The sequence below is a fragment of the Myxococcota bacterium genome, from assembly GCA_039030075.1.
Lineage (GTDB): Bacteria > Myxococcota_A > UBA9160 > UBA9160 > SMWR01 > JAHEJV01.
The window spans coordinates 346,030-403,700 of the sequence record JBCCEW010000001.1 but is presented as its reverse complement, the minus strand read 5'-3'; the positions used below and the strand labels follow the sequence as shown (position 1 = coordinate 403,700).

Sequence of the window (57,671 nt, the reverse complement as noted above, 5' to 3'; positions counted from 1 at the left end):
CCGGGTGGGCTTCGAGCGCGTTCCACATCGGACGCGCAAAGGCGTCGCCCACGATCACCAGCGACTCGGCGCGCTGCCGCTCGACGGTGTCGAAGAGCTCTTCGGCGTCGAAGTTCGGCTGCTCGAGGGTGACGCAACAGCCGCCCCCGACCAGGTTGTTGATCGCGGTGAGCAGCCCCGTCCCGTGCATCAGCGGGCAGGCGGGGATCTGGATCGGGCCGCGGCCATGAGCGCGCACCGCGTCGAAGTGGGCCTGCGGACTCGCCGGCTTCTCGCCGCGATTCGCCGGATGGTTCCCCCCTGCGCCGAGCGCGCCCCAGAGATCCTCCGAACGCCACATCACGCCCTTCGGCATGCCGGTGGTGCCGCCCGTGTAGATGAAGAGCAGGTCGTCGGGCGAACGCTCGATGTCGAGGGCCTCGCCCGAGCCCTTTTCGCAGAGCGGCTCCAGCGGTTCGGCGAAGTCGGCCGTCGCGCCGCCCACCTGGAGGAAGGAGGCGACCTTCGGCAGACGGGGAACCAGCTCCCCGAGTCGGTCCACGAACTCGTCGCCGAATACCACGAAGCGCGCGTCCGAGTTGTCGAGGATGTAGTGGAGCTCGTCGGCGAGGTAGCGGTAGTTCACGTTCACGTGGACCAGCCGCGCCTTCATGCAGGCCGCGAGCACCACGAGGTACTCCGCGCGATTGCGCAGATAGAAGGCGACCTTGTCGTCGGGCTGTGCACCGCGCTCGCGCAGCCCCTGGGCGAGGTTGTTGGAGCGACGATCGAACTCGGCCCAGCCGAAGCGCACGTCGCCGTGAACGATCGCCGGGCTGTCCGCCGGCAGCGCCTTGGCCACCCCGTCGAGCAGGTCGCCCAGATTCCAGATCATCGATCGTCTCCTTGCCCGCGTGCGGGGAACGGCTTCCGCTAGCGCAGGAAGAGCCGGTAGGCCTCGTTCTCGGTCTCTTCCACCCAGGGATACCCCAGCTCGCCCAGGTAGCGTGCGAAGGCCTCGCCATCGTGCGAAGGGACCTGGATCCCGGCCAGGACGCGCCCGTGGGCGGCGCCGTGGTTGCGGTAGTGGAAGAGGGTCAGGTTCCAGCTCGGCGACATCAGCGACAGGAAGCGCCCCAACGCGCCCGGTCGCTCGGGGAACTCGAAGCGCAGCAGACGCTCGTCGGCGAGGGCGCGCACCCGCCCCCCCACCATGTGGCGGGTATGCAAGACGGCGAGCTCGTTGTGGGTCATGTCCTGCACGGCGTAGCCCGCGCCGCGCAGGGTTTCGGCGAGATCGTGGCGGTCCTCGGTGCCCTCGCGCAGCTCGACCCCGACGAAGACGTGGGCCTCGTCGTCATCGGCGTAGCGGTAGTTGAACTCGGTGACCGAGCGCTCGCCGAGGGCGCTGCACAGGGCGCGGAAGCTGCCGGGGCGCTCGGGAATCGTGACCGCGAAGATGGCCTCGCGGTCCTCCCCCAGCTGGGCGCGCTCCGAGATGTGACGCAACCGATGGAAGTTGATGTTGGCGCCGCTCTGGATCGCGACGAGGGCCCCCGACCGCTCCCCGCCCTTCTCGGCCACCCACTTCTTCATGCCCGCCAGCGCGAGAGCGCCCGAAGGCTCGGCGAGCACGCGGGTCTCTTCGAAGAGGTCCAGGATCGCAGCGCTCATCTCGTCGACGCTCGCGGTGACGACGCCGTCGACCCGATCGCGGACGAGCTCGAAGGGCAGATCGCCGATCTGTCGGACCGCCGTGCCATCGGCGAAGAGGCCCACGTGATCGAGAGGAACCGGGCGCCCGGCATCGAGCGCGACCTTCAGGCTGGCCGCATCCTCGGGCTCCACCGCCACCACCGCGGTCTCGGGCCGCAGGAACTTCACGTAGTGGAGGATCCCGGCCAGGAGTCCGCCGCCTCCGACCGGCACGAAGATCGCCTCGATCGGCTCCGGGTGCTGGCGCAGGATCTCGACGCCGATCGTGCCCTGGCCGGCGATGACCTCGAGGTCGTCGTAGGGATGCACGAACACGCCGTCGGCTTCCGCCTGGCGCCGTGCGGCTTCGTCGCGGGCCTCTTCCACGCTGTCCCCGTGGAGAACGACCTCGACACCGTAGGCCGCGACGGCGGAGACCTTGATCTCGGGCGTCGTGCGCGGCATCACGATCGTGGCGGGGTAGCCGAGCCGCGCCGCCGCCAACGCGACGCCCTGGGCGTGATTTCCCGCCGACGAAGCGAAGATGCCACGCTCGGCCGCGTCGCGCGGCAGCGCCGCGATCCGGTTGTAGGCGCCGCGCACCTTGAACGAGAACACGGGCTGCAGGTCTTCGCGTTTGATGCACACCCGCGTGCCGAGGCGTTCGGAGAGCCGCGGTGCCGGATCGAGGGGGGTCTCGATGGCGACGTCGTAGACGCGGGCGCGCAGGATGCGCTCGACGAGATCGGCTTCGGGTTTCATGCGGCGTCGCGCTCCCACGGCGCCGTCGGATGGAAGTACTGCTCCAACGCTTCGAGGAAGGCCCGCACCTTCGGCGTCAGGTTCCGATGCCGCGGCACCACCGCGTAGACCTTCTGGGACGACCAGGACCAGTCGTCGAGGACCGAATGCAGCGCCCCGCTGTCGAGATCCTCGCCCACGATGAAGCGCGGCAGGTAGGCCAGCCCCGCGCCGTCGAGCACGGCGCGCCGCAACGCCTCCCCGTGATTCACCTGGAAGGCACCCGTCACGCGCACCGACCGTCCGTTCTGGAATCGCCAGAGGCGCGGCGTGGGCAGCGAGCTGTAGAGCAGGCAGCGGTGCTCGCGCAGATGTTCGGGCGCGGTCGGGACGCCGGCGGTTTCGAAGTAGCCGGGGGTCCCGCACACCACGTGGGGGCTGTCGGCGAGGAAGTGGGAGGTGAGCGACGAGTCGCCGCGCGCGGCGATACGAATCGCCAGATCGAAGCCTTCCTGGGCCAGGTCGACGGGTTCGTCGTCGAGGACGAGATCGATGGTGATTTCCGGATGCCGCTCGAGGAAGGGTGTGACCAACGGCGTCAGGTAGCGCCGTCCAAAAGTGAGCGGGGCCCGCAGACGCAGCCGGCCGCGCGGCGCGCCCTGCAGGCTGGCGACGGCCCGCTCGGCCTCCGCGGCCTCTTCGGCGATCCGGGCGCAGCGCGCGTAGAACTCGGCGCCGATCTCGGTGAGGTGCATCGAACGGGTGGTGCGGTTGAGCAGCTGGGCCCCGATCCGCTCCTCGAGGCTCGCGATCTGCTTGCTCACGGCGGCGCGGGTCTGCCCCAGGGCCTTTGCGGCAGCCGCGAAGCTGCCCGCCTCGACCACCTTCGCGAAGAGCACCATCTGTTGGACGTTGGCCACGGGTCCACCCGTCGAATGTCAATGGTAGCGACGCATTGGGCCAGCGTCGGCCGTCATTGTCAAACGAGGATAGGGGACCCGGGTGGGTCGGCGCGCTAGGCGCCCGAGAACTTCGGCGCCCGCTTCTCCACGAAGGCGGCGATGCCCTCACGCCCGTCGGGGCTCCCCGCCATCGACGCGATGCCGCGCGACTCGAGCTCCATCTGGGTCTCGAGGGACTCCTGGGTGCTCGACGCCAGCAGCTGCTTCACGACGCCATAGGCGCGTGTGGGTCCCTGGGCGATCTGCCGTGCGAGCGCGCCCGCCTTCTCGGCCAGCTCGTCGTCGGGCACGACCTGGGTCACCAGACCCCAGTCGAGGGCCTCGGCAGCCGACAGGCGACGGTTCGTGATCATCAGCTCCTGGGTCCGGCGCAGCCCGATCAGCCGCGGCAGGAAGAAGCTCGAGCTGCCATCGGGCGAGAGCCCCGCGCCGGTGTAGGCCATCGTGAACTTCGCCGACTCGGCGGCGAGTACGAGATCCCCGGACACGGCGATGCTGAAGCCGGCCCCGGCCGCCATCCCGTTCACCGCGACGATGAGCGGCGCGTCCATCCGGGCGAAACGCGATGTGGCGGCGTGCAGGTAGGTGGTTAGCTCCTTCAGGAGCGCGGGCACCTTGTCGCCCTGGGAGGCGAAGGACTTCAGATCGCCACCGGCGCAGAACATCTTGCCGGCGCCCGTCAGCAGCACGGCCCGCACCGAGGGATCTTCGTCGACCTGGATCGCCGCGTGCATCAGACCCTGGCCCAGCGCGAGGTCGATCGCGTTGGCGGCCGCGGGACGGTTCAGCGTGACGGTGGCGACACCGTCCGCAATCTCACAGGTAATGACTTCTTCGGACATCGGAGGCTCCTCAGGAGGCGAAGGTGACGACCGAGCGCGCCACCTCCCCGGACTTCATCTTCTCGAAAGCGTCGTTCAGGTCGTCGAGGCCGATGCGCGCCGAGATCATCTCGTCGAGGCGCAGGCGACCGTCCAGATAGAAGTCGCAATAGCGCGGCATGTCGATGCGGAAGCGGTTGTCGCCCATCATCGAGCCCACGATCGTCTTGCCCTGGATCACGATGTCGAGGCCCATGAGCTCGACGGTCTGGCCGATCGGCTGCACGCCGACCATGACGGCGGTGCCACCCTTCTGGAGCATCGCGACCGACTGCTGGATCGTCGGCGCAGTGCCGATGCACTCGAAGCTCGTCTCGACGCCGCCACCGGTGAGCTCGTGCACGCCCATCACCGCGTCGGCCTCCTTGGCGTTGATGACGTCGCTGGCACCGAGCTTTCGGGCCAGGTCGAGCTTCCAGGGAACCGTGTCGATCGCGATCAGGCGACCGGCGCCGGCGATGCGCGCGCCCTGCAGCGCCGACAGGCCGACGCCTCCGAGACCGATCACGGCGACGCTGCTGCCCGGCGCGATGTTCGCGGTGTTGAGCGCCGCGCCAACGCCGGTGGTGACACCGCAGCCGATCAGCGCGGCCTGCTCGAGCGGCATGTCCTCGCGGATCTTCACCACCGCGTTCTCGTGGAGCAGCATCTGCTCGGCGAACCCCGAGAGATGCGCGAACTGGTGGACGACCTCGCCGTTCTGCGAGAGCCGCGGGGGCTCCTCGGGCTTGCGCGCCGTCGCCTCCCCACCGCACAGGTTCAGCCGGCCCGAGAGGCAGAAATCGCAGGTGCCGCAGAAGGCCGACAGGCAGGCGATCACGTGATCGCCGGGCTGCACGTAGCTCACGTCGCTGCCCACTTCTTCGACGACGCCGGCCGGCTCGTGGCCGAGCACCAGCGGGGGCGGCGCGGGCAGCGAGCCCTCGAGGACGTGCAGATCGCTATGGCAGACGCCGCAGGCGTGGGTCCGCACCTTGATCTCGCGCGGGCCCGGGCTCGCGATGTCGACGTCTTCGATGGCAACAGGCTGGTTGTAGCCGCGGAGAACGGCTGCGCGCATGGGGGGACCTCCTCGGTGTCCAGGTGGTTGGGGCGCGTTCGGACGGCTCCGTCCCGCGCGTCGGGGCGCGGCGCAGTATAGTGCTCCGTCCACGACCCGGGAGGCCGCATGGCACGCTACGGAATGACGATCCCCCTCGACGGGGTCCCCCTCGCCCAGCAGCGCGATTGGATCCGCGAGCTGGTCGACCTCGGCTACACCGACCTCTGGAGTGCCGAGGCGAACGGCACCGACGGGTTCACTCCCCTGGCGCTGGCGTCGGCCTGGGCCCCCGAGGCGCGACTCGGCTGCGCAATCTTCCCGGCCTACACCCGCGGCCCGGCGTTGCTCGCGATGAGCGCCGCGAGCCTGGCGTCGGCTGCGCCCGGTCGCTTCGTGATGGGCATCGGTTCGTCGTCGAACGTGATCGTTGGCAACTGGAACGGCATCCCCTTCGAAAAGCCCTACCAGCGCGTGCGCGACACGGTGCGCTTCTTGCGCAAGGCCTTCACCGGTGAGAAGGTGACCGAGGACTACGAGACCTTCTCGGTGAAGAACTTCCGCCTCGGCGTCAAGATGGACGAGCCGCCGAAGCTGCTGGTCGCGGCCCTGCGCCAGGGCATGCTGAAGCTGGCGGGCCGCGAAGGCGATGGCGCCATCCTGAACTGGCTCTCGGCCGAAGACGTGAAGACCGTCGCGCCCTACGTCCACCAGGGGGGCCGGGACAAGGAGATCGTGGCGCGCATCTTCGTGTGCCCGAACCCCGACACCGAGGCCGTCCGCAACATGGCCCGCTTCGCGGTGAACGCCTACCTGAACGTGCCCGTCTACGCTGCGTTCCACGAGTGGCTGGGCCGCTCGGAGCTGCTCGACGCGATGTGGACGAAGTGGAAGGAAGGCGACCGCAAGGGCGCCGCCGCCTCGATCCCGGACGAAGTGGTCGACGCGATCGTCGTCCACGGACCGCCCGAGAAATGCCGCGAGCACATCCAGCAGTACGTCGAGAACGGGGTCGACACGCCGATGATCGGTCTGCTGCCGATGGGCGTGGATCCGATCCAGGCCTCGCGCGATCTCGCCCCCCGCTAGACCGTCGGAGAGAACGTGGGACGTTTCGACGACAAGGTGGTGTGGATCACCGGGGCGGCTTCGGGCATCGGGCGCGCCACGGCGGAACGCATCGCGAGCGAGGGCGGGCACCTGATCTGCGCCGACGTCCAGGCCGCCGAAGTCGAGGCGACGGCGAAGCGCGCCATCGAGCTCGGAGGCTCTGCGATCGCAAATGTGTGCGATGTCTCCCAGGAAGACTCGGTGGCGGCCTCGCTGGCGTCGGGCCTGGAGCGCTACGGGCGCCTGGACGCCGTCTGTCACATCGCGGGGATCCTGCGCTTCGCCCACACCCACGAGATGGACTTCGAGACCTGGCGGAAGGTCCAGGCAGTGAACGCCGACGGCACCTTCCTCGTGTGTCGCGCCGCCCTGCCCCATCTGCTCGAGACCGGCGGCAACATCGTCAACATGTCGTCGGCCGCCGCCGTCTCCGGGCTCATCTACGGCGCGGCCTACGCGGCGTCGAAGGGGGCGGTCTGGAGCTTCACGAAAGCCCTCGCGATCGAATACGCCGCCCGCGGCGTGCGGATCAACGCAGTGTGTCCCGGCGGGATCAAGACGCCCATGACCAAGGGCGGTGCCGGGCTCCCGGAGGACGCCGACATGAAGCTCGTGATGCGCCAGACCCCGCTCGACCACGGGCGCGGACCCGAGACCGTCGCGGCGCTGATCGCCTTCCTCGCCTCGGACGAGGCCGCCCACATCAACGGCGAAGACATCGTGATCGACGGTGGCGCAACCGCCTGATCCCGACGACGCACGCCCCCTCGCTCCGGCGACCCGAGCGGCGCGGGCCCTGGGAGCCAGTGACGAGGCGGTGGGCGGGGTCGTGCCCGCGATCCACCCGTCGACTCCCTACCGACGCGACAGGAGCGGCACCTATCCCGGCGGTCACAGCTACGCCCGCGACCAGAGCCCGAGCTTCGACGCGCCCGAGGCCCTGCTCGCCGACCTCGAAGGCGGCGCCGAAGCCCTGCTCTTTGCCTCGGGAATGGCCGCCGCCACGACCGTGTTCGAGACGCTGCCCAACGGCGCGCACGTCGTCATTCCCGAGCAGATGTACTGGACCGTGCGCGGCTGGCTCGCTCACCTCGAGTCCAAGGGACGACTGCGGGTGAGTCGCTGGCCCGGAACGCACCCGGCACGGCTCGAAACACTCCTGCAGCCCGACGAACCCACCCTGGTCTGGATCGAAACACCGTCGAACCCGATGACCGTCGTCACCGACATCGCCGCCACGGTCGAGGTCGCGCGACGCTTCGGCGCGCGGACCGTGGCCGACGGCACGCTGGCCACGCCCGCGCTGTGCCAGCCCCTGTCGCTGGGCGTCGACTGGGTGATGCACTCGGCCACGAAGCAGCTGAACGGTCACGCCGACGTGCTGGCCGGGGCTCTCGTGTGCGCGACGCCCGACGCCGCCTGGGAAGCCGTGCGCTACGAGCGCGGCTACCGCGGTGCGGTCCTCGGACCCTTCGAGGCCTGGCTGCTCCTGCGCGGCATGCGCACGCTCTACCTGCGGGTGCGCGCCAGTTGCGAGGGAGCGCAACGCGTCGCCGAGGCGTTGCAGGACCATCCCGCGCTAGCCGAGGTGCTCTATCCCGGTCTTCCCGAGCACCCGGGCCACGCCATCGCGGCGCGTCAGATGCAGGGCGGCTTCGGCCCGCTGGTGTCCCTGCGACTGCGGGAAGGTGCGGCCGCTGCGCGTGCCCTGCCTTCGCGTCTACGCTGCTTCGCCGACGCGAGCTCGCTGGGCGGCGTCGAGAGTCAGGTGGAGTACCGGGCGGCGGTCGAGGGTGCGGATTCACCGGTACCGGACGACCTGGTGCGGCTCTCGATCGGGATCGAGGATCCCGATGACCTCGTCGACGACCTGCGCACCGCCCTCGACGGCGCCGCCTAGTTCGCCAGCGGATCCCCGGCGAAGAAGCGACGCGGGTTGTCGATCAGCATCGCGTCGATCTGGGCATTGGTGACGCCCGCCTCGCGCAGCTGGGGCGCGATCCGGGTCGCGAAGTGACTGGGCGTCCAGATCTTCTCCATCGCCACCTGCACTTCCGGGTTCGGGATCGGCATCCCGCCCCAGCACCAGACCGAGTCGTGGGAAACCACCACCCGGTCGCCGTAGCCCGCCGCCACGAGCTTCGCGAGCGACGCGACGCGGTCCGTATCGGGCTGGATCATGTCGAGACCGAAGCGATCGAAGCCGAGATACGACCCGCCTGAGGCGATGCCGCAGTGGTAGTCGTGGTCGGCCGTCCCGCAGGAGTGCCCGATGATGATCCGGTGGGGCGGCACGCCGTGGTCGACCAGGAAGCGCTGCTGGTCGTCACCGAAGCGCCCGCCGTCGGTGTGGGTGGTGATTGGCGCCCCGGTTTCGATGGACGCCTTCGCCGCGGCGGAGAAGACCGCCTGCTCGTAATCGGTGAGGGTGCCGTGACCCGTGCCGACCTTGATGATGCCGGCCCGAATGCCGGTATCGGCGATGCCGTCGGTGAGCTCGCGGATGAAGAGCTCGGCCATCGTCTCGACGACCGAGCCAAAGCCCATCTGGAACTTCCAATAGGCCGTCGCCCCCTCGGCCTCCTTGTAGAGCCCGGTGGCGCAGATCAAAGAGAAGCCGGTGCGCTGGGCGACCTCGGCCATCAGTTCCACATCGCGGCCGAGATCGGTCGGGCACGGGTCGAGCATCGACGTCACCCCGACCGACTTCATCTCTTCGATCTTGTCGACGCACTTCGCGACGTGATCGCGCCGGCTGGGACCCGGTCGCAGCCAATCCACGTCGTAGCCCGGGTACCCGATGAACAGATGCTCGTGCATCAGGGTCTTGCCGAGCTGCTCCGGTGTCGTCGGCCCGGTGACGGTCTGGATCTCGGTCACGTGTCGACCCTCCCCCGGCGCCTAGACGTAGCCGCCCTCTTTGCCCTCTCCCGGCATCGGAATGTCCATCAGCTTCGCGGTCAGACGCACTACGTGGTTCGTGAGCTCCATGCCGCGGCTTTGTTCGGCCGTCATCAACTCGTAGTGCTTCAGCTGCTGGGCGATGCGCAGCATGATGATCCCGAAGCGCCAGCCCGTGAAGATCTGGTAGTAGTCGAGATGCTTCACGGTGTGGCCCGACTGCTGCTCGTAGTAGGCAACGGTGTCCTCGTAGGAGGGGAACCCTTCGAGCCGGGGCGTATTCATCGCCTCGCTGTGGTGGCGATCGAGGAAGACGGCCCAGCCGACGTCGCGTTCGGGGCTACCGGTACTGACCATCTCCCAGTCGAGCACGGCGGCGGGCTTCGTCCCGTCGAAGATGATGTTGCCGATCCGCGCGTCGCCCCACACCAGGCCCTCGGGCTCGTCCTGGGGCTGGTTCGCGACCAGCCAGTCGTGGGTCTGTTCGAGGACCGGATTCTCGCGTCCATCCGAAGCCCAGGCGTAGTACTTCTCGTAGTACGCGATCTCCTGGGCGAGCGGCGTCGGGCCGAGCTCGGGACGACGCAGGAAGCCGAACCCGGTCGCATCGACATCGAGCTTGTGGATGCGCGCCATCGACTCGAAACCGGCCAGCCAGATCGCCTCGCGCTCCGCCGGCGAGATCTCGTGCATCCAGCCGTCGACGTGATAGGGCGGGTTGTCCGTCGGAACGCGCCCCGACACCTGCACCATCACGTAGAAGGGCGCGCCGAAGACGCTCATGTCCTCTTCTTCGAGCCAACGCATCTCGGGCACGGGAACGTCGGTCGGCGCCAGCAGCCGCATCGTGTTGAACTGCAATCCCAGGTCGTATTCGAGGAAGACCTGGTACCCCGTGGGTTGGATGCGCACGACGAGCTTCTCCTCGTGGCGCTTGCCGTCTTCCGTCCAGGCCAGATCGAAGAGCAGCGTCTCGTTCGAGAACCCGGAACTCGTCGGTGCCACGAGGGGCGACATCTGGACGTCGCTCGCACCGGGCAGCTGCTTCGCCAGCCACGCCTCGAACTTCTTGCTGTCGGCTTCTAGATCTCGCTGCCACGGCGTAGGCATGGGCTTCCTTTCGTTCTGGAGTCTCGCTCGGAGCGCAGTGTCCCCGATGGAGGTGGTTGGCGTCTATTGCAGCGCCTTGACCATTCGCTCGAGGGCCTCGGTGAGCACCCGGCGCGACGTCGCGAAGTTGATGCGCGCGAAGCCCCGCCCTTCCTCGCCGAAGGCCAGCCCATCCGAGAGCGCGACCCTCCCCTTTTCGAGGAAGACGGCGTAGGGGCTGGGTTCGAGCTGCATGGAGCGGAAGTCGAGCCAGGCCAGGTAGGTCGCCTCGGGCGGGTGGACGACGACGTCCGGGAAGGCGCGTGCGACGAAATCGAGCGTGAAGCGGCGGTTGGCCTCGAGGTAGGCGCGCGCGGCCTCGAGCCAGGGCTCGCCGTGCTCCCAGGCCGCGCGGAGCGACTCGATGCCCAGGATGCCCACCCCACCGCGCAGGTGCCGGGGCAAGCCGTTGAAGCGCTGCCTCAGCTTCTCGTCACCGAAGATCGCGAGGGCGCAGCGCAGTCCGGCGACGTTGAAGGCCTTGGAGGCCGCCGTGAGGGTGATGGTGCGCGCCGCGACCTCGGGCCCGAGCGAAGCGAAGGGCACGTGGTGATGCCCCTCGTAGACGAGGTCCTGGTGGATCTCGTCGGAGACGACGATCCAATCGCGCTCGAGCACGACCTCGGCGAGCGCCTCGAGTTCTTCACGACGAAAGACGCGGCCTGTCGGGTTGTGCGGGTTGCACAGGAGCAGCATCCGCGTACCGGCATCGGCGACCCGTCGCAGGTGGTCGAGATCGAAGCCGTAGCCCTCGGGGCCGCGCACCAGCGGATTCTCGACGAGCCGGCGTCGGGTCTTGCGCACGCTCCCGAGGAACGGCGGGTAGATCGGCGTCTGCACCACGACGCCTTCGCCGGGCTCGGAGCACTGTTCGAGGGCGACGTACATCCCCTGGACGACGTCCGAGAGCACTTCGACGTTGCGCGGTTCGATTGCCCAGCCGTAGCGGTCGCGCATCCGCGCGACGGTGAGGTCGGGTACCGGTGTCGGCGCCGGGTGGATCGGGTAGCCGAGGTCGGAGCGCGCGACGCTCCGCCGCAGCACGCGACGGATCGGCTCGGCGACCGGGAAATCCATGTCCGCTACCCACACGGGCACGACATCGGGCGGATACGTCGTCCATTTCTCGCCGTAGCTCGGTGCGCGTGCGTCGGGGCCAACCGCATCGAAGTCGACGGGCGGGTTGCGCAGCGCCGCTTCCACGCCGTCGGGAAGCGCCGCCGCAGCGCCCGTTTCGAGCCCGGCGCGGCCGAGCCAGCCCGCGAGATCCTGCTTCAGCTCGCCGAGCATCCACTCCAGGGCATCCACCCCGGGAGGTGTGGGCTTGCGGTCGCCCGACGCCGTCTCCCAATGGGAGCGGGCGGGATCGGTCCAGCAGGTGAAGGCGAGCCAGCGCTCGGGGTCGCCCGTCGCTTCGATGCGCAGGCACGCGGCGATGTCGGCATCCGAGACACCGCCTTCGTGTCCGACGACGAAACGAAGCTGATCCGACGCGAATTGAGCCACGGCGGCGAAGGATAGCGGCCCCGAAGGGCCCGAGCCCCGTGCTAGGGTGAGCCCGCCGGGGTCGAGAGCGCCACAGGACGAGGGCCGCGCATCGCTTCGGCACGGAGGCGCACCCGATGCGAGAGGTTTCGTCCCAACGCGCGACGTCCATCCATGCGTGGCGCACGGCGCTTGCCACCCTCGTCATCTGGATGGCGTGGCCTTCCCTCGGACACGCCGAGGGTTTCTTCGATCTCTACGCCGGAGCCGCCTTCGCCGAGAACGACGAGCTCAACTGCAACGGCTGCAATCTCGTCGGACTCGGTGCGCTCACCCGCGTCCGGCTCGACTACGACGAGCCCCAGGGCTCCTTCGGCATCCGCGGCGGCTACTGGTTCCCAGGGGCCGCGAATTTCGTCGGGCTCGCCCTCGATCTCTCGACCTACCGGGCGAAGGACGACAGCATCGCCGACATCGACATCATCGCGGTGCCGATCACACCGCTCCTGATGCTGCGCTTGCCGCTGCTCTCGAGTGACGAGTTCCCGAATGGCCAGATCCAGCCCTACGGCGCGATCGGCCCCGGCGTCACGCTCACGATCGCGCGAGCCGACATCTCTCGCTTCAACGTCGGCTTCGACGACTTCATCGACGCGAAGTTCGATGTCGGTCTCGACGCGCGCGGCGGTCTCGCGATCCAACTCACCGACTGGCTCGCCGTGTTCGCCGAGTACCGTCACACCCGCCTCGACCTCGACTACGACGCGAGCGTGGACTTCGACTTCGGCCCGGACCTCGACATCGACGCCGATACGCACCTGAACGCCCACCACGTCGCGGGCGGAGTCTCGTTCCGCTTCTAGCGGGCCTCGACTCGACGCAGCGCTTCAGCGGACCTCGGCGAGACGTGCGAGGGCGCCCGTCACGTCTGCCGTCGTGTGAAGCACGGCGGCCAGCGGGTCTTCCGACAGCCGTCGCAGACGCGCGAGCGCGTTCGACATCGTGTAGCGCTGGGCGCGCAGCCGGCCGTTCACCTCGTCCCAACGAAGCGGCATCGAGACCGGGGCTCCCGGCAGCGGACGCACGCTGAAGGGGCCGACGAGCAGCCGTCCGTGGCCGTTCTGGAGGAAGTCGACGTAGACCTTTCCCTCCCGCGAACGGACGCGTCGCGTGACGGTGGCGCGCTCGGGTAGTCGCTGGACGACGACGCGCGCGAGGAGCTCGGCGAGCATGCGACTCTGCTCGTAGCCGAGCTGACCGCCCAGCGGCACCAGCACGTGCAGGCCGGTCGACCCGCTCGTCTTCGGAAACGAGGGCAGCCCAATCTCCTCGCAGAGCGCGTGCACGACCTTCGCGACGGCGACGACGTCAGAGAAGTCCGCGCCCTTCGGATCCAGGTCGAGGATGCACCAATCGGGGCGCTGCAGGTCCGCGACGCGGCTCGACCAGACGTGAAGCGGAATGGTTCCCATGTTCGCGACGTAGAGCAGCGAGGCGAGGTCGTCGCAGACGAAGTAGTTGACCTCGCGCTCGGCGTGCTCGCTCCACATCTGCTCGGTGCGCACCCAGTCCGGCACCCACTCGGGCGCATCCTTCTGGAAGAAGGACTTACCCTCGATCCCATCCGGGTAGCGCGTCATCACCAGCGGCCGGTCCCGCAGATAGGGCAGGATCCAGGGGCCGACCTTTCGGTAGTAGTCGATGAGGTCGCCCTTCGTCGCGCCGCTCTCGGGCCAGAACACCTTCTCGAGGTTGGTGAAGCGGACGTCGCCGGGGGTCACCGTCGCGGCTGCCGGACTCGGCGCCTCGAGGGCGGGCAACGCAGCGTCTCCTGAACGTACGCATTCGCCGGGGGACTTGTCGTTGCGCAACCCGAGCCAGCTCGGCTGGCGCAGCAGGCCGTCGGAAGTCACCTCGGCGAAGCGCACCTCGCCCACGAGTTCGGGGCGCACCCAGGTGTGGCCGCGGGTCTCGGGGACGCGCCCCGTACACGGCGGTGCGTCGACGCGCAGCGCATCGAGATCCGCGCGCAGGCGGGTGAGCTCCTCCTCGCCGAAGCCCGTCCCGACCCGGCCGAAGTAGCGGAGCTCGCCGTCGACGTGGGAGGCCAGATGCAGCGCGCCGAACCCCGTGCGGCCGCCGCGCGGCGCGGTGAAACCCACCACCACGAAGTCGTCGGCCTGGAGGAGACGCAGCTTGCGCCAATCCGCGGACCGCCCGGCGCGGTAGGCAGCGTCCGCGCGCTTCGCGACCAGACCCTCCAGTCCCAGCTGCTCGATCTGTGCGAGCACACGGGTGCCTTCCGCGGCGAACGATGGCGCGAGGCGGACGGGCCCCTGCGCCGGGATCAGCGCCTCGAGCCAAGCGCGTCGTTGGCGCAGGGGCAGCGCGCGCAGGTCGAAGGGTCCGAAGGCGAGCAGATCGAAGACGAAGTAGCGCACCGGGTTCTCGACGCGCGCGCGGGCGATGTCGCGGGGGCGGTCCAACATCGCGCGACGCTGCAAGCGCCCGAAGTCGGGACGGCCCTCCCGATCCGTGGCGACGATCTCGCCGTCGAGGACGACGTGATCCACGGGCAGGCGGGACAACGCGTGCGCGATCTCGGGGAAGCGCGTTTCGGCGGGTCGCCCGTTGCGTGTGCGCAACACGCCCTTGCCGTCGTCGCGGGCACCCAGCATGCGATAGCCGTCGTACTTCACCTCGAAGAGCCAGTCGGGATCGTCGAAGGCTTCGGCGATCGGCTCGGCGAGCATCGGCTTCACCGCGTCGATGGCGAGTCGGTGACGACGTGGCTCCCGGGCCTCGATCTCGCGGGCCAGGGTGTCGAAACGCGGGGCGCCGTCGCGGAGCTCGGTGACGCTCAGACCCGACAGGATCGAGCCGTCGGCCAGCGGCACGTCGGTCTCGGCCCAGGCGTCGGGCTTCTTGATCAGGAGCCACTCGCGTCCGTCGCCGTTCCGGTCCCGGCCCCGGGTCCGAACGAGCGTGAAGCGCCCGCCGAGCTTGAAGCCCTCGAGGTCGAAGAGCAGCTTGCCGCGCTCGATCCCCTCTTCCGGGTCCTCGACCGGGATCCAGCGACCGAGGTCCCAGAGGATCACGGCCCCGGCGCCGTAGTTCCCCTCGGGAATGATGCCCTCGAAGTCGGCGTACTCGACCGGGTGGTCTTCGACCCGGACGGCGAGGTGCTTCTGGGCAGGATCGAGGCTCGGTCCCTTCGGAACCGCCCAAGACCAGAGAACTCCGTTGTGTTCGAGGCGCAGATCGAAGTGCAGGTGCCGCGCCGCGTGCTGCTGCACGACGAAGAGACCCGGCCGGTGGGCGCTTTCGCCCCCAAACGGTTCGGGCGTCTGGTCGGCGTCCCGCATCCCGCGGTAGCGCTCGAGCCGGCCGCTCAGCTGATCGCCTCGGGGCACCGATCCTTCCTTCGGCGGACCTGCCGCCGCTCACGTTGACGCCCTACCCCGCCTAGCCTAAGGATTCCGCCATGGCTGCGCGCGCGATCTCGACCGCGACCATCTCGTTCGGCCTCGTCTCGATTCCGGTGAAGCTCTACAGCACCACCGAATCGAGCGGCCAGATCTCCTTCAACATGCTCCATCAGTGCGGCACCCGCCTGAAGCAGCAGTACATCTGTCCCAAGGACGAGAAGGTCGTCCCGCGCGACGAGATGGTGAAGGGCTACGAGTTCGCCAAGGGCCAGTACGTGCTCTTCACGAACGAGGAACTGAAGGCGCTCGAGGCGGAGAGCAACCGGATGATCGAGATCCGCGAGTTCATCCCGCTGGACCAGGTCGACCCGCTCCACTTCGACCGCGCTTACTACCTCGGCCCAGACAAGGGCGGCGACAAACCGTACACGCTGCTCTCGCGCGCGATGGAACAGACGGGCCGCTGCGCGATCGCCTCCTACGCCGCGCGCGGAAAGCAGTACATCGTGGCGCTCCGCCCGTTCCAGGGTGGACTGATCCTCGAACAGCTTCGCTACGCCGACGAGCTGCGCTCCTTCGAAGACGTCGAGCGCGTCGAAGCGACCCTGACCGATGCCGAGGTGAAGCTCGCCGTCCAGCTGATCGACCAGATTGCGGGTGACGAGTTCCAGCCCGAGCAGTACGAGAACGAAGTCAAGAAGCGCATCGAGGAAGTGATCGCCCAGAAGGTCGAAGGCCAGGAAGTGACCTTCGCCCCGAGTGAAGAACCCGAGGGCAAGATCATCGACCTGATGGATGCGCTGAAGGCCAGTCTCGAGTCCACACCCGCACCGGCGGGCCGCAAGGGCCCGAAGCGCGCCGCGAAGAGTGCGCGCGCTCCGAAGAAGAAGGCCGGCGGAAAACGCAGCTGAGGCCGGGCCCGGCCAGGCCCGCGCCGACGACGAGGGGGGCCGCCCGCTGGGCGGACGTCGTTCGATGGAACCGGCACAGACCACCTACGGCGTGCGCGAGGCGGCCCAGATCCTGGGCGTGCCGCCCACCCGCGTGCGCTCCCTGGCGAAGGCCGGCGGCGTCGAACCCACGCGTGGGCCGCGGGGGGAATGGCGATTCGCCTTCCGCGACCTGCACTTCCTGCGCCGCCTGCGCGACCTCTCGGCGGGCCGGATCCATCCGCGACGCGTCCGTCGCGCGCTCTCGCGCCTGCGCGCGAGCCTGCCCCCCAACAGTGACCTCCGCGAACTCGGACTCGCCAACGCCCAGGGCGAACTCGTCGTCCGCGAAGACGCCGGACTCTGGTCTCCCGAGGACGGCCAGTGGGTCTTCGACTTCGAATCCTGGCGCCCCTCGACGGTGATCGATCTTCGCGAGCGCGCGGCCTCCCGACGCGAGCCCACGCTCGCGCCCGGGGAGACCGAGGCCGATCGCTGGTATCGGCTCGGCTGCGAGCTCGAAGAGGTCGACCCGCTGCGCGCGCGCGCAGCGTACACGCGCGCGGTCGACGAGAACGACGAGCTCGCGGACGCCCACGTGAACCTCGGGCGTCTCGAGCACGAGGCGGGCGAGCTCGCATCGGCAGAGCAGCGCTACCGCCGCGCCCTCGCCCTCGAGCCCAGCGACGTCACGGCCCGCTTCAACCTGGCCGTCGTCCTCGAAGATCTGAGCCGCGACGACGAAGCCGTGGACGCCTACCGGACCTGTCTGAAAGACGACCCGGCTTGCGCCGAAGCGCACTTCAACCTGGCGCGTCTCTGCGAACAGCGCGGCGACGAGGAAGCCAGCGTTCGCCACCTCGTGGCCTACTGGCGACTGGTGAAGCACTAGCTGGCGCCGTCTCCCGGCGAAGCGTCTGCTTCGGATTCCGCCGGGCGCTCGAGCATCTGCAGGATCCACTGACGCGGCGTCGGGAACGCCAGCGGGACGAGCCCTGCCAGCAACAGGACGCCTGCGGCCCAGATGACCTGATCCATCTCGCCCTCGACCAGGCTGCTCCCGAAGTAGGTGTAGATGGCGGCGCGCCCGAGCGACCCGACCGCGAGGGCGAGGGCAAACGCGATCACGGACATGCGCGTGACGCCGGCGATCAGGTGGTACGTGGTGATCGGTCCGAGGGGGTACGCCGTGCCGACGGCGATGAAGAGCGCGCCGAGACGCGAGCCGGCGATGTCGAAGAGATGTCGCAGGCGACCCGGCACTCGGGACAGTACGGCTTCGCGACCTGCCCAGCGCGACGTGAGGAAGAGCACGAGGCCCGAGACCAACAGCCCGATCGCGCCGTAGATGGTGCCCTGCACGAGTCCGAACACGAGTCCGCCGCCGATGAGCACGACCTGGGATGGAACGCCGAGCGGGACGCGAAACGCGACGATCCCGACGAACGCGATCGGCGCCCACACGCCGAGTCCTTCGACCACCCCGCGCAGCGAGTCGGGCTGGAACTCGAGACCGATCACCCGACGCAGCGTGAGAAAGACCGCGAACAACGCCACGGCCCCGACGCCAAGGTAGATCCAGCGGCGGCCTTCCACGCCGAGAGAGTCACGAGCCGCCCTCGCGATGTCAAACGAGGCGGCGGGCCCGGGCCGCGCGCTGTGTCTACGCAGGCAAGGAGATGCGTCGGTCTTCCGGATCGGCCGCCGGTCGGTAGAGGACCGCCACGCGCCCGACCATGCCGGCGAGCACGCTCCCCGTCTCGGCCGCGAGCGCCTCGGCCATCTCCTGGCGTTCGGGTCGCTCGTGGGCGATCCGCAGCTTGATCAGCTCGTGGGCGGCCAGCGCCCCGTCGACGGCCGCAACCACCGACTCGCTGACGCCCGACGCCCCCACCTGGACGACCGGATCCAGGTCATGGGCGAGCTTTCGCAGATGGCGCTTCTGGGCACCGCGCAGCTTCGGGGGATCTAGGCGAGCGTCCGACACGCGCGGACCCTATCGGGTTTCGCGGCGCTGCGCTGGCGGGAGTGGAGCCGAGTCGCGCCCGCTCGTACCCGGCACTGCCCCCCTCGAGGGTGCGATAGCGATCCCGAGTGAACCGCTCGAACGAGTGGGGCCCGCTTCTTGATCGACAAGAAGCGGGCCCCTATGGTGCGAATCGTTCGGAAGGGATGCGGACCTTGGTTTAATTGATGACGACCGCACCATCTCGGCAGCCCGTCCGGTGTCCGGCAGCGAGGCCCCCGGTGATTCCGAGGCCGCCTCTACGAGCGCGGGGTGTTGTGATTGCGCTCGCGCCTGGACGCCTTCCTGAGCTGTCACGGGCGATCCTACGAAGCGCCGCAGTCCAGAGCGCCCACCAAAGAGATGAAATCGACACGCTGATTTATCACCCAAACGGGTGATTCTCGGCCGTAAAGTGGCCCCGAACGGGGCGTTTTCGACGCGCATCGAGTTCGAATTCCCCCCCGCGGGTGTCTCCCGCTCCCGTCAGCCGCCCCTCACGACCGGAAAGGGCCCGGAAATGGCACATGCGTCCCTGGTGCTCACGGTGATCGGCCCCGACCGGCCCGGACTCGTCGAGGCCCTGAGCCGGGTGATCGCGGATCACCGGGCGAACTGGCTCGAGAGCCGCATGGCCCATCTCGCCGGTCAGTTCGCCGGCCTCCTCCGGGTATCGGTGGCCCCCGAACGCGCAGATGCCCTCGCAGCCGCCCTCGAAGCGCTCTCCACGACCGGCCTGCGCGTGATTGCGACGCGCGCAGCGGACCACGCACCCCCGACCCAACCGCGGCTGCGGCTCGAAGGCGTTGGCCTCGATCGTCCGGGGATCGTGCGAGAACTGTCGGCAGCACTCGCAGCACGGGGTGTGAACGTCGAGGAGCTGACCTCCCATACCAGCTCAGCGCCGATGTCGGGAGAGACTCTCTTCCATGTCACGGCCCACTTGCGCGCACCCGACGAAGTCGATGCCCTGCGTCCGGTGCTCGAGAAGCTCGCGGACGAGCTCGCGATCGAAGTAACGCTGGAACGCGAGAGCGACGACTAGTCGCTCGTGGCGACGGCTCAGCCCTCGCCGATCTGCCCGACGCCCGAGACGATCAGGTGCACCAGCTCGCCCTGGCGGTTCGTGCCCGTTTTCGAGAAGGCGCGCTTCAGATGACTGCGCGCGGTGTTGAGGCTGACGCCTCGCTGGCTTGCCGCCTCGTCGAGAGACATCCCGAGCGAGAGCAGGCGCACGAGTTCGGCTTCGGAGTAGGTGAGCTGGTACAGCACCTCGAGCGCCTCGGACCCGGCGACGATCTTCGCACTGGGGTCGGTCACGAAGACCGCTACGACGGCGTCCTCACCGCCCTGGGGCCCCGGGCCCGCCAACAACGGGGTGACCATGACGGCGTACGCACGCTCCCCGGAAGGCCGTGAGACCGACACGAACCCCGGCCCGTTGTAGTACTGGCCGCGCTGCGCCTCGATCGCCTCGGCGAGCAGGCGTTGCAGCTCGGCGTTCTCCCGCGCCTCGGCCGCTCCGGGGCCGTGCCGGTCGACGTGGAGTCCGTCGTCCGATTCCAGGATCGCGCGCGCGCTCTTGTTCTCGACGACGACGTTGCGATTCACGTCGAGGAGCAGCAACCCGACCGGCAAGCGGTCGACGGCCTCGTTCAGCGCGCGCCGCATCACGTCGGCACCGTGGAGCTGGCGGTAGATCTCGACCGCGCGGTGCAGGTGCGGCGTGAGCCCCTCGAGCCCGGCGAAGTCGGCCTCGGTGAAGGGGGGCTGTCCCTCGCGACGAAACGCCGAGAAGCCGCCCGCGACCTCGCCCTCCACATCCGGGTTCGCGATGTTGAAACCCGCCGGCCAGTGGCAGGCCAATCCCTGGGGACGCAGCCAGTTCGCGTAGAACTCGGTCTTCTCGAGATCGACGTGGCCCATCACCTCGTCCATCGTCCGCCAGCGCCCCATGAAGTGGTCGTTCATCTTGATCGACCAGGGCAGCTCGGTGAAGAAGTGCTCGGCGAAGGTGGTGCGGTAGTCATCACCGAGGCCCACCGCGTAGGGCGAATCGTCGGTGTTCAGAGAGGGCGTGACGAAACCCAGGAACACAGCGGCGCCCCCCGAGGTGGTCGCTGATTCCGAGGACGACCTCGTTCCACACGTCGGGTGATAGAGCGGCCGCGTAGATGCGGTCGATCAGCCACTGGGCACGGTGGTCCATTAGGCATCGCGGTGCCGGGGCAATGGCACCTCCTCCCTTCGATGGGGGATTATGCCCGGCCGCGCCCGGCAGCGTCCAGCGCGGCGTTTTCGCGCCTAGGGACGACCAAAACCGGTGGGCCCGTCCGACGAATCGGACGGGCCCTGAGGGTCAATCAATCGTGTTGCCTAGGGAGTGCGGACCATGACTCCGGGTTGACCGAGCCTCTCCGGGAGAGCCCGGGGTGCCGTGGGGTGCGATCGATCGAGACGAGGAATCCCAAGATCTGCTTCCCAATGGCCGTTTGCCCCTGATGCCATCTTTTGGCTCCCGTTGCTCTCTGGGTCATAGAAATACCGGCAGCTAGGGGCACCAAGCGCCCCCCTTTCTGATGAAAACGACACGGTAAGTTTTCACCCAAATAGGTGAGCCAGACGCCAACCCGCGGGGATTCCCTCCCAATTCGGAGGTTTTGCGGCCGTTCTGGGACCCACAGGCCGGGTATCCTGCGGCTCCCGCCCCCACGGGCGGCCGAGGAGGACGCCATGGGACCGCTCGAGGGGATTCGGCTGCTGGAGATCGCGGGGATCGGACCCGGTCCGTACTGCGCGATGGTGCTCGCGGACATGGGTGCCGAGGTGATCCGGATCGTCAAACCGGGGCCGGCTGCCTTCGTGTCCGAAGACCAGGTCTCTGGCGACCTCTTGAGCCGGGGCCGTCGCAGCATCTGCGTCGATTTGAAGCAACCCCGAGCGCTCGACACCGTCCTGCGTCTGGTCGAACAGGCGGACGGCCTCTTCGAGGGCTTCCGACCCGGCGTGATGGAGCGACTCGGACTCGGTCCCGACGTGTGCCTGGGCCGCAATCCGCGCCTGGTCTACGGACGCATGACCGGCTTTGGCCAAGAGGGTCCTCTGGCCCAGGCCGCGGGTCATGACATCAACTACATCGCGCTCGCCGGTGCGCTCGCCCACATCGGTCGCGCCGACCAACCGCCGACACCCCCGCTCAACCTCGTCGGAGACTTCGGCGGCGGTGGACTGCTCCTCGCCTTCGGGATGGTGTGCGCGCTGCTCGAACGCGTGCGATCTGGGGAAGGACAGGTCGTCGACGCCGCGATGGTCGACGGCGCGTCCGCATTGATGACCGTCTTCCACTCGGCGCAGCAATCCGGGTTCTGGGGACCGCCCGGCACCAACATGCTCGACAGCGGTGCCCCCTGGTACGACGCCTACGAGACCTCGGACGGCAAGTACGTCTCGCTCGGATCGATCGAGCCCCAGTTCTACGCGACGTTGCTCGAGAAGACCGGACTCGACGCCGAGTCGCTCCCGGACCAGCACGACCGCGCCCAATGGCCGAAGCTCCGCGAGCGCTTCGCGGACCTGTTCAAGACGCGCAGCCGCGACGCGTGGTGCGAACTCCTCGAAGGCAGTGACGCGTGCTTCGCCCCGGTGCTCGACATGGGAGAGGCGCGCGAGCACCCCCACAACCGGGCGCGGAACGCGTTCCTCGAGATCGACGGCGTTGCCCAGCCCGCACCGGCGCCGCGCTTCTCTCGCACGCCGGGCGGGGTCCAGCGCCCGCCGGCCGTGGGGGGCGCCCATACCGACGCGGTGTTGTCCGAGTGGGGTTTCTCCGCGGACGAACTCGCTGCGTTGCGAGAGACGAAGGCGATCCAGTAGTCCGGTCGCCGTGTCCGTGCAGACCCTCGCCAACCTCGTCGACGCCCACGCCGCCCGCACCCCCGACGCGCCCGCGTTCCTGGTGGGAACCCGGCGTTGCAGCTGGCGCGAGTACGCGGAGCGCTCGGATGCCTGGGCACGGCGCCTGGTCGCAGCCGGGCTCGAACCCGGCGACCGCGTCGCCGTGCTGTTGCCCGACGGGCCGGGCGTCCACACCGCCTTCCTCGCCACCGAGAGAGCGGGGCTCGTCGCCGTCGGCATCGGTCCCCGCGCTGGCGAAGCGGAGATCCGGCACCTGATCACCCGCTCGGGCGCGCGCGCACTGCTCTCGGAAGCCCACCATCGCGGGCTCGATCTCGCCCGCTGGACGGAACCGCTCCGCGCAGAGACGGCCCTCCGCCATCACTTCGTCTGCGGCGACGGAACGACCCTCACCGGAGAAGTCGCCCTCGACGGCGGCCCGGCCCCCGCGCCGGCCCACGAGCTCGATCCAGGCCGCCGACTCGGACCGACCGACCTCTTCCTGCTGAACTCCACCTCGGGAACCACCGGGCTTCCGAAGTGCGTGACCCACGATCAGGCGCGCTGGAACCACTTTCACCGGCTCGCCGTGGAGGCAGGAGGCCTGGGAGCGGACGACGTTTTCCTGAGCGCTCTGCCCGCCCCCTTCGGTTTCGGCCTGTGGACCGCGCATTTCACGCCGACCCTGCTCGGTGCGCCGACGGTGCTGCTCCCCGATTTCGACGCGGCGGCCATGATCGACGCGATCGCCCAGCACCAGGTCAGCGTGCTGGCCGCAGTCAGCACCCAGTTCATCCTCATGCTCGACGCACTCGCGGAGCGCCCACTGCCGTCACTGCGCGTGCTGTTCACCGGGGGCGAAGCCGTCCCCTACGCGCGCGCCGCGGCCTTCGAAGAGCGCACGGGTGCGCGGGTGCTCCAGTTCTATGGCTCGAACGAGACCGGGGCGCTGTCCCGCACGACCCTCGACGACACCCGCGACGTGCGCCTGCGCACCGCGGGCCATGTCATCGACGAGATGCAGGTGCGCCTGTTCGACGAGGCGGGACGGGACGTCACAGCCGGCGGCCGCGGCCAGGCGGGTTGCCTCGGCCCCCTCACGAGCCAGGGCTACTACGACGACGACGAAGCGAACGCGAAGCTCCGGACCCCGGATGGCTGGATGCTCACCGGCGATACCTGCGAGATCGACGCGGCGGGAGTGCTGCGGGTGGTGGGTCGCACCGCGGACATCATCATCCGTGGCGGCAAGAACATCAGCGCGCCGGTGGTCGAGGCGGCGGTCGGATCCCACCCGGCGGTGGCGCTGGCCGCGGCAGTGCCCGTTCCGGACGCGGTCTTCGGCGAGCGGGTCTGTGCGGTGGTCGAGCTGCTTCCCGGCCAGACGCTCGACCTCGAGGCCCTGACGGCGCACCTGCGAGAGGCCGGCGTTTCCGTCGAATCCTGGCCCGAGCATCTCTGGGTGGTCGACGAGCTACCGCGCTCGTCCGGTGGCAAGATCGCCAAGGGCACCCTTCGCACCCAGGCGGCCCAGGCCCTCGGACTGGAGGAACGCCAATGAACCCTCTCGAGGAGCGCCGATGAGCGACCACATCACCCGCTACGACGTCATGCCGATCCCGCCGGTCGAAGCCCAGACGCGCTGGTTCGACGTGGGGAGCCTGCGGATCGGCGTGGAGTACCGACTGCTCAACGAGGCAATCGCCGCCGCTTCGGCGACTGCCCCCGCCGAAGGGTTCGACAGCGCCGACCTCGCCGGGCTCGACGATCGCGGCGTGTCGCTCCACGTGTGCGGCCCCGTCGACGGCGAACTTCGCGAACTGCTGCGCTTCGACTGCTTCGACGAGGATCCGCACTACCACTACGTCGACTGGCGAGCGAAGAGCAACGAAGTGTTGCACCTGGACCCGGTAGCCGACGGGGATCCGCTGACGTGGGCATTGGAACGCCTGCGGACGCGACTGCCCCAGATGCTCGCCCGTGCCGGGGCGCCCGAGGCCGCAGGCGGCTTCGACGCCAACGCACTCGAAGACACCCTGCCGCGCGTGACCCAGGCCGCCTACCGAGCTCGCTACGAGAGCGACGCGGAAGCGGTGCTGCGCGACGCACTCCCGGAGGACTCCCGATGACCTCGGCTGACATCCGCGCCCGACTGGGGCACCCCGTCGTGGACGCCGACGGGCACCTGATCGAAACCCTGCCGGTGTTCCGCAGCTTCTTCCTCGACTACGTGAAGGATCTCGCGGGCGGGGATCTGGCCGCGCGTTTCGAGGCCGCCGGCGGCATGGACTTCGACGACATGGTGCTGCGCCCGTGGAGCGCACTCTCGGAGGACCAACGCCGCGAGATCTGGGCCACCCGTCCGTCCTGGTGGAGCCTGCCGGCGGCGAACACGAAGGACCGGGCGACCGCGCACCTGCCGCGCCTGCTCTACGAACGGCTCGACGAGTTCGGCATCGACTTCACCGTGCTCTACCCGAGCCGCGGCTTGACGACGCTTTCGATGCGCGATGCCGAGCTGCGCCAGGTCGCGTGCCGCGCGCTCAACGCGTTCCACGCGGAGATCTACTTCCCCTACGCCGACCGCATGACGCCCGTGGCCCTGATCCCGACCCATACGCCCGACGAGGCGCTCGCCGAGCTCGAGCACGCGGTCGCGGGCCTCGGCTTCAAGGCGATCATGATCAACGGGGCGATCCACCGGCCCGTCGGCAACGCGACCGAAGCGAGCGACAAGTCGGTGCCGAACTGGGGATCCGGCGCCCAAACGCGGATCGACACCCTGGGACTCGACAGCGAGTACGACTACGACCCGCTGTGGGCACGTTGCGTGGAGCTCGGGGTGTCCCCCGCCTCGCACACCCCGGGCATGGGCTGGGGCGCCCGCCGCTCGGTGTCGAACTACATGTACAACCACATCGGCTCCTTCGGCGCGAGCATGGAAGCGTTCTGCAAATCGCTCTTCCTTGGCGGCGTCACCCATCGCTTCCCCGAGCTCGGCTTCGGCCTCCTCGAAGGCGGCGTGGGCTGGGCATGTTCGCTCTACGCCGACCTGCTCTCCCATTGGGAGAAACGCAACCGCGAGACGATCCACCACCTCGACCCCGCCCGGATCGACACGCGCCTGATGATCGACCTGTTCGAGAAGTACGGCGACGAACGGTTCCGCGCCGATCTGGACGGCCTGAGCCAGTCCTTCACGAAGCTCGAGCCCGAGCCGCCCACGCTCGACGAGTGGTCCGCCTGCGGGATCGACCGCGCCGAAGACGTGCGCGACCGCTTCGTGCCGAACTTCTACTTCGGCTGCGAAGCCGACGATCCGATGGTCGCCTGGGCGTTCAACACGGAGCTCAACCCGCTGGGCGCCCAGCTGCGGGCGATGTTCAGCTCGGACATGGGCCACTGGGACGTGCCGGACATGGCCGGCATCCTCGCCGAAGCCTGGGAGCTCGTCGAAGACGGTCACCTCGACGAGGCCGCCTTCGAAGCCTTCGTGTGCACGAACCCGATGCGCTTCTACACCAGCGTGAACCCGCGCTTCTTCGAGGGCACCCGCTGCGCCGACGCCGCCGCGAAGCTCGTGGCAGACGAAGCATGAGCGGACCGCTCGAGGGACAGGTCGCGCTCGTTACCGGCGGCAGCCGCGGGATCGGCAAGGGCTGCGTGCTCGAGCTCGCGGCCGCCGGCGCCACCGTCTACCTGACCGGCCGCTCCGAGCGCGAGGGGGACGCGCCCCTGCCGGGCACCATCCACGCCACCGCCGCCGAGGTCGCCGCTGCCGGGGGGCGCGCAACCGCGTTGGTCTGCGATCACCGGGACGACGATGCGGTCGCACGCGTGTTCTCGCAGATCGACGCCGAACAGGGCCGGCTCGACGTGCTCGTCAACAACGCGTTCTTGATTCCCCGCCAGCTCACCTCCGGGAAGCCCTTCTACGAGACGCCGCTGTCCTGCTGGGACGACATGATCGGCGTCGGCACCCGCTCGGCCTATGTCGCCAGCGCGCTCGCGGCTCAGCGCATGGTCCCGGCCGGCCGCGGATTGATCGCGAACATCAGCTCGTCGGGAGCGAAGAAGTACGCCTGGCACGTAGCCTACGGTGTCGGCAAGGCCGCCCTCGATCGGATCACTGCCGACACCGCGCACGAATTGGCGCCCCACGGCGTCCACGTCGTGTCGCTCTGGCCCGGACTCGTCCTGACCGAGCGCGTCGCGGGCAACCGTGCACAGCTCACCGGCCTCGGCAAAGTGCGCGGTGAGTCCCAGCGCTTCACCGGGCGCGCGGTGGCGGCGCTGGCCGCCGATCCGAACGTGGGCGAGCACAGTGGGTGCGCGCTCGCGTCGCGCGAGGTCGCCGAGCGCTACGGGTTCACCGACATCGATGGCACCCTGCCCGACGGACCGCTGGAGAAGCGCCCGATTCCCCAGCGGCCCGCGGGCTCGGCCACGCCCTAGCTAGGTGCGGGCCGCCAGGCGTCGCTTCCAGATCTCGATGCGCCGCAGGGCCACGGGCCCGGCGCGCTCCACCCAGCTGGCCGCGAGGATCACCAGCACGCCGAGGAGCGCGAGGCTGCCCCAGCGACTCCAGGCGTAGAGGGCGATCGCGTGCTGGACGTGGACCGCCACCGCGGCAAGGGCCGACGCGGCTCCGATCCACTGCAGCGGACGCTGATCCCGCAGCGTCCCCCAACCGAGCAGACCGATGCCGGCGATGCCCGCCAGCAGCGAGGCGACGAGTCCCGGCACCAGGGCCAGGTTCAGGACGCACGCCCCGGCGAAGGCGAGCACGCCCACCCGTCGGAACGACGCACCCCACGGTTCGTCACCGGCGAAGAACGAAGCCAGCGCGAGCTGGGCCGCAAAGCCCGCCGCCGCCATCGGCACCAGGAAGCCCTGGGCCAACCCCGCACCGCCGAGCGCGTCGGCGAAAGCCGCTGCGGCCCAGCCAGCCGGGACGACGGCGCTCCAGCGCGCGACGTTCCGCGCTTGCTCGGGCAAGCGGCTCACCCAGGAGACCGCCGTGAGTCCGAGCGCCACACTGAACCAGCCGACCGCGAGGAACAGGGCCGACGCCTCGTAGTGGAGGATGTGGCGCCCGACCAGCACGAGCAGCGGCGCGGTGACCAACGCCCGCGCGATCCCGCCTTCGAGATTCGCCAGGCTGGGCTCGCGTCGCAGCACACGCCACTCGAGCGCACCCAGGCCGACGAGCGCGAGCCCCGCCAGCACGGCGATCGCGTCGGCGTCCCGCGTCGGTAGGAGCAAGAGCGCGTTGCCGGCCACCGCGGCTGCAGTGAGCGGCACCAGGCAGCGTCGGCCGAAGGCCCCCATCGCCAGGGCGGCGACGGGGATCGTTACGACGAATGCCCCAGCGCCCGCGAGCAGCGCAGTGGCCAGTGACGGCGCCACCCAGGTGGCGTAGTCGGCCAATCCGGCGACCGGCTCGGGTCCGAGCTGGGAGTAGACGAGTCCACCTCCCACGCAGGCGACGATCGGCAACGACGCTCCGGCCAGGCCGAGGAAGGTCCGCGCGGCCTTGCCGTCGCGCGCGCGAAGCCCGCAGAAGAGGCCCGCCAGTGTCAGGCCCACGGTATGCGCGAGCAGGGTTCCCGCGCGGGTCAGATCACTGCCGGCCTCCCAGTGCTGCCACAGGAAGGTCGACAGGGCCGCGACCAACGCCACGGAGCCCGCCGCGCGCAGCATGCGCGAGGCTTCGGTGAAGCGCGCCGGAGTCTCCTTGGGCTCCGGCGGGCTCGTGTTCGGCGGCGACGCTGCGGTCGCCTGGGTTTTTTCGAGGGCGGCGGTGTCGGGGAAGAACGCACTCATCGCGGCACCTCGAAGTCCCGCAGCGCGGCGAGCTCGGCGCGCAGCTCGGCTTCCTCTTCGTTGCGATCGAGCTCGGCTTCGAAGGCATCCGGCGCATCGGGATGCCCGTCGGCGATCTCTCGCTCGGCGAGCGCCATCTCCCAGCGCTCGAACACCTCGCCCATCTCGACGTCGGGCGTCACCACCATCGCGTCGGCCCGCGACTCGCGGGTCGCGAGTACGTGGTGCCGCTCGCGCAGGGTCGAGAGACGCTCCTCGACCGCAGCGACGTCCGACGCGAGCGCGCGCTCGGTGCGGCTGTGCTCCTCGAGGCGCCGTTCCAGCGAACGCCCCTCGCGCTCCGAGGCGCGGCGACGACGCAGGCATTCGAGCGCCGCGTTCTCGTCGCGGCCTGCGAGCTCCGACGCACGCTGCTGCCAGCGCTCGACCGCTTCACGGGCCTCCTCGCGCTTCTGCTTCAAGGCTTCGCCGTCGCGCTGGACGCGCTGCAGGCGAACCCGGGCCCGAGCCCCCGCCCGGGTAGCCGCTCGCAGCGTGCTGGCGGCGACGGCTTCGTGGTTCTCGAGACGACCGAGCAGGGTGTCGACCTGGGCGACCAGGCCGGTGCTCCAAAGGCGGATGCGTTGCATGAGGACTCCTTCGTGGCGGGCGCGTGTGCCGCCGGGCCCTAGTGCAGCCGCTGTGCCCAAAGCGGAGAGAGATCTCCGATCAGAAGCAAAATCAAGCACTTGCACACGTTCCTGACACCTCCTGCGTGAGGCCTCGGGACGGCGTGCGCCGGACATCGGGCGTCGGTTGCCGGTCATGAGATGTCCGGCGTCGAGCGCTCGGGCAGTCAGATCCTGGAGCGGTCGGGGACGGGGAGCAGCCGCGACGGGTCGTCCCCGTCGCGCAGGTCAACTCTCGTCGCGCTCGAGGCGGGCCCGTTCCCGGACCAGCAGCCAGGCGTACCCAGCGAGGGCGACCACCGTGATGCCGAACGCGGCGATCACGTAGCTCATGCCGCTCCCTCTTCGCGGCCGACACCTGCCCGTCGCGCCTCCACTTCCCAGCGCAGGAGCAGCAGGTAGACGAAGACCGCGAAGGCCGCGAGGTTCGCCACCAGGAAGGGCATTCCCATGCCGGCACCCAAGCTGCCGCTCTCCAGATTTTCCGGATGCACCGAACGACCTTGGGCCAGGTCGATCACGAAGTAGTTCAACGGAATGAGCGCGGTCCCGGCGACCCCGTAGATCGCCGCAAAGCGCGCGGTGCGCTCGCCGCCCTCGGTGAAGCTGCGCAGCAACAGATAGGAGACGTAGACGAACCACAGCAGCAGCGTGAGGGTGAGGCGCGGATCCCAGCTCCACCAGTGGCCCCAGGTGCCCTTCCCCCAGATCGGCCCGGTGATCATCATCAGGGTGCAGAACACGACGCCGACTTCCGCGCCCGCCACGGCGAGCTGATCATGGATCTCGCGTTGTTTCCACAGATACAGGATGCCGCCGATCGCGGTGAGCACGAAGCCGAGGTAGGCGCCGTAGGCGAGCGGCGGGTGCACGTAGAGGATCTTCTGGATCACGCCCTGCACCCGATCGATCGGTGCTTCGACGACGGTCCAGGCCCAGGCCGCGACGAGGACGAGACAGAGCGCGCCCAGCGGGCGGCGAATGGCGGCGATACGGCGGAGAGCGGGACTCGCGGCGTTCGTCATGATTCGGGCCGACGCTAGCGGAACCCGCTGCGGGCCGCCGTGATCCCCGCACGGAGCTACCTTGCGCGCCCATGGCGAAGCAACGCCGCGGCAAACGCACTCCCCGAGGCGGCGCCCAGCCGGCCGAGGCCACGCCCGCCCCCGCGAACTCGGGGGCCCGGTGGTCGGGTGCCCTGATCTTCGCGATCGCCACCCTGCTCTACGCGAACACCTGGGGCCATGACTTCGTCCTCGACGATCGCCTCGCGATCACGGACAACCGGTTCACCCAGTCGGGTTTCGCAGGGATCGCCGATCTGCTCCGAACCGACAGCTTCGAGGGGGCCATCGGCAACGAGACGAACCTGGTCGCGGGGGGTCGCTACCGGCCGCTGTCGCTCATCACCTTCGCCATCGAGATCGGTCTCTTCGGGGAGAACGCACGGGTCTCCCACATCGTGAACAGCCTGCTCTACGGGGGGTGCTGCCTCTTGCTCTACGCGGTCCTCGCCCAGTGGCTCGGGCCCCGCGATCCGCCCCTCGGCGCATCGGCCACCGCCTTCGCCGCAGCGCTGCTCTTCGCCGTCCATCCGCTCCACGTGGAAGCGGTGGCGAACATCAAAGGGCGTGACGAGATCCTCGCGCTCGCCGGCTGCCTGGGCGCGTTGCTGCTCCTGTGGCGCGCCATCGAGACCCGCTCGCGCGCGGCAGCCGGCGGCGCCGGCGCCGTCTTCTTCGCCGCCCTGCTCTCGAAGGAGAACGCGATCACCTTCGTGGCCGTGGTGCCAGCCGCGCTCTGGTTCTTCCGAGGATCCCTCCGAGAACACCGGCAGGAGCTGGCACCGATGGGGGCCGCTGCGGTGGGCTTCCTGTTGATCCGCGCGAGCGTCGTGGCCAGCAGCAACGCGTCGCCGGAGCTGCTGAACGATCCTTTCCTCGGCGCCACACCGAGCGAAACCTGGGGCACGGTCTTCGCGAGCCACGCCCGGGCCTACGCCCTGCTGGTGTGGCCCCACCCGCTGACCCACGAATACGGCCCCTTCCACATCGCCTGGGTGGGGTGGACCCACCCGCTCGCGCTCGCGGGCCTCGCCCTCGACGTCGCCCTTGCCGGACTCGCCGTGATCGGATGGCGGCGACGCTGGGTCCTGTCCTTCGCGTCGTTCTATCTGCTCGCCACGTTCTCGATCGTCTCGAACGTCGTGTTCTCGATCGGCACCTTCCTCGGCGAGCGCTTCCTGTTCATGCCGTCGGTCGGTGTCTGCCTCGCGGCAGCCTGGGGCCTCGCGGCGGGCGCTTCCCGCTTCGTGCCGCCAGCGCTGCAAACACGTGCCGCGATGGTGGCGTGCAGCATCGTGGCGCTCGCCTTCGCGGGCTTGACAGTCCAGCGCAATGCGGCCTGGCAGGATCCCTTCACTCTCCACACGACCGACGTGGTGACGTCCGAGGGAAGCGCGCACGCTCAGCAGGCCGCCGCGGACGTCTGGTTCGCACGCGCGAAGGACAGCGCGAAACCGAGCGAGCGGGCCGAGGCGACTCGCAATGCGGTAGACCACGCCGAGCGCGCGCTGGCGATCTACCCGGAATACCGTCTCGCCTGGCGCCTACGCGCGAGCCTTGCGCGCGAGTTGGAAGACGACATCGATGGCGCGATCGCGGCGCTGACCCGCCTCCACGATCTCCAGCCGAGCGGACCCAACGTCGCCTACAACCTCGGGACGCTGATCCTGCAACATCGTCCGGCCCGCCGTGCCGAAGCGATTCCCTACCTCGAGAGCGCGGTCGCGCTCGCGCCGAACGACGCCGACGCCTACGGAAACCTGGGAGCGGCGCGCTACTTCACCGGATCCCTCGACGCCGCGATCGACGCCTATGTACGCGCCGCCACGCTGGCTCCGGGGCGCCGGGATTTCCAGGAAACGCTGCGCTCGCTGCGGGAAGAAGCGGCGGCCACGGCCCCTTAGACCACGCCGGGCATCGCGCAGCTGGGCGACGCCCCGCATACTCCCGGCCACCCCCGGTGGAGGACACGCCCATGTGGCAAGGCTCGAGCTGGACCGCGACGACCCGACTGACTCTCGCGAGTCTCTGGCTCCTCGCCGTCGGCACCGGCTGTACGGCGCCCATCGGCACGAAGCTGATGGACCCGCGGAAGGTGCACGGTGCGTTGGCCCAGAGTGCCCTCTCGGGCGACGAGCCGAGTTCGTTCACCCGGGCGGTGCTGCTTCGGAGTGCGCTCGACGGGGCTTACGAGGACTATCCGGCGCTGACCCTCGACCGGATGCGCAAGGACATCTTCTGGGCCGAGGCCGACGACCGACTCTTCGCGCTCGCGGAGCTCTCGTTCCTCCACGCCGAGCGCACCGAGTCGCCCGAGCACTACCTCGCGGCGGCCATCTACGCCTACGCCTTCCTGTTCCCCGAAGACGCCGACGCCAGCCCGGACCCATTCGACCCGCGCCTGCGCCTGGCCTCGGACCTCTACAACCGCGGCTTGACCCGCGGCTTCGCCGACCCGGACAGCGAGCGTGTCGTGCTGCGCGACGGGACCTACCCGCTGCCCTTCGGAGAGGTCACCGTCGACGTCGACGAGCGCGACCTCCGCTGGGACCGCTACGACCTGATCGACTTCCAGGCTTCGGCCGACCTGGCCGTCCAAGGGCTGCGCAACCGCTACCGACACCCGGGCATCGGTGCACCGCTCGCCGCTCGCACCCAGCTCGCGGCCGACATCGAGCCTCCGCTCACGCCCGTGCCGAACATCGTGCACCTCCCGGTGACCGCGCTGCTCCACATCGAAGCGCCGCGGGAAGGGATCCAGACCGGGCGCCTCCGTGGGCACGTGAACATCCACGCGGCCGACGCCGGCGACGAGATCGAGGTGAGCGGGCGCCCCGTTCCCCTCGAGTTCGAGACGACGGCGGCGCTCGCGAGCACGCTCACCCTCTCGCGGTTCTGGGAGAGTGAACTCGCGGCGTTCTTCGGCAACTACGGGATCCGTCCTCCCGAGCAGTTCGGGAAGGGCCTCTTCCTGCTCCACCCGTACAGCCCGGGGCGAATCCCGCTGGTGCTCGTCCACGGCACCGCTTCGAGCCCGGGGCGCTGGGCCGAGCTCGTGAACGAAGTGATGGGCATCCCGATCCTGCGCGAGAACTTCCAGGTCTGGCTCTTCACCTACGACACGGGCCAGCCGGTCTCGTTCTCGGCCGGACTCTTGCGCGAGTCCCTCCAGAACGCGGTGGACGAGCTGGACCCGAACGGCCGCGACCCTGTGCTGCGCAACATGGTGGTGATCGGGCACAGCCAGGGCGGGCTGCTGACGAAGCTCACTTCGGTGGACAGCGGGGACCAGTTCTGGCGCTTCGAGGCCCCCTTCGAAGACCTCGAGCTCGACGCCGAGTCGGCACACGTCTTGCGCCGCAGCCTCTTCTTCGAACCACTCCCCTACGTGAAGCGGGTCGTCTTCATCGCGACGCCCCACGGCGGCAGCTATCTCACCCTCTGGAGTGCGGCGAAGTGGGTGTCGGGCCTCGTGACCCTACCGGTCCTGATGGTCGATGCATTCGCGACCGCCGTGCGGCTGAACCCCGACCTCATCGACCACGACGCGCTCGACACGATCCCGACCGCGATCGACAACATGACGCCGTCGAATCCCTTCCTGGTCACCCTGCGCTCGCTACCGATCGCCCCCCACGTGAGCGCCCACTCGATCATCGCCGTGCAGGGAGACGGTCCGGTCGAGGAAGGCGCCGACGGAGTGGTCGCCTACGAGAGCGCCCACATCGAAGGCGTGCAGAGCGAACGCGTGGTGCGCTCGGGCCACTCCACCCAGTCCCACCCCGGGACGATCATGGAAGTCGGGCGCATCCTGGTCGAACACCTGATCGCGTCGGAGCACGTGATCGCAGCCTCCCACGAGACGACCCCGGCACCGGCCTTCGGCGCAGAAGACACGGCGCTGCCCGCCGTGAGCAGTGGACCACCCGCCCCCTGATCCTCCGGCGGAGGCCTCGGCCGGGGCGGCTACGCGACGCCCGAGTCGTCGAAGTGGTAGCCCTGCTTCGACATCGTGAGCCGATGCCGTGCCCCAGGCAGATTGGGATCGCGCGCGTCGTAGCCCGCGTCCCCTTCCCACATCACGACCATGCCCTCATCGCCCTTGCCGATCTGCGTCACGTAGCGGCGCAAGCCGTCCCCGCCCAGTCCGGCCAGGGCCTCGGCTGCGGTGTCATAGGGCTGCAGGTAGTGGAGCGTCACGAAGGTCGGCGGCACCAGCTCGATCTCGCCCTCGCGCTGCTGGTCGAGCGCCGCGCGAGGGGAGAGCCAGCGGCTGTCGGTGATCTCGCCGTCGTCGATCGTCACCTCGCTGCTCGGCGCCGGCGCCGCGAAGAACCAGGTGGAGAAGCGCCGGATCTCGACCGGCGGCGGCGTCCAGTGGGAGAACCAGACCAGGCCGTCGGGATCCAGGTCGAGCGACGCCTCCTCTTCGGCCTCGCGCACCGCGGCCAAGCGCGCCCGCTCTTCCATCGGATCGTCGGGAGATCCGTCGTCATCGTCGATGCGACCCCCCGGAAAGACCCACATCCCTCCGAAGGCGATCTTCGAGTTCTTGCGCAGCATCAGGGTCTCGAGCCCGTCGTCGGAGTCGCGCAGCAGGATGACGGTCGCTGCCGCCACCAGCTCGGCCGGCTTGTCGGGCTGAACCGCGAGGCGGTCGGAGAAGGAACGCGGGGTCTCGTCGGCCATGGGGGCTCCTCGAAAGAGTGCGCAGTCTAGAGGGTCGAGCGTCGAGCCGCCTCGACGCGCGATGGCGTCGCGGTTGGGCGAGTGAGCATCAGTCCGTCAGGAAACGGTAGGCCGCGTCGGGACCCTGCTCGGCGAAGAAGGCGAGGCCCGCCTCGATCAGGGCTGTGAGGTCGCCTGCGCGCAGTGCCTGCCGCACCCCTTCGATGTCCTCGAGGCGCAGCGCCACGCCGTTGAACTCTGCGTAGACGAGCAGCGCCAGCTGGACGGAACGCAACCCGGTGATCTCATCGGCCCAGGCGCACACGGCCCCGGCCGACGCCTGCTCGTAGACCCGGCGAAGCGTGTCTCGGAACAGGAGATCACGGCGATAGTGCAGCCGGTCGGCGCTGGTCTGACCGCGCCAGACGCGGAAGTCGTCCCACAGCTGCGCCCAGACGGTCTCGGGCAGGTGGGTCGGCGGGTCGAAGACGTCGGGCTTCACCTCGACGCCGAAAGGCGGGTGACGCAGCAGCGCCTCCACTTCGGGCGGGATCCGACCCGTCGAGCGGATCAGATGCCGCGTCACCTGGGGCAGGAACTCGTTCAGGCGGCCGGTGAGCAGCAGCTCCCACCCCGCGCGAGTCTCCTCGAGGTCGTAGTTCCGCGCCTCGCCGTACTCGCGAAACAGCGGGTAGGTCAGATAGGGCAGCGGCGGATCGGCGACCTGGCGGCTCGCGGCGAACGCCACCAGGCGCAACCAGCTCAGCTCACCGAGGTAGGGCAGCGCCTCCTCCGCGCCGTAGCGTCGAAGGAGCGCGTCCAGCTCGAGCGGGTCGGGCAGCGTCTCGGCAACCACGCGCTCTCCGGGCACCGGCTCTCCTCGTTCTCGCGGCTCGCGACGGCGATCGGCGTGACGCGAAGATACCGGGCGCGGGCCCTGGAACACCGCCCGGCAGGCCCTCCTGACTTCCAGCCACCCTGTACTGCAGCCCTTCCCGGCCGCCCCTGACATCCGAGGGGGCGCCAGTACAATGCCGGCGGCACGGGATCGCCGTTGCCCCCAACCCCGCCAAAGGAGACTTCCCGATGTCCGACGCTTTCATCATCGACGCCTGCCGCACGCCCCGGGGCATCGGCAAGGTCGGCAAGGGCGCCCTCGCCCACCTCCATCCCCAGCACCTCGGCGCCACGGTCCTCAAGGCCCTCGCCGAGCGGAACGACCTCGACACCTCCCGCGTCGACGACATCATCTGGGGCACCAGCTCCCAGCGCGGGAGCCAGGGGGGCGACCTCGGCCGCATGGCCGCGCTCGACGCCGGCTACGACGTCAAGGCCTCGGGTGTGACCCTCGACCGCTTCTGCGGCTCCGGGATCACCAGCGTGAACCTCGCCGCGGCCCAGGTCATGTCCGGGATGGAAGATCTCGTGATCGCCGGCGGCACCGAGATGATGAGCTACACGGCCGCGTCGGCGGACCCGACGACGCCGCCGATGATCGACAGCGGCAACCTCTCGCTGCGCAAGAAGCACCCCCAGTCCCAACAGGGTGTGTGCGCCGATGCGATCGCGACGATCGAAGGCATCGACCGCGATGCCGTCGACCAGCTGGCCCTCGTGTCGCAGCAGCGTGCCGAGCGCGCCATCAAGGAAGGCCGTTTCGACGGCGCCCTCGTCCCGGTGCACAACGAGGACGGCAGCGTCGCCCTCGACAAGGAAGAGTTCCCGCGACCGGGCACGACGATGGAGAAGCTCACGAGCTTGAAGCCCTCCTTCGCGGCCTGGGCGGGCATCCCGATCGACGAGCAGGGCACCACCTACGGCGACCTGATCAAGCAGAAGTACACCGACCTCGGCGAGATCAACCACATCCACCACGCCGGCAACTCGTCGGGTGTGGTGGACGGCGCGGGCGCCCTGCTGCTCGCCTCCGAGAACCAGGTGAAGCAGTCGGGCCTGAAGCCGCGCGCGCGGATCATCGCGACCGCCAACATGGGCGACTGCCCGACGCTGATGCTCAACGCTCCGGTGCCGGCCGCGAAGAAGGTGCTCGAGAAGGCGGGGCTCACCACCGACGACATCGACGTCTTCGAGATCAACGAAGCCTTCTCGGTAGTGGCGGAGAAGTTCATCCGCGACCTCGACCTCGACCGCGAGAAGGTGAACGTGAACGGTGGCGCCATGGCCCTCGGCCACCCGATCGGCGCCACCGGCGCGATCCTGATCGGTACGGCCCTGGACGAGCTCGAGCGCTCTGGCGGGAACAAGGCGCTGATCACGATGTGCGCGGCCGGCGGCATGGCCCCCGCGGTGATCATCGAGCGCGTCTGAGACGACGATTCCGGCGAGGCGGCCCGACGCCGTCTCGCCTGCGCCCGCTCCAGCGGGTCGCGCCTCTTGGCGCGGCCCGCTTTTTCTTGGGAGACGGACCGCCCGCGATCGACACAAGGGTGAGTCGACACGAGGAAGCGTCAGCGCTCTCCGATTGCGCTCCCCAGGAAATCCCCAGCACCCGGAGCCGCGTTTCGGCTTGACCGGCGAGCGCTCGGGCGGTTCGATGATCTCGGGTGCGGACCGATCGAGGAGTGTCTTCGTGAAGTCCTATTTCTTGACTGCCATCGCCATCGCCTTCGCCATCGCGTTCCCGAGCGCGGTCCTCGCCGGACTCGCGCCGGACACGGACGGCGACGGCGTACCCGACGCCATCGACAACTGCGTCAACGTTCCCAACCCGCCACCGTTCAACTGCGACGTCGACATGGACGGCTACGGGAACTTCTGCGACGCCGACCTCGACAACGACTTCGACGTCGACGGCGCCGACTTCAACCAGCCCACGCCGAGCGACCCGTGCGCCTTCCTCCAGCACTTCAGTTCCACGATTCCGCCGAATACGGCCGCGTGTCTCCCGCAGCTGGGCAACCCGATCTCGGATTTCGACTGCGACAACGACGTGGACGGAGAGGACTTCAATCCGCTCTTCCTCGACATGTTCACGGGCTCCGGGGCGCCCGGCCCCTCGGGCCTCGGCTGCGCCGGCACCGCCGGCTGCATGTAGCGCCCGCGCCAGGCGCGGGAGGGGGCGGGCGGGTGTTGCCGTCCCCTCCCCTGCCGACCGCTCTGCCCAGCTCGGCGCCTCGACGCGCGCGTGCCGCCGTGCTCCCTACACTGGGATGGCGCCACCTGCGAGTCCCGTGCCTCTCCCGTCTTTCCACGTCGTGTCCGTCGAAGCACCCTGTCGCCGCCTCCCTTGGGAGCGCGGCTTGGCCGCAGCTCGCGCGCTCGGGAGCTTCGTCGCAATCGCCGTCGCGGTGGCGTGCGCAAACCCCGTTCAGACCCGCCTTCGGACAGAGGCTGCGCCGACGACGGAACGCATCGCCGCCGAGCTCGCCGACGCCCGCCGCGAAACGGCCGAAGATCCCGCATCCGCTCGCGCGCGCGCGTCCCGACGCCGGGCGCTCGCCTCGCTTCTCGCTGTGCCAGAGGCGGAGCTGACAGGGATCGCGTTCGCGCCGCGCGACGCGGAGCTCCGGGTCGTCCCCACGCAGCGCGTCCGCGTGGAAGGACTGCGCCACTACCAGACTCCGGGGGACGGGCTGCCCGTATCGCTCGAGGGTCGCGCGCCCCCCTCGCCGATTCCCTGGGCGAAGTTCCCGCCGGAGGGGCGCTTCACTCCCGCCACGGCACTCCTGAGTTTTCCGTCGACCGACTGCGCACGGGTCTCCTGGGTGGACCCGCGTCGCTTCGACGCGGCCCGGCTCGAGGGACGGCGACTCAGTCTGGCCGCGGATCTCACGGTGCCCTATTCGCGGCTGCTCGATTCGGCGAGGCTCACCCGGGAAGGACGCACAGGGCTCCTGCGCGCGTTCTCGAAGGAGCGCGAGGGACTCTTCCTCCTCGAGCCCTACGACCCAGCCAGGACGCCGCTCCTGATGGTGCATGGCCTGGGCTCGAGTCCTTCCGTTTGGAGCGCGCTCACCAACGCCGTCTACGGCGAACCCGAGCTGCGTCGCCACTACCAGGTCTGGCACTACTTCTATGCGACCGGCGTGCCCTATCTGTGGACTTCGCGCGAGATGCGACGAACGCTGCGCCGGACCCTCGAGGCGCTCGGCCACGACGCGGGCATCGTCGCGGTGGGCCACAGCATGGGCGGCCTGTTGCTGAAGGCATCGATCTCGAAGAGCGGGGACCGGCTATGGCGCGAGGTGTTCCGGGTCCCCCCGGCGAAGCTGAGGGTCTCGGATGCGGATCGCGCGCTCCTCGAATCGCTCTTCTGGTTGAACCCGATGCCGTCGATCGAGCGCGCGATCTTCGTGATGTCGCCCCATCGCGGGAGCGACCTCGCCGGTGGTCTGGCGGGAGCGCTCGGCAACGCGCTCATCGAGCTTCCGCCCGAGTTCACCGAGCTCTTCCGACGCGTGGCCGCCTCCGACGCCGACGCATTGCGGCCACGCTTCCGGTCCTATTTCGAAGCGGGAGGGCCGACCAGTATTCGTGCCCTTGCCCCGGACCACCCCCTGCTGGCACCGCTGGCCGACCTTCCGGTCCCCGCGAACGTCCGCTTCCACAACGTGATCGGTGACGTGGGTGACGGCTCGGACGACGTCGTACGGGTCTCGAGCGCGCTGCTCCCGGGCGCCGATTCGACGAGCCTGGTCCCCGCCGGCCACACCGAACTCGAAGCGCCGGTGGTCACCGAGGAGTTGATCGAGCTGCTGCGGGCCGCGCTGCCCACCGTGGCTGGCGCGCCACGCGTCTTCACCCCCGACCCGACCTGCGACCCTGCCTGACCGACCCGTGGCGCAGCATGCGCCCAGGAGATGTTCTCGTGCACGTACTCCGCATCGACTCCAGCGCCCGGCGCAGCGACTCGGCGAGTCGCCAGCTCGCCGATGCCATCGTCGAATCCCTTCGCGCCAGTTCGGGCGACGACTGGCAGCTCACCACGCGCGACCTGACGACACAGCCGCCGCTACTCCTGGACGAGACCCTCGTCACGGCGTTCTTCACCGACGCGGGCGCGCGCACGCCCGAGCAGCGGGAGCGGCTCGCGGTGTCGACCGATCCGATCGAGGAGCTGCGCGCGGCCGACGCGCTCGTCCTCTCCGTCCCGATCTACAACTTCGGGATCCCCGCAGCCCTCAAGGCCTGGATCGACCTGGTGGTGCGCGCGCGCGAGACCTTCCGCTACACGGCGAACGGACCCGAGGGGTTGCTCTCGGGCATTCCGGCGTACCTCGCCGTCGCGAGCGGTGGAACGCCCGTGGGCAGCCCCGTCGACTTCGCGACGCCCTACCTGCGGCACGTCCTCGCGTTCATCGGCGTGGGTGAGATCCAGATCTACGCTGCCGACGGGCTGGTGGCGGGAGGGGAAGCCAGACTGGCCGAAGCCCTGACCGATGCGCGCGCGGCCTTGGCACCCGGAGCCTCCCGATGAGCGATCGCGTCGACCCGACCGGCTACCACGCCCACGTCTACGACCCGACCGGCGAGTCCGGTTTGCAGGAACTCCACACTCGGGCGGAGCAGGAGCTCGACAGCATTCGCGTGGGGCGGCTGCGCGCCCAGCCGGTCGGCCCGCACGCCGAGCCGATGTTCCAGCTGCCCTTCGAGACGCACCAGCTGTCCACCGTGCTCGCGTGGCTGCTGCGTCACCGCGACGGTCGCTCGGTGCTCGTGCATCCGCTGCACGGGAACGTGCGACGCGAGCACGACGAGGACGCGCTCTGGCTCGGAGCGAAGCTGCCGCTCGACCTCGACAAGCTGGGCCCGGCGTAGGCCAGGCAGCGAGCGAGCGGGTTCGGCGTCGCTTGTGTTGGTAGGCCGTGGGGGGCTCGAACCCCCGACCCTCGGATTAAAAGAGCGACACAGCAGTCCCGGAGACGCTCCTAACCGCCTGGTTTCCCATCAGAAACGCACCCTACTCAACCTGTGTCCGCGCGCGGTCGAACGGACACACGTTGGGCACAGTCGCCGCCCTTCGGAATCTCGGGCGGATCGGACGAGATCATGCGCTCTGATGATGGAAAGGTGTACCCGCGCGGTGGGCGCTGGTATGTCGACATTCGGATCGGTGGGAGGAGGATTCGGCGCTCGGCGGGCAAGACCCGGCTCGAGGCCGAACGCGAGCTGCTCGAGCTCCAGGCCACAAAGGAACGAGTCGCCCGGCGCGGTGTCCCAGCCCAAACCCCACCGCCCGCTCCTAGAGGTTCGAGGCTCACGGTCGCTGCGGCCGTCGACCGCTACATCCAGCACCTCCGCGACAAGGGCTCCCGACCTCGTACGGTGAAGTCAGCCCTCACTGTCTCGCGACCGCTGAAGCGTCTCCTAGGCCAGAAACCCGCCGACACGCTCCGTCGTTCGGACGTTTCCAAGTTCTGCGCGAGACGCCGTGAAGATGGCCTGAGACCGCCCACGATCAACCAAGCGCTCAGGCTCCTCAAAGCGTCTCTCCGGCTCGCTGTGGACGACAGCGAGCTTGATCGCTTGCCCTGCCCCATCAAGCTGCTCCGAGAGGCCCGCCCTGCCCCAACTATCCTCTCAGCAGCACAGATCAGAGATCTCCTGGACGCGGCCGCGCCGAGGGTCCGAATCGTGCTGCTCACGGCTGCACACACGGGTATGCGGAACTCTGAGCTGCGAGCGCTGCTATGGCGGGACGTAGAGTTGGCTGAAGGCGTGATTCACATCTGCTCCAAGCCAGAAGCCGAAGACTTCGCTCCAAAGAATCACGCTGAGCGGACGATCGATTGCTCCCCAGCGCTGATCAGAGCTCTGCGACTACACCGGCTGCGGCTCGCGAATTCGTCCGATTCGGACTGGGTGTTTCAGCGCAACGAGAAGACAGGCTCGCGCTGGCCTCTCAAGCCCCTCTGCGCAGCCGTGCGAACGGCCTTCGAGGATGCGGATCTCTTCGACCCTGCCACCAAGCCGGGCCTACACATGCTTCGCCGCTCGTTCGCTTCCCTAGCGCTCGCGAACGGAACCGACATCGAGACCGTTCGTGATCTCGGAGGCTGGAGCGGGCTCGGCGTCGTCGAGCGATATGTGGCCTCGACGAACGAGCTTCGAAAGCGCGCCGTTCTTGGAATCTCCGACGCGCTCGAAGGCTGACGCCCGAAGCCCCCCGGCCTATGGACAGAGGGCCCGCGCGTCGGGTGTTCAGTTGTCAAGCGAGAACCAGGCGCGCGCCTCGCGCCGCGCCGTGGGCCTCGCCAAGCCGGGCTCAGTGGCAGTGATACGGCCGTGAGGCGTTGTGACAGCCCCACTTATCGGTTCCGCCACTATGCGACGGAGCCCCGATCGTCGTCTCACCCTCGTGGGTATGTCCGGGGTAGTACTCGACAGCCGCCCTCGGGTTTACATCAAGCGCAGCGTAGGCGAGCCCTGCGGAAGCGAGAAGTGCGATTGCGGCAAGCACAAGACCAAACTTCATGAGCGCATCTCCTAGAAAGCCCTTCGATCTGGCTATCGGAAGCCTACACCCTGACCTGTAGGCCTCGCCGCGCAACCGCGCTTGCAGGCCCGGCTCCAAGAGCCGCCACAGCGAAGCCGGGCCGATCGACCCCTACCTCAAGATCCTCGCCTAGAAATCCCCCACTCGGCTTGCCAGCTCTTGCTGGGCTAGAACGAGAATCCGAGCGAGCGAGGCCGTGCATATTGGCGCGAGCTCGCCATCATACCCATGTGATTTCGGACGCGTCGTAGGCGATTCGCTCTAGCCATTCGAGCCTCGTTTCGAGGATGTGCCCGCGGCCGTACTTGGGCCCCCGAGATTTGTGACCCATGAGGTTGTCGATGACCTCTTCGGGGGCCTGAACGTCACGCAGCCGATCCTTAAAGGTGTGTCGCAGCGAATAGAGCGAATGCTGTTTCGTTGGATTCAGCCGGTTCTCTCTGAGGTACTTGTTGACCTGGCTCGAGGCACTATCCGCACTCGAGTATCGCGACAGGCCGTCCGGAAATTGTTGCGCTGCAAAGAGTGCTGCTCCAACGAGTGGAATCTTACGCTCGGAGCTCGGGGTCTTAAGGTCACGCTTCTCATTCGCGCGGATGTGAATAAACGGGATGCGCGTATCCAAGCGGATGTCCTCAGCGAGAAGGCCTGAGATCTCCGACACGCGAGCACCGGTATCAGCCATGAGGTAGACGAGCGCTCGGGATTCGTTGTTCATCCCATCCAATGCGTCGCCTGTAAGAAGAACGTCTTGGACGTAGGATGCCTCGAACGACCGGCGGCTCCCATCCGTAGAGAGGAACTGGATCTTCGCGAACATAGTGTGTACATCCGCATCATCAGAACTCAGCTCGCATGCGATGACGACACTCGACAGGATGTCTCTGACCTGCCGCAACTGCTTGTTGGCCGTGGCGGATCTTATGCCCTCGTCCCGAATACGCGCGATCCACCAATCCTGAAACGCAAGGACGTCCTTGCGGCAGACATCAGCGATCGGCTTGTCTCCTACAGCACGAATGAAGTTCTCGATCGCGAGTCGCCGCGGGTTCTCCCATTTTCGGATCTGTAGATCCGACTTTCCGGATAAGCGGTCAACGCAACGTGGGCGATAGATGTCGAAGGCCTGACTTAGGAGCACCTCGGGCCTGCTCGCTGTCCCCAGAAGGGCATCGCGGAGGAGCGAATTGCCTTCTGCCGCTGGGGTGGCATCTCGTAACGCGAGGAGGCGATTCACAACCTCGGTGAGCTCCGCGTTGGCGGAGAGATCAATGATGTCGCGATAGACAAAGCCATGAAGGCGCGCGGTTTGGACCGCAGCGCGGTATTGGTCGCCATCCTCGATTGTGGGCGCGGCGCCAAGCTCACGCCAATAGCGTTCGGTGCTCTCGTTGTGAATGAGGGCGCGTTTTCGGGCCAGGGCCTTGTCCCTGGTGCGTAGCGAGATCTTGATGTGCTCGCGGGGCTCGATGGGAGCCAGATGTTTGGGAACGCGCCGGTAGTAGTAGAAGTACCCGTTCCTCTGGATCAAGTAGTCGCTCATGGTTTCAGATCACAAACTGTGTACCTCCGTGTGTGCCAGAATGTGTACCAATTCGTATACCAATGTCACACAACTGTCAACACAATAATGCGTCTGTTGATCAGCGTTGTTCAGTGCCCTGAGTGGCTTGGCGGGTTGTCTTGAAGTCAGATGAGAGGGGATTGTGGCTCCCCGGGCCGGATTCGACCTAGACGGCCTCGCCTGCTAACGCATTGATCTGAAACGATTCCCTTCCCGGGTCGAATCACCGTAGCGGCAGAATGTGTGCCAGTTTGTGTACCAATTTGTGTGACAGTCACTGAGGCGCGGGCGCATCTGCTAGCTCGGCGACTGAGAATCATCGCGCGCGTGTCCCGGGGCTTGCTTGGCAACTTCAGCAGCCCGATCGAGAATCGCCCGCCTCTCGTCACGGGCAGTGATCTCGAGATCGAGGCGCTCGAACAAGGGGAGATATGTATCCCCGTGATCGGCCACGAGATTTGCCGCGATACGATACGCGGTCGTTAGGTCTCCGGACGAGACCGTGCCCGCCGTGGCTCGACTCGCTCGCTTACCGGCTTGTTTGGTTTCGTCCATTGGCGTTCCTCCACATTCAACCCTAGAGGAATCGGGTTAAGGCTTCGTTAACAAGGCCGTCAGTCGAACTCGGGCGGCGTGTTGCGGCAGCAGGTGCGATTGTCGGGTCTGTTCCTGCCCAAGTCGGAGTTCCTCGACGTAGAGCGAGTCGAGTCCGATGCTCAAGAAGAGCTCGTGGGTCTTGCGGTTTTCGCGAAGTCCAGCTCCGAGCGAATCTATGCGTAGAGCTTTAGGTGCTGCGCTTCTCGGAGCTCCGGACTCTTCGGAGGGGAAATGCGGGAGAACTTTCGCAACCTAGCTCGAGAGGCTCTAGATAGGGCTTCGGAGATGACGAGGGCTGGCGATCACGGTCTTCGATATGCCGCTTTGGAGCTTAGGCTAGCGATGGAGGCGTTAACCTACGACCGCGCGGAGGCATACCGTTCTGAGATCCCGCCAGAGGAGTACTTGACGTGGCAGCCGCGCAAGCTCTTGGCACTCCTGCTGGAGATTGACCCACATGCGGATGCGAGCTCGACCCTCAGGTTCGGAATAGAGACCGAGTTCGGCGAGCGTCCGGATGAGATGAGGGAGATCGGAGCTGAGGTTGTGCTCGACAACTCAGCGTTGAAGAAGCACTACGACGCGCTTGGCTCGTACCTGCATATGCCGACGCTCGGTCAGCTCGATCAAGCGACGGATAGCGAGCGGCTGGCGAGATTGCGGTCACGATGCGCGGAAGTCGCTGCGAAGCTTGAGGATGTGCTTGCGTCTGGAGTTTTCAATCTGACGTTTGGAAACTTCGCGACTATTCAATGCGGGCGCTGTGCGAAGCCGATCCGAAAACGAATCCCGGACGCCCAAGAACGCGAGGCACGCTGCTTTGCGTGTGGCGCAGTCTATACGGTCCGCGAGAACAGCGATCGTGGAGTCACTTGGCGACCCGCCCAGGAGAAGGCTGTCTGCCCGGGGCCGGAATGCGATGTGGCTGTCTGGATCTGGAAAGACGAGATCGAGGTCGGTACGCGCTGGACGTGTGAAGGGTGTGGGAAGAAGATTCAGATAGCGCTGGGTCTCGTCTCGGTTCCGGGGTGAGCTTGTAGCCAAGCCGCGAGCTTCCGGCGGCAGACTGTCTTGGTACGAGTTCGCTGCGCGGCCGCTACCTCCGCTCCGATCTCGCGAACCTCGCGCTGACGTAGGCAGTCCCACCCTCGTCCCCTTGGTCAGGGTACGGAGCGAATCCAAGAATACACAATAAAGTGTTGACTCATCCCAAGACAACCTTTATCGTGCTTCGGCGATTGCACAAGAGAGAACAGAAAAGGAGTACCCGTATGAACAATGACAATATCGTCTCATTCTCCGAGGCGAGCGATGATGGAACCCCACCACCGTTCGGCCAGGTAGTCTTGGCAATAGAGGAGTGGGACCCTGAGCTTGAACGAGATCACGAGGCATTCGTCGCCGCTGCAGTACTACTGTCCACCATGTACGTAGGCACAGACGTTACGAAACTGGCCGCGTACACCGGCTACCCGAAGGACCAGGTAGCGGAACTTGCGCGAAGGTTTCGCCGAAACAAGATCTGGCTCTCAGAAGGAGCATTCCGTGCGCCGTGGATAACAGAAGAAGACGAGTGGGTGGCGAAATTCTGGATGTACGTGAATGTCGGCACCGGCCAGTTTAGAGTCGTAGACGAAAGCGAAGACGGAGAGCTCCTGTTCGAGATGACTCCGAAAGGCATTCGGCACGCTGAGAAGCTGGTCAGCGCCACGTAGAGAGACACAGAGTAGAGATTTTCGAACCACGCTCTGATGAGACATCCTTCGTCTTGGTGAAGCCGCTGCCTCAACCCCGGGCCGTGACTCCGGCGCTTGATGGTCGGGCCAGAGGGCGCTCTCGCTTTTGATGTGGGATCGCTGCCCTAGCGGTGAGCAACGAACAGACCTTCGCCAGCGCCAGCCGAACACTCTTGATTCGACTTCCTTGATGGTGTCACCCGCACGTCGGCTCAGACCTCGGACGAATAGAGAGCTCTGCGCGGTTCCAACGCCCCAGGACGGCTGCCGGGACGCAGTGCTTCTGGAGCTCGAGCCACGTTCTGAGACAGCGCCTGCCGGCCCTTCGCGATTCGTCTCGCCACCTATCTGAGCACTGAGGGTCGGGAATCGCCGACAGAAGCCCGCAGAGGCGTCCCAATGGCACCGAGGGGGACCTTCTGAGGTAAGAGCTATCTGGACACGCCCAGAGAGGCTCCGTGCCCCGGCAAAGCCCTGCGCTGGAGCCCACTTCCTTGCGTTCTGCCAATGAGCACACCACGGGGTTCGCGCAATCGCGCCCTTAACCCCTTGAAATTGCGAGTAAGCACCGGTTTTGATATGTAAAACTATATCAATTTGGCTAATCAATATAGAATCACATATTGACTCTAATACGAGTCATATGCGAAACTATATGAAATTGCCTTTTTGATATAGGATCGCATATGAAATCTACCCGACTCAACAGCCTACCTGAAGCAATGCGCCTGGAACTCAAACAGGCGCGCTTGAACCGCGGCTGGAGTCAGCGCGAGCTCGGCGAACGCGCTGGCCTGCCCCAGGTTCACGTGTCCTGGATCGAAACCGGCAGGGTTGCCCCCCGATACGACACCCTTCTCGACCTCGTCCGCGTCCTTGACCACGACCTGATCCTCGTGCCGCGCGCCCTCGTGCCCGGAGTTAACGCCCTACTCCGCGACTATCACCACCAAAGCGGTGATGACGGCCGAAGCGCCGAAGCGCTCTACATCGAAGACACCTCCAATGTGACCCGTGCTGATTGGGAGGCCATCGATGAGACCTGACCTCCACACAGTTAGGGCGCTTGCGGTGGAGCTTCATGGCCGTCGTATCGGCGTCATCAACCGCCTCGCGGGCGACCAGCATATCTTCGCCTTTGAGGAGGACTACATCGAAGATCCAGAGCGGCCGGCTCTCAGCCTCTCGTTCAAGGGGAGCGGCGGCGAACTCGTCTCCAGCATTCGAAGACAATCAGCACGCCTACCCCCCTTCTTCTCCAATCTTCTGCCCGAAGGCCACCTTCGGAGATATCTCGCCGAGCGAGCGGGCGTGAAGCAACAGCGCGAGTTCTTTCTGCTCGCCGCCCTTGGAGCCGATCTACCTGGTGCTGTCGTCGTCTCACCCCATGACCACACGAGCGAGCCGGAGAGAGCGCCCAAAGGGCACGACGGCGACGTCGAGGCTGAGCCTGACTCCGCCCTCCGTTTCTCCCTCGCCGGCGTGCAGCTGAAGTTCTCAGCGATCCAGGAGGCGAACGGAGGCCTGACCATTCCTGTCGACGGAATGGGCGGCTCCTGGATCGTCAAGCTCCCCGACATGCGTTTCGCTGCCGTTCCAGAGAACGAATTCGCCATGCTGGAGCTCGCGCGAGCCATCGGCATCGACGTGCCCGCGACCAAGCTCCTTCCCATCGAAGAAATCCAGGGACTACCGGAAGACGCCACCAGCCTCAAAGGGAACGCGCTGGCGATCGAGCGGTTCGACCGTGGCCCTGCAAACCAGCGCGTCCACATGGAGGACTTCGCCCAGGTCTTCGGCGCCTTCCCAGATGACAAGTACGAAGGCCACAGCTACGCCAACATCGCAGCCGTCCTTCGGGCAGAGATCGGGGATGAGGGCACCGGAGAGTTCGTGCGAAGACTCGTCTTCACGGTGCTAATCGGAAACGGCGACATGCACCTCAAGAACTGGTCGCTTCTCTACCCGGACCAGCGCACACCCATACTTGCCCCCGCCTATGACTTCGTCTCAACGGTTCCCTACATGGCTAAGGACAAGCTCGGGCTCAGTTTCGGCAAGAGCCGCAGCCTTAGTGGAATCACCAAGGATCAGGTCCGGCGTTTCACCGACACTGCTCGCCTTCCTGTCAGTCCGATCTGGGAGCTCACAGGCGAAACCACAGCGCGAACGCTGGATGCCTGGCGCTCGCTCGACGCCAAGGACGTCCTTCCCTCCGACATTCGAGGGCTGATCAACCAGCAGATCGAGAACGCCGCCGCCGGAGTCGATAATTGAGAGAGCGAACTCTCCTGACCATTCCGTTGCGCAGACAACTCGTTGCGCTTGGCAAGGCAATCCGCAGTGGATGGAAGGGGGCAAACCGGAGGATAGAAGCTTGCTCAGTTCAACATCCCGCATCGCAAAACACAGTCACCAGAAAGATCTTGGGGCGCCCAGAGAAGCCCTGTTCGCCACGACGCCAACTTGCTCGTGCTCACCTACCATCTAGTCGTTTACAACCATGAGCATCACAGGAGCACCATGATGATTCTTCGGTCCCCTAGTGAATCCAAACCGCTCGTAGAATTCGTGACGAAACAGCGCGGACAGGTAGATCGTACCGACGCGACCCGACAGCAAGCGCTGTGACGTGTACGAGATCGCGTTCTCCATTAGCAGTGTACCGACACCGTTCTTTTGGCGCGGTGGATCGACGCAAAGCCAGGCCAGGGTGTATGTATCAGGCATCAGGTAGCCCCACACCACTTGAACGGCTCCCACTACGACGTCCGAATCGAGCGCAACAAGCGTATGTGCCCGATACTTCAGCTCCGTGAGCGAGTATTCGAAATCATCGACTGCGTCCGCGCGCGTCTCCTCCCCGAAAGCTCGCACTGCGACTTCTATTGTCGGTTCCAGGCAATTGCGGCTCATCGAGGTGATCCGAAGCGTCATGAAGGCATCCGTCCGCAGTCTACGCATCCCGGGTTCCGGCTGAAGTCCTGATACTCGAACCGGAGTTCGTGCGTCCAAAGTCCGATTCTATGGTTGAGAGACTTCGGCTCACCGAACCGACCCAAGTGCCTTAGCACGTCCAGGCAGGCCAGCGACACAGCGATAGAGCTAACGCTCGAGATAACCGGGCATGTGTAGCTCCCATTGATGTCGTCGAGAACCTCCTGGTCCTCAGAGCTGCGCTGGGACTGCGTGCTGCCTATGTGGGCTTGGCACGACCAACATCCCGAGGATCCCGGGACTACAAGCGGCCCCCAAGCAGCGATGTCATTGATGTAGCAGATATGCATGAACGCCTGATCAGCGTCTATGCAGTACGCGTTTGCCTTTGGAATGATGCCTGGCTCGTCTGCCGCGAGGATCAGGACATCCGAGCGGGGTATGTTGACATCGTGTTCAAATCGAGCGCGTTCGGGGACACCCACGATCGAAACGTTGGAGTTCCGCAGCTCTAGCTCGCGCTTGAGAATACCCACCTTCGCAAACCCTACGTCGCCCTCCCGAAACAAGAACTGGCGAGAAAGGTTGTGGGGCTCAACAAGATCGTCGTCCATCAGGACAACCTCTCCCACACCGACCGTGGCAAGCTTGAGCGCCATTAGCGAGCCGATTCCCCCGCAACCCACGATCGTCACCGAACTTCGCGCGAGCCGCCCGGAAACGTCGTTCGGAGCAGCGCCAGCGAGCAGGAAGTACAGCTGCTCACGGTGATGCCGGTTGTACTCAGGAACATCCTTCGAAGGAACGAGCACCCGATTCCGAACAAGGCGATCGACAAGCTCAACGGAACGCTCGCCAACCAGATCCGCCCGAAACCCCTCGAGGTCAGCAGGCGTACGGAACTGGGCCAAGATTCGAAACAGCCCGTCTACTTCTGCAGGATCATCGACGATCGTTCGGGCGGAACCGAACCCGACGTGAAACGCATCGCCGACCTTTCGCACCTCACAGTACGGTGCCAATACGTACATCGTCTGGACTCCCATTGAGTTGCATCGTAGAGTAGTCTGTGTGATTCGCGTCAAACGCACCATCTCGGCGCCACGACAACCTTGAATCGAGCGAAATTATGACTGTCCGAGAGGCTCAACTTGTAGATCTAGATTCGATTCAGGAGCTGAATCGCCAGATTTTTGCATGGGAAGCCCAGTACGTCCCCAGTTCCAACCTGTCCTTTCCATTCACAGACGAAGCACTCGTGTACTTCCGAAGAGCGATCGAGAGGCTCGAAGACCATGCGGCATTCGTCTACGAGGACGAGACCCGCCAGGTTGTTGGCTACGTGATCACGAGAATGATCCCCGATTCAGAGATGACTCACCGCAACGATGTTCGCCTCGCCCAGATCCACACGATGTGCGTCGCCGAGGGCCACAGAGGGAAGGGCATAGGAAAGCAGCTCATCGACATCTCTATCGAATGGGCGCGGGAAGAAGGCGCCACAAGCGTCAAGGTGGTCGCATACGCCGGGAACGAGCTTGCAAGGTCGGCCTACCGCTCAGCCGGATTTCAAGAATTCGAGATAGTCCATGAACTCGAACTCTGAGGGCGACTAGACAACAATGAGCCCGAAGATCGAGAGCGAGATCACGAAGCTCAGCGCAAACGAAAGAAACATGAGAGCATCTTGCGTCCTAATCGCAGCCAGGGCAGTCAAGAGGTTCAGCGCCGCGAATCCGCCAAACATCGCCGGGGAGAGTCCAGCCGGTGAAGTAGTGATCGCGCGATAGAGCTGCGCTCCAAGCAGAATAGGATTCAGCAAGAAGCCGACACTCGCCAAATGCGTCACCGGAGCAGCCAAGAGCGGTCTAGCGAGCGGGCTGACTCGCTTCATTACGATCTTGTTGAACCGTGCGACCAGAGACGACACCTGTTCTGGCGCCAACTCTGAATCTCTATCCGCCGCTGCACCCACCGAGGCCTGCTCGATCGCAGGCACCGCACCAGAGACTTCGCGGGGCAGAGCCGGTATCTCGGACATAAAGGGGGGCGGATCCAGAGGATCCAGATCAGCGATCAGCTCAACAACCGAGTCTCGGAACTCAGGGCTGTAGCCACGCTGCTCCACCAGGTAGCAAATGAGATTCTTGCTCCGCGCGAATAGCCGAAGGGTTGGAAGCGACATCTCGACGTACTCCCTGCGCGAGATGACTCGCTGAGACATCGCTTCGAAGTTGTTCTGGATCTTGTTGAGATGAAGAAAAGCGAATGTGAAGGCCCGAGCCTCCTGTACGTCGACTTCATGATCCGGCCCGTAGATCAGGCCCTCAACGATCTTCAACACATCATCGTTGACCAGGCATTGCAGGTTGATGTCCTGTTGCTTGTTCCAGTTGTTGTGGAAGAACTGGAGTTTGTCTCGGCGCCGAGAGTAGATGTAGGCATAGATGGTGAACAGACCGATCATTCCCGCCAAGAAGAACTGAGCCAGCGCAATGACGGTGTCCGCGTTGTTCGAAAGGAACTCGAAGCCATCTAGCCAAACCCCGTAGAGGATCCAGGCCATCAGATCGCCCAATCCATTGCCCTCCTTGCCTATGTGAACGTCCTCCATGACGAAAGAGAAAGCGGGCGGAGAGCCATGCCCTCCGCCCGCGGTTTTCCTTTAGTTATTGCCCGGACCGTTCACGAGTCACCTCCCTTGGCTAGTTGATGCGTTACTCATGTAAACGTCGACACCACCGTGGAGATGTCAAGTAGCGCCGACTCCCCGCAGGGACCGCCTCTCCGGCGGTGATGGCCCTCCCTGAACGACTCTCCGTCGGCGAGACAAACACGTGAGCACTAGAGCACCTGGACCTAGCATCACGAGTCCGTGAGGCTCAGGAACAGTCACCGGCACACTCACTGAAGCGGTCGCGTTGGAAATCAATACTGCGTCGGAGCCAGCGGCCACGCCGAGAATCAAGCCCTCGTCATCTACCGAGATCACCGCAGACCCTCCGCTTTGCGTGCTGTAAGCCGTTCCCGCGCTACTGGGCGTGACGTCGATGGCGCTGCCATCTGTCAGCGTTGCATCGACACCTAGCTGGAACTGGCGTCCTGGAACCGGGAAGGAGACCTCAGGAGTGGTCGAAGAAATCGTCGCGACCGCGGAGGAGGGGGCCACCTGCAATGTCGTCCCGGCCAGGTACTGCTCGCCCCCATCTCCGAACGCAAGCGCCACCACCTCGAGCGCTCCTGCCTGATCAGTGGGCGTATCGAAAGTGAAGTTAAACGGTCCCGCCCCCAACGCGGATTGGACCTCGTCGCCTCCGAGGAGCAGCGCGCCCTCCACCGGGACACCGCCCGAGATCGCGAAGTCAACTGTCACCTCGGCACCTGGCGCAACGGAGGTACCCGAAACTGGGGTGAGGGTGATGGTGGCAGTTGATGAAGTCCCGGAACCAGCGCTTGGACCCGGTGGGCACGAGAAGTCAGGGTTGCCCGGCCCAACGAAAGCGGGCACCGTGCTGAAGAACGGCGAGCTGACATCCGCTAGGAGAAGCGACTCGACTTGGTCAAAGACATCCGGCGATTTCGTCTCACCCGTGTGGACGACGTTCGTAATCGTTGAGCTTGCGGCCAGCAGCCCTCCGAGTTGGCTGTCCCGAGGCACGATGGTGTCATGCAGGCCCGCAGGGTCCAGCAAGTTGTCGATGTTCGTCAGCGGACCTCGAGAGAGGACGATAAGCGTGTTCAGCCCGAATTCCACGGCTGAGTCGACTGGTGCCACTCCAGTGACCGCGTGAGTCGGGACCGGGGTCGCCCCGAGACGCTCGATGGCGATGCTAGACGTATGCAGACCGAAGACGCCGGGCCCGACAGGACGGTTAAACGCTGCGAGAACCTTCTCAAACGTGACCGGCGCGACGATCAGATCTCCATCAAGAACAATGTCGCCGAGCTCGTTGCACCGATTCTCGATGAGGTAGTCAGCAAGAGGCGATCCCAGATGCGGAGTGCCCACCGTGATGAGCTTGTGAATCCAGCCCTCGTTGAGGTTGGCAAGGGTGTAGTAGGGAACGAATGGATCCTGTGTCGCCACGAACGATCGCGCCACAAGCCCGCCCATGCTATGCCCAACCACGTCGACCTGCGTGCCCGCGATTCCCTCTGCTCGAACAGCTTCCAGTGCATCACTAATGCCGAATGCCAGCATGTCCACGGCAAACCGATCGTCATCTCCTTGGAGCGTCGGATCGAAGGATGCCGCTGGGAACCGGCGCCCATAGTCAACCCGACAGCCCTCGCACACGCGAAATCCACGCACCTCCAGGTACGTCTCGAAGTCCTTCCACGCCTTTTTTCCGGACCACAACCCGTGCACCAGGACAACGGGGGGCGGTAGCAGACGAACGAACTCGGCGTAGTCGACGGATCCAGAGGGGGTCGTAGCGACAATGCGCACGTTGCTGCCATCCTGGATATTGAGCTCTGGACCCGGGAAGTCCTCGGGCGTAGTGTAGACGGCGAACGCGAACGAGCTTCCGTTCGCCGGTCGCGGCAAGGCCGTCAACGCACTGCCGCCGTTCGTTCCATCAAGCTGGCTGAGTGTTCCCCACTCCGGTCCAGCAGGTGATCCAGGCGAATCCTCGAGAGCGAAGTCGACGGCTTCGCCGCTCTCCACTCGGAGGAGAAGGCGAGTCACGCCATCTGTGATAGCGCCATCTCGCTCGATGCTGGCATTGGCGAGCGCATCCAGATCGGATTCGTCGATCACGAACGAAGGTCCTACCTGCGAGTACAAGGCGCCGAAACAGACTCCCTGATCGCTGCAGGCGGGGTCAACAACGTCAATCGAGCGCGGCGTCGCTAGGACTATCGCCTGCCCACCCGTGGTGTTCGCCCAAAAGGCGACCTGGCCGCTGTTGTTGACCGGATCGTAGAGATCGAGATCCGTTACGGTGCCGAGACCGGGAATGAGATCCCCCACTTGAACGATGCGAACGGGCGGGCCAATGCTGGGCGCGGCGATCGGCGGGCCATCGACGCGACTTGCGTAGATCCCGAGCGGCCCAGGGCTCCCCACGTCGCTGGTCGCTAGATAGACAACGGAGTAGCTGTCGGGCGACCCGTCCACCCGGTGGTTGACGCCGACGCGCGGACTAAGACTAAAGCTGCTGAAGCCACTATCACCCGCCACCTTAAACGGAGCGAACGGCCCTCCAAAGAGCGTCTCGCCCTGGGCCGCGAAAATCCCGACGCCCAGGGAGCTCTCATGTCCCATGAAGGCTAGAAGTGCGCCGTCGTCGCTGATCCCCGGCTTCTCGCCAACGGCGAGGTAGTTCGGCGACGCGGCGATCGAGAAGGCTGTGCCGAAGAAGTTCGGGCTCGTGAACAGGAAGAGGGGCGAGTTGGTACTTCCGCCGAATCGCGCGACCGTCGTCGCGTTGTCCGCGACAAGCGGATACAGATTCGGGAAGCCAGAAAGACCGCTTGACAGGTGAAACCCGCCTGCACCGTTTGGGGTGGCAAGGCCCGTGGATGCGCCATCGTCAGCGCTCAGAACAACTTGGCCTGTATTGTTCAACGTCGTCGCTTCAAGGAGGAAGTCGAAATCCCCCGGAAAAGCGGGCGCGAAGGATCCCGTAGCGATAGCAGGCCCCGCCGTCGCTGTGTCAAGGCGCTTCACGAAGGTCACCAAGCCATCGTCGGAAGATTCCCGCCAAGAAATCTGATCAAGCTCGTTTACTTGTACGAAGTCAGCCGCGCGGAAAGGGGAACCGATATCAAAGCTGCGCAGAACCGAGCCGTCCTTCAGAAGGAACAAAGTCCCTCGACCAGCAACAGCATCTCGGCCCACGAACGCCACGGCACCGCCGTCGTTCACGGACGCGCCCCGTCCGAAGGTGCTGAGCGAAACCCCGGCGAGCGTGTCACCAGTCTGCGCGACCACCTCCAGCTCGTAGGCCGCCGCGCTAGAGGAGACTCCAAACAGCCATACCGACAGCGCGAGGACGAAAAGGCCCTGGCCAGAACCCCGGATCCAGTTGGACCGAAGAGACTTCGCGGATACCGAGCAACAGGCTACGTGCATCATCGGACGACCCTGAGCGTTGTCCCGTGTCGTTGGTGGTCATTCTACCCCAGCACGAGGCATGGCGTCCGATTCTCGCGTCGGCCGCCGTTGAGAGCCTCGTCGCGGCGATGTAGTGACACGCGCGGTTACTCCCCGAACCCCACTCAGCATCCGACACGCCGTCGTCCATCTGAGCATCTGCGCCCTCGAAAGAGCGCTCAACAGCCCTGTGGACGGGAATGGCCGCAACAGGTGAAGACTCCCTATTCGCGGTAGACAGCTGCGACGCAGCGCCCCCCCCCGATCGCTACGCTTGTGAAAATGAGAGACGACTTCACCAAGCCGATCAAGGAGACGCTCGCGAAACGCGTAGCCAACCGGTGCTCGAATCCGGATTGCTTGAGGATCACAAGCGGACCACATATCGCTCCCGATCGTTCAGTGAATGTCGGAATCGCAGCCCATATCACTGCTGCAGCCGCCGGCGGGCCCCGCTACGACGCCTCGCTAACACCAGAGGAACGCGCCGCCGCCGAAAATGGCATATGGCTTTGCAGTTCGTGCGCCGCCTTGATTGACCGCGACGAATCCCTGTTCCCCGTAGAGCGCATCCGCCAATGGAAGGAGCACGCTGAATCCCGAACTCGACGCGAACTCCAAGACCTCAGATCTGCCACCCAAACCGGCTCCACAGTTTCCGACGCAACCAAGCGAGCGCGCGATCTGAAGCAGCTTCGCGAGCTCCTTCACTGCATCGATTGCGCCGAGATCGATCGCTTCATCGATGCCCTTCGCTCCCGCCGAGTCGTGGATGGGATCTGGGACTACTACGACTCTTCCGACGGACTTATCTCGTCCACGCTGTTCCACGTATCCGACCCGAACTTGGACAACGCCGTTATGGCGTTCCACGAGGCATGGAACGCGACTCTCAAGTTTGGTGATTGGTTCGTCTTGCTACCGGACGGCCGTACGTATCGCTTCATGCGCCGGCACGAGGGCAACGACAAGGCAGATTGGCCTGCAGCCATTGATGCGTTTGATGCTGCCGTATCGGCTTTCGACGATGCATATCGCCGCCTTGTCGATCTCATCCGCGCGGACTACGCCGAGATCGACCTAACTCAAACAAGCGCGAAAGCGCGTCAGCTCGTGCAGGAATGGCACAAACGCTTTGAGGAGCGGATGCGGCGCTAGGCCCGACGCGGGCCTCTTTGCGGGTGAGGAGCTGGGATAGCCTCCGCGGATTCGATGGCTTGATCTTGCCCCACTTGCATCCTGCGGAGCCTCGTTGGCGAGCGCTATGTCGGCAACAAGGTCGCACTAGTCGGCATTGTCAGCGAGGCACACACAAAGCCGAGTGTATCTCGCCCCCCGCAAGCGACCATGGATCGATACGCGCGCACGCTCACGGCTGACCCGCATCGTCGGGCAACCTCCGCGCGACCATGTTGGGTGCGGCCTCAACGGGGGCCAAGCTCCGTGACCTTGGCGGTAAAGTAGAGGCGGACACGCAGCTCTGTACCAACTAGGTCCAGACTTTCCGGTGCTTCGAATCGCGTGCCCCCTACCAATAGAGTCTTGGATTCTGCGAAGAAGCTACGCCGAAAGCGAGTCTTCTCCTCGACTTTGAAGCGAAACCAAGGGGCGCTAGGTTCTAGCGCCACCACATCCCCTAGTCCCAGGACAAACCCGGTTTCGCCTTTCCGAACGTACTTCTCGGGACGCAGTGGAAGCTCTCCGTGCGAAGTTACGACGCTGAAGTTGAGATCACACGCAGTGTCCCAGACGAACTCGGGGCATTCGATCAGATCCATCCGATCTAGATCGACTCGAACTTGGTATCGGGGTGCTTCATCTATGACAGGTGCACTCGGGACGGCAGACAAACGAGATTGCAGCTGATTCAGTTGGGCCTGCAGATCCACAAGCGACTGTTCGAGGTCACCTTCGCGTTCAGCGAACAGGCCGAGAGAGTCCAGTGCATCTGAGACGTCGCCAAGCATGACCAGCCTAGCTCCGCCGTAGACCGCTGCGCCGATCAGTGCAAGTAGGACCGTCAGCCCTGCGAGGAGAGTCAGGCCCATCCGGAAAGGTCGCTCCAAGAGAAGTGCGACAAGTTCCGACCAAGTGGCTGGCCTACCCGTACCAGTGGAGGCTGTCGCGGGTCTTACGTCTCCTTCTCCCGAGGCACTGACTCTATCCTTGTCCCTGCTCCTTTTCACGCTGCAACCCTCCCGAACGAGTCTCGTTCGACCAAAGCACCACCGACGCGAACGAGGGACGCGCGACCCCCGAACCTCAACTGAACGAGCGCGGTTCGCGCGGCGGGCTTGACGAACTCAGAACATGATCTGGCGTGCGGCGAAGGCACCGAACAGGGCTATCCCCGCGACAAACCCAATCATCGCTCCCCAACACGCACAGACGACGGGTAGGCTGCTGGCCGCATAAGCGCGATCGATCGAGAGAGCGTCACGCTCCGCCATCGTCTGATCAGGTACATCAAGGTTGTTCACCAGCATCGCGACACCAATGGCTCCGACGAATGCCGCCAGTACTAGGGAGAGCCACGCGATAGGCAGCAGGAAGACCCACTCCACGCCATTTTTCGCTTTCAAGGCGTCCCAGAAGAACCCGACAGAGAGCACGAGGGCCGCGCTCGCGAGTGTGACCAGCTGCTTCAAGAACGACTCGGCTAATGCGTTCGCCTTCAGCCTTGCCTCGAATAGCTGTTCAGGAATGACCTTGAGGGCGCTGTCAGACGTCGCTGTCTGATGCGTAGGCGTCTCCGCGCTCACAGCGGCAACCAAGGGAATGCCATCAGCGCCTTGTTCACCTCCGTGATGATGTGGAGCGCTTGGTTCTCGTTGATCGTGCCCTTGAAGAGTCCAAA

Annotated in this window: 51 protein-coding genes (2 of these 51 only partly in view); 26 read left to right on the top strand and 25 right to left on the bottom strand. The window is 66.5% G+C overall.

Annotation, left to right across the window (positions count from 1 at the left end; genetic code table 11):
- From AAF430_01695 to AAF430_01675, 5 genes are all read right to left on the bottom strand, one after another.
- Positions 1-874, bottom strand: partial view of an acyl-CoA synthetase gene (locus AAF430_01695; GenBank protein ID MEM7408933.1) — the 5' portion only. Its footprint begins 737 nt before the window's first position; only the first 874 of its 1,611 coding nucleotides appear in the window; its start codon is at positions 872-874; its stop codon lies beyond the left edge, outside the window.
- A gap of 38 nt (positions 875-912) precedes the next feature.
- Complete coding sequence (gene ilvA, locus AAF430_01690) at positions 913-2,436, bottom strand: threonine ammonia-lyase, biosynthetic (protein MEM7408932.1); 1,524 nt, start codon at positions 2,434-2,436, stop codon at positions 913-915.
- Positions 2,433-3,335 carry a LysR family transcriptional regulator gene (locus tag AAF430_01685; GenBank protein MEM7408931.1) on the bottom strand — a complete coding sequence of 301 codons (903 nt, stop codon included), beginning with the start codon at positions 3,333-3,335 and terminating at the stop codon, positions 2,433-2,435. Before AAF430_01685 ends, ilvA begins: the two co-directional genes overlap by 4 nt.
- Before the next feature lie 95 nt (positions 3,336-3,430).
- Positions 3,431-4,219 (bottom strand): enoyl-CoA hydratase, encoded by a 789-nt coding sequence (locus AAF430_01680; protein ID MEM7408930.1) that lies wholly within the window; start codon positions 4,217-4,219, stop codon positions 3,431-3,433.
- A 10-nt stretch (positions 4,220-4,229) separates the two neighbouring features.
- A complete protein-coding gene (locus AAF430_01675) occupies positions 4,230-5,318 on the bottom strand; it encodes a Zn-dependent alcohol dehydrogenase (GenBank protein MEM7408929.1) in 1,089 nt (362 codons plus the stop codon).
- 108 nt (positions 5,319-5,426) lie between these two features.
- Between AAF430_01675 and AAF430_01670 the strand changes: the two genes are divergently transcribed.
- Genes AAF430_01670 through AAF430_01660 form a run of 3 tightly spaced genes read left to right on the top strand, consistent with a single transcriptional unit; the run spans position 5,427 to position 8,307 of the window.
- Positions 5,427-6,386 (top strand): LLM class F420-dependent oxidoreductase, encoded by a 960-nt coding sequence (locus AAF430_01670; GenBank protein MEM7408928.1) that lies wholly within the window; start codon positions 5,427-5,429, stop codon positions 6,384-6,386.
- 15 nt (positions 6,387-6,401) lie between these two features.
- The gene (locus AAF430_01665; GenBank protein ID MEM7408927.1) at positions 6,402-7,154 is read left to right on the top strand and encodes an SDR family NAD(P)-dependent oxidoreductase; all 753 of its coding nucleotides are present in this window, start codon (positions 6,402-6,404) and stop codon (positions 7,152-7,154) included.
- Complete coding sequence (locus AAF430_01660; GenBank protein MEM7408926.1) at positions 7,138-8,307, top strand: PLP-dependent aspartate aminotransferase family protein; 1,170 nt, start codon at positions 7,138-7,140, stop codon at positions 8,305-8,307. Before AAF430_01665 ends, AAF430_01660 begins: the two co-directional genes overlap by 17 nt.
- Here AAF430_01660 and AAF430_01655 read toward each other — a convergent pair.
- From AAF430_01655 to AAF430_01645, 3 genes are all read right to left on the bottom strand, one after another.
- Positions 8,304-9,287, bottom strand: coding sequence for a phosphotriesterase-related protein (locus tag AAF430_01655; GenBank protein ID MEM7408925.1), 984 nt, complete (start codon positions 9,285-9,287; stop codon positions 8,304-8,306). The genes AAF430_01660 and AAF430_01655 overlap by 4 nt on opposite strands.
- A 21-nt stretch (positions 9,288-9,308) precedes the next feature.
- A complete protein-coding gene (locus AAF430_01650) occupies positions 9,309-10,418 on the bottom strand; it encodes a phosphotransferase family protein (GenBank protein MEM7408924.1) in 1,110 nt (369 codons plus the stop codon).
- A gap of 63 nt (positions 10,419-10,481) precedes the next feature.
- Positions 10,482-11,963, bottom strand: coding sequence for a MalY/PatB family protein (locus AAF430_01645; protein MEM7408923.1), 1,482 nt, complete (start codon positions 11,961-11,963; stop codon positions 10,482-10,484).
- A gap of 116 nt (positions 11,964-12,079) precedes the next feature.
- Between AAF430_01645 and AAF430_01640 the strand changes: the two genes are divergently transcribed.
- Positions 12,080-12,805: an outer membrane beta-barrel protein gene (locus tag AAF430_01640; GenBank protein MEM7408922.1), complete on the top strand. Its 726-nt coding sequence runs from the start codon at positions 12,080-12,082 to the stop codon at positions 12,803-12,805.
- Between the two features lie 24 nt (positions 12,806-12,829).
- On the opposite strand, the gene ligD is transcribed toward AAF430_01640, so the two are convergent.
- Positions 12,830-15,355: a DNA ligase D gene (gene ligD / locus AAF430_01635; GenBank protein MEM7408921.1), complete on the bottom strand. Its 2,526-nt coding sequence runs from the start codon at positions 15,353-15,355 to the stop codon at positions 12,830-12,832.
- A gap of 71 nt (positions 15,356-15,426) precedes the next feature.
- Here ligD and AAF430_01630 point away from each other — a divergent pair, with 71 nt between their 5' ends.
- Both AAF430_01630 and AAF430_01625 read left to right on the top strand, forming a co-directional pair.
- Complete coding sequence (locus tag AAF430_01630) at positions 15,427-16,281, top strand: Ku protein (protein MEM7408920.1); 855 nt, start codon at positions 15,427-15,429, stop codon at positions 16,279-16,281.
- 64 nt (positions 16,282-16,345) lie between these two features.
- Entirely contained in the window at positions 16,346-17,191 is an 846-nt protein-coding gene (locus AAF430_01625; GenBank protein MEM7408919.1) for a tetratricopeptide repeat protein, read from the top strand.
- On the opposite strand, the gene AAF430_01620 is transcribed toward AAF430_01625, so the two are convergent.
- Complete coding sequence (locus AAF430_01620) at positions 17,188-17,895, bottom strand: VTT domain-containing protein (GenBank protein MEM7408918.1); 708 nt, start codon at positions 17,893-17,895, stop codon at positions 17,188-17,190. The two genes, AAF430_01625 and AAF430_01620, sit on opposite strands and share 4 nt — an antisense overlap.
- Before the next feature lie 67 nt (positions 17,896-17,962).
- Positions 17,963-18,286, bottom strand: a complete 324-nt coding sequence (gene yhbY / locus AAF430_01615) for a ribosome assembly RNA-binding protein YhbY (protein MEM7408917.1) — start codon at positions 18,284-18,286, stop codon at positions 17,963-17,965.
- A 538-nt stretch (positions 18,287-18,824) separates the two neighbouring features.
- On the opposite strand from yhbY, the gene AAF430_01610 reads away from it, so the two are divergent.
- Positions 18,825-19,349 carry an ACT domain-containing protein gene (locus AAF430_01610; protein MEM7408916.1) on the top strand — a complete coding sequence of 175 codons (525 nt, stop codon included), beginning with the start codon at positions 18,825-18,827 and terminating at the stop codon, positions 19,347-19,349.
- 17 nt (positions 19,350-19,366) lie between these two features.
- On the opposite strand, the gene AAF430_01605 is transcribed toward AAF430_01610, so the two are convergent.
- Positions 19,367-20,401, bottom strand: coding sequence for a helix-turn-helix transcriptional regulator (locus AAF430_01605; GenBank protein MEM7408915.1), 1,035 nt, complete (start codon positions 20,399-20,401; stop codon positions 19,367-19,369).
- A gap of 636 nt (positions 20,402-21,037) precedes the next feature.
- Between AAF430_01605 and AAF430_01600 the strand changes: the two genes are divergently transcribed.
- From AAF430_01600 to AAF430_01580, 5 genes are read left to right on the top strand one after another with little or no spacing between them, the layout of a single operon-like run.
- On the top strand, positions 21,038-22,177 hold the full coding sequence (locus AAF430_01600; protein ID MEM7408914.1) for a CaiB/BaiF CoA-transferase family protein: 1,140 nt from the start codon (positions 21,038-21,040) through the stop codon (positions 22,175-22,177).
- Between the two features lie 10 nt (positions 22,178-22,187).
- Positions 22,188-23,759, top strand: coding sequence for a class I adenylate-forming enzyme family protein (locus AAF430_01595; protein MEM7408913.1), 1,572 nt, complete (start codon positions 22,188-22,190; stop codon positions 23,757-23,759).
- A gap of 19 nt (positions 23,760-23,778) precedes the next feature.
- Positions 23,779-24,327, top strand: coding sequence for a hypothetical protein (locus tag AAF430_01590; GenBank protein ID MEM7408912.1), 549 nt, complete (start codon positions 23,779-23,781; stop codon positions 24,325-24,327).
- Positions 24,324-25,796, top strand: coding sequence for an amidohydrolase family protein (locus tag AAF430_01585; protein ID MEM7408911.1), 1,473 nt, complete (start codon positions 24,324-24,326; stop codon positions 25,794-25,796). Before AAF430_01590 ends, AAF430_01585 begins: the two co-directional genes overlap by 4 nt.
- Entirely contained in the window at positions 25,793-26,653 is an 861-nt protein-coding gene (locus AAF430_01580) for an SDR family NAD(P)-dependent oxidoreductase (GenBank protein MEM7408910.1), read from the top strand. Before AAF430_01585 ends, AAF430_01580 begins: the two co-directional genes overlap by 4 nt.
- On the opposite strand, the gene AAF430_01575 is transcribed toward AAF430_01580, so the two are convergent.
- The 4 genes from AAF430_01575 to ccsA all read right to left on the bottom strand — a co-directional run bounded on the left by AAF430_01575 (position 26,654) and on the right by ccsA (position 29,717).
- Positions 26,654-28,024 (bottom strand): hypothetical protein, encoded by a 1,371-nt coding sequence (locus AAF430_01575; GenBank protein MEM7408909.1) that lies wholly within the window; start codon positions 28,022-28,024, stop codon positions 26,654-26,656.
- On the bottom strand, positions 28,021-28,653 hold the full coding sequence (locus AAF430_01570; protein MEM7408908.1) for a hypothetical protein: 633 nt from the start codon (positions 28,651-28,653) through the stop codon (positions 28,021-28,023). Before AAF430_01570 ends, AAF430_01575 begins: the two co-directional genes overlap by 4 nt.
- 267 nt (positions 28,654-28,920) lie before the next feature.
- Positions 28,921-29,025, bottom strand: coding sequence for a heme exporter protein CcmD (ccmD, locus tag AAF430_01565; protein MEM7408907.1), 105 nt, complete (start codon positions 29,023-29,025; stop codon positions 28,921-28,923).
- A complete protein-coding gene (ccsA, locus tag AAF430_01560; protein ID MEM7408906.1) occupies positions 29,022-29,717 on the bottom strand; it encodes a cytochrome c biogenesis protein CcsA in 696 nt (231 codons plus the stop codon). Before ccsA ends, ccmD begins: the two co-directional genes overlap by 4 nt.
- Positions 29,718-29,788: 71 nt before the next feature.
- Here ccsA and AAF430_01555 point away from each other — a divergent pair, with 71 nt between their 5' ends.
- Both AAF430_01555 and AAF430_01550 read left to right on the top strand, forming a co-directional pair.
- A complete protein-coding gene (locus AAF430_01555; GenBank protein ID MEM7408905.1) occupies positions 29,789-31,660 on the top strand; it encodes a tetratricopeptide repeat protein in 1,872 nt (623 codons plus the stop codon).
- A 71-nt stretch (positions 31,661-31,731) separates the two neighbouring features.
- Entirely contained in the window at positions 31,732-33,693 is a 1,962-nt protein-coding gene (locus AAF430_01550) for a hypothetical protein (GenBank protein MEM7408904.1), read from the top strand.
- 29 nt (positions 33,694-33,722) lie between these two features.
- Here the strand turns inward: AAF430_01550 and AAF430_01545 are convergent, their stop codons facing one another.
- Both AAF430_01545 and AAF430_01540 read right to left on the bottom strand, forming a co-directional pair.
- The gene (locus AAF430_01545) at positions 33,723-34,445 is read right to left on the bottom strand and encodes an NUDIX domain-containing protein (GenBank protein ID MEM7408903.1); all 723 of its coding nucleotides are present in this window, start codon (positions 34,443-34,445) and stop codon (positions 33,723-33,725) included.
- 88 nt (positions 34,446-34,533) lie between these two features.
- Complete coding sequence (locus tag AAF430_01540) at positions 34,534-35,295, bottom strand: hypothetical protein (GenBank protein ID MEM7408902.1); 762 nt, start codon at positions 35,293-35,295, stop codon at positions 34,534-34,536.
- 215 nt (positions 35,296-35,510) lie between these two features.
- Here AAF430_01540 and AAF430_01535 point away from each other — a divergent pair, with 215 nt between their 5' ends.
- The 6 genes from AAF430_01535 (at position 35,511) to AAF430_01510 (ending at position 41,537) form a co-directional block, all read left to right on the top strand.
- Positions 35,511-36,752 (top strand): acetyl-CoA C-acetyltransferase, encoded by a 1,242-nt coding sequence (locus AAF430_01535; GenBank protein MEM7408901.1) that lies wholly within the window; start codon positions 35,511-35,513, stop codon positions 36,750-36,752.
- 262 nt (positions 36,753-37,014) lie between these two features.
- On the top strand, positions 37,015-37,479 hold the full coding sequence (locus tag AAF430_01530) for a hypothetical protein (protein ID MEM7408900.1): 465 nt from the start codon (positions 37,015-37,017) through the stop codon (positions 37,477-37,479).
- Positions 37,480-37,684: 205 nt separating this feature from the next.
- Positions 37,685-39,214 carry an alpha/beta hydrolase gene (locus AAF430_01525; protein ID MEM7408899.1) on the top strand — a complete coding sequence of 510 codons (1,530 nt, stop codon included), beginning with the start codon at positions 37,685-37,687 and terminating at the stop codon, positions 39,212-39,214.
- 38 nt (positions 39,215-39,252) lie between these two features.
- The gene (locus tag AAF430_01520) at positions 39,253-39,861 is read left to right on the top strand and encodes an NAD(P)H-dependent oxidoreductase (GenBank protein ID MEM7408898.1); all 609 of its coding nucleotides are present in this window, start codon (positions 39,253-39,255) and stop codon (positions 39,859-39,861) included.
- Positions 39,858-40,202 (top strand): DOPA 4,5-dioxygenase family protein, encoded by a 345-nt coding sequence (locus tag AAF430_01515; GenBank protein MEM7408897.1) that lies wholly within the window; start codon positions 39,858-39,860, stop codon positions 40,200-40,202. The genes AAF430_01520 and AAF430_01515 overlap by 4 nt, the downstream gene beginning before the upstream one ends.
- Before the next feature lie 231 nt (positions 40,203-40,433).
- Complete coding sequence (locus AAF430_01510) at positions 40,434-41,537, top strand: site-specific integrase (protein MEM7408896.1); 1,104 nt, start codon at positions 40,434-40,436, stop codon at positions 41,535-41,537.
- Between the two features lie 563 nt (positions 41,538-42,100).
- On the opposite strand, the gene AAF430_01505 is transcribed toward AAF430_01510, so the two are convergent.
- Complete coding sequence (locus tag AAF430_01505) at positions 42,101-43,423, bottom strand: DUF6538 domain-containing protein (protein MEM7408895.1); 1,323 nt, start codon at positions 43,421-43,423, stop codon at positions 42,101-42,103.
- A gap of 849 nt (positions 43,424-44,272) precedes the next feature.
- Here AAF430_01505 and AAF430_01500 point away from each other — a divergent pair.
- The 4 genes from AAF430_01500 (at position 44,273) to AAF430_01485 (ending at position 48,054) form a co-directional block, all read left to right on the top strand.
- Positions 44,273-45,073 (top strand): hypothetical protein, encoded by an 801-nt coding sequence (locus AAF430_01500; GenBank protein ID MEM7408894.1) that lies wholly within the window; start codon positions 44,273-44,275, stop codon positions 45,071-45,073.
- Positions 45,074-45,312: 239 nt separating this feature from the next.
- On the top strand, positions 45,313-45,756 hold the full coding sequence (locus AAF430_01495; protein MEM7408893.1) for a hypothetical protein: 444 nt from the start codon (positions 45,313-45,315) through the stop codon (positions 45,754-45,756).
- 743 nt (positions 45,757-46,499) lie between these two features.
- Positions 46,500-46,823 carry a helix-turn-helix transcriptional regulator gene (locus tag AAF430_01490; protein MEM7408892.1) on the top strand — a complete coding sequence of 108 codons (324 nt, stop codon included), beginning with the start codon at positions 46,500-46,502 and terminating at the stop codon, positions 46,821-46,823.
- The gene (locus AAF430_01485; GenBank protein MEM7408891.1) at positions 46,813-48,054 is read left to right on the top strand and encodes a HipA domain-containing protein; all 1,242 of its coding nucleotides are present in this window, start codon (positions 46,813-46,815) and stop codon (positions 48,052-48,054) included. Before AAF430_01490 ends, AAF430_01485 begins: the two co-directional genes overlap by 11 nt.
- 210 nt (positions 48,055-48,264) lie before the next feature.
- Here AAF430_01485 and AAF430_01480 read toward each other — a convergent pair whose 3' ends face one another.
- Positions 48,265-48,714 carry a GNAT family N-acetyltransferase gene (locus AAF430_01480; protein ID MEM7408890.1) on the bottom strand — a complete coding sequence of 150 codons (450 nt, stop codon included), beginning with the start codon at positions 48,712-48,714 and terminating at the stop codon, positions 48,265-48,267.
- Complete coding sequence (locus AAF430_01475; GenBank protein MEM7408889.1) at positions 48,711-49,760, bottom strand: ThiF family adenylyltransferase; 1,050 nt, start codon at positions 49,758-49,760, stop codon at positions 48,711-48,713. The genes AAF430_01480 and AAF430_01475 overlap by 4 nt, the downstream gene beginning before the upstream one ends.
- A gap of 83 nt (positions 49,761-49,843) precedes the next feature.
- Between AAF430_01475 and AAF430_01470 the strand changes: the two genes are divergently transcribed.
- Entirely contained in the window at positions 49,844-50,320 is a 477-nt protein-coding gene (locus AAF430_01470) for a GNAT family N-acetyltransferase (protein ID MEM7408888.1), read from the top strand.
- 6 nt (positions 50,321-50,326) lie between these two features.
- Here the strand turns inward: AAF430_01470 and AAF430_01465 are convergent, their stop codons facing one another.
- Together AAF430_01465 and AAF430_01460 are read right to left on the bottom strand one after the other, a co-directional pair.
- Positions 50,327-51,292 carry a hypothetical protein gene (locus AAF430_01465; protein ID MEM7408887.1) on the bottom strand — a complete coding sequence of 322 codons (966 nt, stop codon included), beginning with the start codon at positions 51,290-51,292 and terminating at the stop codon, positions 50,327-50,329.
- 174 nt (positions 51,293-51,466) lie between these two features.
- A complete protein-coding gene (locus AAF430_01460) occupies positions 51,467-54,652 on the bottom strand; it encodes an alpha/beta fold hydrolase (GenBank protein MEM7408886.1) in 3,186 nt (1,061 codons plus the stop codon).
- A gap of 444 nt (positions 54,653-55,096) precedes the next feature.
- On the opposite strand from AAF430_01460, the gene AAF430_01455 reads away from it, so the two are divergent.
- Positions 55,097-55,972 (top strand): hypothetical protein, encoded by an 876-nt coding sequence (locus AAF430_01455; protein MEM7408885.1) that lies wholly within the window; start codon positions 55,097-55,099, stop codon positions 55,970-55,972.
- A 1,145-nt stretch (positions 55,973-57,117) separates the two neighbouring features.
- Here AAF430_01455 and AAF430_01450 read toward each other — a convergent pair.
- Both AAF430_01450 and AAF430_01445 read right to left on the bottom strand, forming a co-directional pair.
- Entirely contained in the window at positions 57,118-57,576 is a 459-nt protein-coding gene (locus AAF430_01450; protein MEM7408884.1) for a hypothetical protein, read from the bottom strand.
- Positions 57,573-57,671, bottom strand: partial view of a hypothetical protein gene (locus AAF430_01445; protein MEM7408883.1) — the final stretch only. The gene runs 228 nt beyond the window's last position; 99 of the gene's 327 nt are visible here — the last part of the coding sequence; its start codon lies beyond the right edge, outside the window; the stop codon is at positions 57,573-57,575. Before AAF430_01445 ends, AAF430_01450 begins: the two co-directional genes overlap by 4 nt.

Bases quoted from the DNA above. Each gene is read 5' to 3' on its own strand.
- AAF430_01500 (MEM7408894.1), top strand. From the start codon at position 44,273: ATGCGGGAGAACTTTCGCAACCTAGCTCGAGAGGCTCTAGATAGGGCT.
- AAF430_01675 (MEM7408929.1), bottom strand. From the start codon at position 5,318: ATGCGCGCAGCCGTTCTCCGCGGCTACAACCAGCCTGTTGCCATCGAA.
- AAF430_01670 (MEM7408928.1), top strand. From the start codon at position 5,427: ATGGCACGCTACGGAATGACGATCCCCCTCGACGGGGTCCCCCTCGCC.
- AAF430_01580 (MEM7408910.1), top strand. From the start codon at position 25,793: ATGAGCGGACCGCTCGAGGGACAGGTCGCGCTCGTTACCGGCGGCAGC.
- AAF430_01590 (MEM7408912.1), top strand. From the start codon at position 23,779: ATGAGCGACCACATCACCCGCTACGACGTCATGCCGATCCCGCCGGTC.
- AAF430_01555 (MEM7408905.1), top strand. From the start codon at position 29,789: ATGGCGAAGCAACGCCGCGGCAAACGCACTCCCCGAGGCGGCGCCCAG.
- ccsA (MEM7408906.1), bottom strand. From the start codon at position 29,717: ATGACGAACGCCGCGAGTCCCGCTCTCCGCCGTATCGCCGCCATTCGC.
- ccmD (MEM7408907.1), bottom strand. From the start codon at position 29,025: ATGAGCTACGTGATCGCCGCGTTCGGCATCACGGTGGTCGCCCTCGCT.
- AAF430_01475 (MEM7408889.1), bottom strand. From the start codon at position 49,760: ATGGGAGTCCAGACGATGTACGTATTGGCACCGTACTGTGAGGTGCGA.
- AAF430_01550 (MEM7408904.1), top strand. From the start codon at position 31,732: ATGTGGCAAGGCTCGAGCTGGACCGCGACGACCCGACTGACTCTCGCG.
- AAF430_01585 (MEM7408911.1), top strand. From the start codon at position 24,324: ATGACCTCGGCTGACATCCGCGCCCGACTGGGGCACCCCGTCGTGGAC.
- AAF430_01630 (MEM7408920.1), top strand. From the start codon at position 15,427: ATGGCTGCGCGCGCGATCTCGACCGCGACCATCTCGTTCGGCCTCGTC.
- AAF430_01510 (MEM7408896.1), top strand. From the start codon at position 40,434: ATGCGCTCTGATGATGGAAAGGTGTACCCGCGCGGTGGGCGCTGGTAT.
- AAF430_01650 (MEM7408924.1), bottom strand. From the start codon at position 10,418: ATGCCTACGCCGTGGCAGCGAGATCTAGAAGCCGACAGCAAGAAGTTC.
- AAF430_01515 (MEM7408897.1), top strand. From the start codon at position 39,858: ATGAGCGATCGCGTCGACCCGACCGGCTACCACGCCCACGTCTACGAC.
- AAF430_01505 (MEM7408895.1), bottom strand. From the start codon at position 43,423: ATGAGCGACTACTTGATCCAGAGGAACGGGTACTTCTACTACTACCGG.
- AAF430_01575 (MEM7408909.1), bottom strand. From the start codon at position 28,024: ATGAGTGCGTTCTTCCCCGACACCGCCGCCCTCGAAAAAACCCAGGCG.
- AAF430_01480 (MEM7408890.1), bottom strand. From the start codon at position 48,714: ATGACGCTTCGGATCACCTCGATGAGCCGCAATTGCCTGGAACCGACA.
- AAF430_01680 (MEM7408930.1), bottom strand. From the start codon at position 4,219: ATGTCCGAAGAAGTCATTACCTGTGAGATTGCGGACGGTGTCGCCACC.
- AAF430_01470 (MEM7408888.1), top strand. From the start codon at position 49,844: ATGACTGTCCGAGAGGCTCAACTTGTAGATCTAGATTCGATTCAGGAG.
- AAF430_01625 (MEM7408919.1), top strand. From the start codon at position 16,346: ATGGAACCGGCACAGACCACCTACGGCGTGCGCGAGGCGGCCCAGATC.
- ilvA (MEM7408932.1), bottom strand. From the start codon at position 2,436: ATGAAACCCGAAGCCGATCTCGTCGAGCGCATCCTGCGCGCCCGCGTC.
- AAF430_01545 (MEM7408903.1), bottom strand. From the start codon at position 34,445: ATGGCCGACGAGACCCCGCGTTCCTTCTCCGACCGCCTCGCGGTTCAG.
- AAF430_01495 (MEM7408893.1), top strand. From the start codon at position 45,313: ATGAACAATGACAATATCGTCTCATTCTCCGAGGCGAGCGATGATGGA.
- AAF430_01610 (MEM7408916.1), top strand. From the start codon at position 18,825: ATGGCACATGCGTCCCTGGTGCTCACGGTGATCGGCCCCGACCGGCCC.
- AAF430_01640 (MEM7408922.1), top strand. From the start codon at position 12,080: ATGCGAGAGGTTTCGTCCCAACGCGCGACGTCCATCCATGCGTGGCGC.
- AAF430_01485 (MEM7408891.1), top strand. From the start codon at position 46,813: ATGAGACCTGACCTCCACACAGTTAGGGCGCTTGCGGTGGAGCTTCAT.
- AAF430_01490 (MEM7408892.1), top strand. From the start codon at position 46,500: ATGCGCCTGGAACTCAAACAGGCGCGCTTGAACCGCGGCTGGAGTCAG.
- AAF430_01535 (MEM7408901.1), top strand. From the start codon at position 35,511: ATGTCCGACGCTTTCATCATCGACGCCTGCCGCACGCCCCGGGGCATC.
- AAF430_01600 (MEM7408914.1), top strand. From the start codon at position 21,038: ATGGGACCGCTCGAGGGGATTCGGCTGCTGGAGATCGCGGGGATCGGA.
- AAF430_01570 (MEM7408908.1), bottom strand. From the start codon at position 28,653: ATGCAACGCATCCGCCTTTGGAGCACCGGCCTGGTCGCCCAGGTCGAC.
- AAF430_01455 (MEM7408885.1), top strand. From the start codon at position 55,097: ATGAGAGACGACTTCACCAAGCCGATCAAGGAGACGCTCGCGAAACGC.